48 protein-coding genes and 2 pseudogenes (2 of these 50 cut by a window edge) are annotated in these 57,671 nt (G+C 57.4%); 39 read left to right on the top strand and 11 right to left on the bottom strand.

Features of this window, described 5'->3' with window-relative positions; genetic code table 11:
- Positions 1-13, bottom strand: partial view of an N-acetylglutaminylglutamine amidotransferase gene (locus PMI20_RS24775; RefSeq protein ID WP_037036148.1) — the beginning only. 1,760 nt of this gene lie to the left of the window's left edge; only the first 13 of its 1,773 coding nucleotides appear in the window; it begins with the start codon at positions 11-13; its stop codon lies beyond the left edge, outside the window.
- 250 nt (positions 14-263) lie between these two features.
- The gene (gene mnmC / locus PMI20_RS24770) at positions 264-2,246 is read right to left on the bottom strand and encodes a bifunctional tRNA (5-methylaminomethyl-2-thiouridine)(34)-methyltransferase MnmC2/FAD-dependent 5-carboxymethylaminomethyl-2-thiouridine(34) oxidoreductase MnmC1 (RefSeq protein ID WP_037036166.1); all 1,983 of its coding nucleotides are present in this window, start codon (positions 2,244-2,246) and stop codon (positions 264-266) included.
- Between the two features lie 153 nt (positions 2,247-2,399).
- Here mnmC and pap point away from each other — a divergent pair, with 153 nt between their 5' ends.
- The 3 genes from pap (at position 2,400) to PMI20_RS24755 (ending at position 6,413) form a co-directional block, all read left to right on the top strand.
- The gene (gene pap, locus PMI20_RS24765; RefSeq protein WP_007932235.1) at positions 2,400-3,920 is read left to right on the top strand and encodes a polyphosphate:AMP phosphotransferase; all 1,521 of its coding nucleotides are present in this window, start codon (positions 2,400-2,402) and stop codon (positions 3,918-3,920) included.
- 143 nt (positions 3,921-4,063) lie between these two features.
- Complete coding sequence (locus PMI20_RS24760) at positions 4,064-5,248, top strand: thiolase family protein (RefSeq protein WP_007932234.1); 1,185 nt, start codon at positions 4,064-4,066, stop codon at positions 5,246-5,248.
- 199 nt (positions 5,249-5,447) lie between these two features.
- Complete coding sequence (locus tag PMI20_RS24755; protein WP_007932233.1) at positions 5,448-6,413, top strand: DMT family transporter; 966 nt, start codon at positions 5,448-5,450, stop codon at positions 6,411-6,413.
- Positions 6,414-6,500: 87 nt separating this feature from the next.
- Here PMI20_RS24755 and PMI20_RS24750 read toward each other — a convergent pair whose 3' ends face one another.
- Positions 6,501-7,895, bottom strand: coding sequence for a class II fumarate hydratase (locus PMI20_RS24750; RefSeq protein ID WP_007932231.1), 1,395 nt, complete (start codon positions 7,893-7,895; stop codon positions 6,501-6,503).
- 192 nt (positions 7,896-8,087) lie between these two features.
- On the opposite strand from PMI20_RS24750, the gene PMI20_RS24745 reads away from it, so the two are divergent.
- The 7 genes from PMI20_RS24745 (at position 8,088) to PMI20_RS24715 (ending at position 15,900) form a co-directional block, all read left to right on the top strand.
- Positions 8,088-8,603, top strand: coding sequence for a DUF2059 domain-containing protein (locus PMI20_RS24745; protein WP_007932229.1), 516 nt, complete (start codon positions 8,088-8,090; stop codon positions 8,601-8,603).
- A gap of 12 nt (positions 8,604-8,615) precedes the next feature.
- Entirely contained in the window at positions 8,616-8,915 is a 300-nt protein-coding gene (locus PMI20_RS24740) for a BolA family protein (RefSeq protein ID WP_007932228.1), read from the top strand.
- A 102-nt stretch (positions 8,916-9,017) separates the two neighbouring features.
- The gene (gene trhO / locus PMI20_RS24735; RefSeq protein WP_007932227.1) at positions 9,018-9,959 is read left to right on the top strand and encodes an oxygen-dependent tRNA uridine(34) hydroxylase TrhO; all 942 of its coding nucleotides are present in this window, start codon (positions 9,018-9,020) and stop codon (positions 9,957-9,959) included.
- Positions 9,960-9,995: 36 nt separating this feature from the next.
- On the top strand, positions 9,996-10,598 hold the full coding sequence (locus PMI20_RS24730) for a DsbA family protein (RefSeq protein ID WP_177323814.1): 603 nt from the start codon (positions 9,996-9,998) through the stop codon (positions 10,596-10,598).
- Positions 10,591-12,405 carry an ABC transporter ATP-binding protein gene (locus PMI20_RS24725; RefSeq protein WP_007932225.1) on the top strand — a complete coding sequence of 605 codons (1,815 nt, stop codon included), beginning with the start codon at positions 10,591-10,593 and terminating at the stop codon, positions 12,403-12,405. The genes PMI20_RS24730 and PMI20_RS24725 overlap by 8 nt, the downstream gene beginning before the upstream one ends.
- A 204-nt stretch (positions 12,406-12,609) precedes the next feature.
- On the top strand, positions 12,610-15,069 hold the full coding sequence (locus PMI20_RS24720) for an EAL domain-containing protein (protein WP_007932218.1): 2,460 nt from the start codon (positions 12,610-12,612) through the stop codon (positions 15,067-15,069).
- Between the two features lie 78 nt (positions 15,070-15,147).
- A complete protein-coding gene (locus tag PMI20_RS24715) occupies positions 15,148-15,900 on the top strand; it encodes an iron-containing redox enzyme family protein (RefSeq protein ID WP_219734992.1) in 753 nt (250 codons plus the stop codon).
- 37 nt (positions 15,901-15,937) lie between these two features.
- Here PMI20_RS24715 and PMI20_RS24710 read toward each other — a convergent pair whose 3' ends face one another.
- The 5 genes from PMI20_RS24710 to PMI20_RS24690 form a co-directional block, all read right to left on the bottom strand.
- Positions 15,938-16,864 carry a GGDEF domain-containing protein gene (locus tag PMI20_RS24710; RefSeq protein ID WP_007932216.1) on the bottom strand — a complete coding sequence of 309 codons (927 nt, stop codon included), beginning with the start codon at positions 16,862-16,864 and terminating at the stop codon, positions 15,938-15,940.
- Between the two features lie 366 nt (positions 16,865-17,230).
- On the bottom strand, positions 17,231-17,971 hold the full coding sequence (locus tag PMI20_RS24705; protein WP_007932214.1) for a YciK family oxidoreductase: 741 nt from the start codon (positions 17,969-17,971) through the stop codon (positions 17,231-17,233).
- A 38-nt stretch (positions 17,972-18,009) separates the two neighbouring features.
- Positions 18,010-18,681 carry an N-acetylmuramic acid 6-phosphate phosphatase MupP gene (gene mupP, locus PMI20_RS24700; protein ID WP_007932213.1) on the bottom strand — a complete coding sequence of 224 codons (672 nt, stop codon included), beginning with the start codon at positions 18,679-18,681 and terminating at the stop codon, positions 18,010-18,012.
- A gap of 4 nt (positions 18,682-18,685) precedes the next feature.
- Positions 18,686-19,384, bottom strand: a complete 699-nt coding sequence (ubiG, locus tag PMI20_RS24695) for a bifunctional 2-polyprenyl-6-hydroxyphenol methylase/3-demethylubiquinol 3-O-methyltransferase UbiG (protein WP_007932212.1) — start codon at positions 19,382-19,384, stop codon at positions 18,686-18,688.
- A 64-nt stretch (positions 19,385-19,448) separates the two neighbouring features.
- On the bottom strand, positions 19,449-20,780 hold the full coding sequence (locus PMI20_RS24690; RefSeq protein ID WP_007932211.1) for a TRZ/ATZ family hydrolase: 1,332 nt from the start codon (positions 20,778-20,780) through the stop codon (positions 19,449-19,451).
- A gap of 108 nt (positions 20,781-20,888) precedes the next feature.
- Between PMI20_RS24690 and mtnA the strand changes: the two genes are divergently transcribed.
- From mtnA to PMI20_RS24555, 26 genes and pseudogenes are all read left to right on the top strand, one after another.
- Positions 20,889-21,965 (top strand): S-methyl-5-thioribose-1-phosphate isomerase, encoded by a 1,077-nt coding sequence (mtnA, locus tag PMI20_RS24685; protein WP_007932210.1) that lies wholly within the window; start codon positions 20,889-20,891, stop codon positions 21,963-21,965.
- A gap of 355 nt (positions 21,966-22,320) precedes the next feature.
- Positions 22,321-24,990, top strand: a complete 2,670-nt coding sequence (gene gyrA, locus PMI20_RS24680) for a DNA gyrase subunit A (RefSeq protein WP_007932208.1) — start codon at positions 22,321-22,323, stop codon at positions 24,988-24,990.
- A gap of 64 nt (positions 24,991-25,054) precedes the next feature.
- Positions 25,055-26,140: a 3-phosphoserine/phosphohydroxythreonine transaminase gene (serC, locus tag PMI20_RS24675; protein ID WP_007932199.1), complete on the top strand. Its 1,086-nt coding sequence runs from the start codon at positions 25,055-25,057 to the stop codon at positions 26,138-26,140.
- On the top strand, positions 26,140-27,234 hold the full coding sequence (gene pheA, locus PMI20_RS24670) for a prephenate dehydratase (protein WP_009045010.1): 1,095 nt from the start codon (positions 26,140-26,142) through the stop codon (positions 27,232-27,234). The genes serC and pheA overlap by 1 nt, the downstream gene beginning before the upstream one ends.
- 10 nt (positions 27,235-27,244) lie before the next feature.
- Positions 27,245-28,357 carry a histidinol-phosphate transaminase gene (gene hisC, locus PMI20_RS24665; RefSeq protein WP_007931313.1) on the top strand — a complete coding sequence of 371 codons (1,113 nt, stop codon included), beginning with the start codon at positions 27,245-27,247 and terminating at the stop codon, positions 28,355-28,357.
- A 28-nt stretch (positions 28,358-28,385) separates the two neighbouring features.
- Positions 28,386-30,593: a bifunctional prephenate dehydrogenase/3-phosphoshikimate 1-carboxyvinyltransferase gene (locus PMI20_RS24660; protein WP_007931315.1), complete on the top strand. Its 2,208-nt coding sequence runs from the start codon at positions 28,386-28,388 to the stop codon at positions 30,591-30,593.
- Positions 30,590-31,279: a (d)CMP kinase gene (gene cmk / locus PMI20_RS24655; protein ID WP_007931317.1), complete on the top strand. Its 690-nt coding sequence runs from the start codon at positions 30,590-30,592 to the stop codon at positions 31,277-31,279. Before PMI20_RS24660 ends, cmk begins: the two co-directional genes overlap by 4 nt.
- A gap of 121 nt (positions 31,280-31,400) precedes the next feature.
- Positions 31,401-33,095 (top strand): 30S ribosomal protein S1, encoded by a 1,695-nt coding sequence (gene rpsA / locus PMI20_RS24650; protein WP_007931318.1) that lies wholly within the window; start codon positions 31,401-31,403, stop codon positions 33,093-33,095.
- A gap of 202 nt (positions 33,096-33,297) precedes the next feature.
- Positions 33,298-33,582, top strand: a complete 285-nt coding sequence (locus PMI20_RS24645) for a hypothetical protein (RefSeq protein WP_007931319.1) — start codon at positions 33,298-33,300, stop codon at positions 33,580-33,582.
- A 183-nt stretch (positions 33,583-33,765) separates the two neighbouring features.
- A complete protein-coding gene (ihfB, locus tag PMI20_RS24640; RefSeq protein ID WP_007931320.1) occupies positions 33,766-34,065 on the top strand; it encodes an integration host factor subunit beta in 300 nt (99 codons plus the stop codon).
- A gap of 24 nt (positions 34,066-34,089) precedes the next feature.
- Positions 34,090-34,329: a LapA family protein gene (locus PMI20_RS24635; RefSeq protein ID WP_037035913.1), complete on the top strand. Its 240-nt coding sequence runs from the start codon at positions 34,090-34,092 to the stop codon at positions 34,327-34,329.
- A 349-nt stretch (positions 34,330-34,678) separates the two neighbouring features.
- Entirely contained in the window at positions 34,679-35,602 is a 924-nt protein-coding gene (locus PMI20_RS24630; RefSeq protein ID WP_007931321.1) for a glycosyltransferase, read from the top strand.
- Entirely contained in the window at positions 35,599-36,561 is a 963-nt protein-coding gene (locus tag PMI20_RS24625; RefSeq protein ID WP_007931322.1) for a UDP-glucose 4-epimerase family protein, read from the top strand. Before PMI20_RS24630 ends, PMI20_RS24625 begins: the two co-directional genes overlap by 4 nt.
- On the top strand, positions 36,558-37,583 hold the full coding sequence (locus PMI20_RS24620; RefSeq protein ID WP_007931324.1) for an MraY family glycosyltransferase: 1,026 nt from the start codon (positions 36,558-36,560) through the stop codon (positions 37,581-37,583). Before PMI20_RS24625 ends, PMI20_RS24620 begins: the two co-directional genes overlap by 4 nt.
- 226 nt (positions 37,584-37,809) lie before the next feature.
- Complete coding sequence (locus tag PMI20_RS24615) at positions 37,810-38,784, top strand: glycosyltransferase family 2 protein (protein ID WP_007931325.1); 975 nt, start codon at positions 37,810-37,812, stop codon at positions 38,782-38,784.
- 4 nt (positions 38,785-38,788) lie between these two features.
- A complete protein-coding gene (rfbB, locus tag PMI20_RS24610) occupies positions 38,789-39,859 on the top strand; it encodes a dTDP-glucose 4,6-dehydratase (RefSeq protein WP_007931330.1) in 1,071 nt (356 codons plus the stop codon).
- Positions 39,856-40,752, top strand: a complete 897-nt coding sequence (gene rfbD / locus PMI20_RS24605; RefSeq protein WP_007931332.1) for a dTDP-4-dehydrorhamnose reductase — start codon at positions 39,856-39,858, stop codon at positions 40,750-40,752. Before rfbB ends, rfbD begins: the two co-directional genes overlap by 4 nt.
- A 2-nt stretch (positions 40,753-40,754) precedes the next feature.
- The gene (gene rfbA / locus PMI20_RS24600; RefSeq protein WP_007931334.1) at positions 40,755-41,639 is read left to right on the top strand and encodes a glucose-1-phosphate thymidylyltransferase RfbA; all 885 of its coding nucleotides are present in this window, start codon (positions 40,755-40,757) and stop codon (positions 41,637-41,639) included.
- Positions 41,640-41,944: 305 nt separating this feature from the next.
- Complete coding sequence (locus tag PMI20_RS24595; RefSeq protein WP_037035915.1) at positions 41,945-42,799, top strand: ABC transporter permease; 855 nt, start codon at positions 41,945-41,947, stop codon at positions 42,797-42,799.
- Positions 42,789-43,535: pseudogene (locus PMI20_RS24590) on the top strand (ABC transporter ATP-binding protein); the annotation flags it as partial. The gene PMI20_RS24595 and the pseudogene PMI20_RS24590, both read left to right, overlap by 11 nt.
- Positions 43,536-44,865: 1,330 nt before the next feature.
- A complete protein-coding gene (locus tag PMI20_RS24580; protein ID WP_007931342.1) occupies positions 44,866-48,369 on the top strand; it encodes a glycosyltransferase in 3,504 nt (1,167 codons plus the stop codon).
- 35 nt (positions 48,370-48,404) lie between these two features.
- Positions 48,405-48,583, top strand: a pseudogene (locus PMI20_RS24575) (leucine zipper domain-containing protein); the annotation flags it as partial.
- Between the two features lie 163 nt (positions 48,584-48,746).
- A complete protein-coding gene (gene tnpB / locus PMI20_RS24570) occupies positions 48,747-48,923 on the top strand; it encodes an IS66 family insertion sequence element accessory protein TnpB (RefSeq protein WP_238543462.1) in 177 nt (58 codons plus the stop codon).
- A gap of 744 nt (positions 48,924-49,667) precedes the next feature.
- A complete protein-coding gene (locus PMI20_RS24565; protein WP_037035948.1) occupies positions 49,668-51,662 on the top strand; it encodes a polysaccharide biosynthesis protein in 1,995 nt (664 codons plus the stop codon).
- Positions 51,663-51,774: 112 nt separating this feature from the next.
- Positions 51,775-52,107, top strand: a complete 333-nt coding sequence (locus PMI20_RS24560; protein ID WP_007931345.1) for a ComEA family DNA-binding protein — start codon at positions 51,775-51,777, stop codon at positions 52,105-52,107.
- A 211-nt stretch (positions 52,108-52,318) separates the two neighbouring features.
- Positions 52,319-53,113 carry an SDR family NAD(P)-dependent oxidoreductase gene (locus PMI20_RS24555; protein ID WP_007931346.1) on the top strand — a complete coding sequence of 265 codons (795 nt, stop codon included), beginning with the start codon at positions 52,319-52,321 and terminating at the stop codon, positions 53,111-53,113.
- Positions 53,114-53,141: 28 nt separating this feature from the next.
- Here the strand turns inward: PMI20_RS24555 and PMI20_RS24550 are convergent, their stop codons facing one another.
- Positions 53,142-53,708, bottom strand: a complete 567-nt coding sequence (locus PMI20_RS24550; RefSeq protein WP_007931347.1) for a TetR/AcrR family transcriptional regulator — start codon at positions 53,706-53,708, stop codon at positions 53,142-53,144.
- A 197-nt stretch (positions 53,709-53,905) separates the two neighbouring features.
- Here PMI20_RS24550 and PMI20_RS24545 point away from each other — a divergent pair, with 197 nt between their 5' ends.
- Both PMI20_RS24545 and PMI20_RS24540 read left to right on the top strand, forming a co-directional pair.
- Complete coding sequence (locus PMI20_RS24545) at positions 53,906-54,559, top strand: GntR family transcriptional regulator (protein ID WP_007931348.1); 654 nt, start codon at positions 53,906-53,908, stop codon at positions 54,557-54,559.
- A gap of 15 nt (positions 54,560-54,574) precedes the next feature.
- Positions 54,575-55,426, top strand: coding sequence for an urea carboxylase-associated family protein (locus tag PMI20_RS24540; protein WP_007931349.1), 852 nt, complete (start codon positions 54,575-54,577; stop codon positions 55,424-55,426).
- A gap of 72 nt (positions 55,427-55,498) precedes the next feature.
- Here the strand turns inward: PMI20_RS24540 and PMI20_RS24535 are convergent, their stop codons facing one another.
- A complete protein-coding gene (locus PMI20_RS24535) occupies positions 55,499-55,666 on the bottom strand; it encodes a DUF2897 family protein (RefSeq protein WP_007931351.1) in 168 nt (55 codons plus the stop codon).
- Between the two features lie 167 nt (positions 55,667-55,833).
- On the bottom strand, positions 55,834-57,219 hold the full coding sequence (gene eat, locus PMI20_RS24530) for an ethanolamine permease (RefSeq protein ID WP_007931353.1): 1,386 nt from the start codon (positions 57,217-57,219) through the stop codon (positions 55,834-55,836).
- A 415-nt stretch (positions 57,220-57,634) separates the two neighbouring features.
- Between eat and kdpF the strand changes: the two genes are divergently transcribed.
- Positions 57,635-57,671, top strand: the beginning of a protein-coding gene (gene kdpF, locus PMI20_RS24525) for a K(+)-transporting ATPase subunit F (RefSeq protein WP_007899818.1). Its footprint extends 53 nt past the window's final position; 37 of the gene's 90 nt are visible here — the first part of the coding sequence; the start codon lies at positions 57,635-57,637; the stop codon falls past the right edge of the window.

Here is a 57,671-nt window from a genome sequence, read left to right as displayed (position 1 = left end):
CTAATCCGCACATAAGTCCTTACCGGTTTTTCCGTTGGGGAGGGGTGAATCGCGACCGGCCAGAAATGGCAGGTACCCGGAAACTGACCCAGGTGATCCCCTGGAGTTTTAGACCGATGGGTTATAAGCGGCGGGGCGCAAGTGCGTTGCGGGCTGGGGCAAAGGCCTTGATCTGCCTGGAGTTTTGCCGTGCGGGCAGGGCCCGTGGGCGTTTGCGGGAGATGGCCAAGCGATGCCAGGGCGGCTGGCATCGCTGCTTTATTTCATGGCTTGCCGCGAATCAACCGACGCAAGGCAAAGCGATTGGGGTGACAGGCTTCGGCCACGCTGCGCGGCAGGGGCAGCGGTTCGTTGTCCAGCCAGGCGGCCAGCAACTCGCCCGACAGCGGCGCGGTGATCAAGCCGCGCGAGCCGTGGCCGCTGTTGATATACAGGCCGTCCAGCCAGGGGCAGGGCAGGTCCGGAACCTGGCGCGCGTCCTTGCCCAGCACCGCGTAGACCTCGGCGAATGCCGCCTGGTCCGCCAGGGGACCGACGATCGGCAGATAGTCCGGGCTGGTGCAACGGAAGGCGGCCCGTCCTTCGAGGGTTTGCGCTTGCAGCCGATCGGCTTCCAGGCGTTCCACCAGGTCCTGGGAGATCTCTTCGAGCATCAGCAGGTTGCCCGCATGCTCGGCGGCGGTGGGTGTCAGGTCTTCGCTCTTGAAATCGAAACTGGCACCCAGGGTGTGTTCGCCCAGTCGCGCGGGGGCGACATAACCTTCGGCGCACACCACGGTGGCCAGGCTCTGGCTGCGCGCGGTCTGCAGCAGGCGGGTGATCTGCCCGCGGATGCGTTTGAGCGGCAGCTCGGCGCTGGCGGGAAAGCGCTTGATCTCGGCGGCGCCGGCGAGGATCACCACCTCGGCACTGGCCAGCAGCCGCTCGCCGTCCCAGGCCTGCCACTGGCCATCGCCCCGGCGCAGTTCCACTACATCGTGGTGGGGCAGCTGGCGAATCCGCGGGTGCGCGGCTTGCCACTGGCACAGGGCCGGCGGATGCACCCAGCCACCTTCTGGGTAGAACAGCCCACCGTGGGCCAGGCCGACGCCGGCCAGGGCCTGGGCCTGGGGCTGGTCCAGCTGATGCAACAGGTCCGCCGGGAAGGCTGCCGCCAACTGCGCCTGGCGCTCGGCTTCCTTGGCGTTGAAGGCCAGTTGCAGCACGCCGCAGCTGTCCCAGTCGACGCCCCGTTGCAACTGTTCGAGCAGGCGCCGGGTGTAGCCGAAACCGCTGAGGATCATCTGCGACAGGGCGGTGCCGTGGGCCGAGAGTTTCAGGTACAGCACGCCCTGGGGATTGCCCGAGGCCTCCTGGGCCAGTTGCCCGTGGCGCTCCAGCAGGCTGACCCGCCAGCCCCGCGCGGCGAGGCTGGCGGCGCTGGCGCAACCGGCCAGGCCGGCGCCGATCACCAGGGCGTGTTTGTCCTGGATTTGTTGCGTGGGGCGAGCGAACCAGGGCTTGCTGGCGGCAGGCAGCGGCGTGTCTTCGGGCCAGCCGAGAAACTCGCCGCGCAGCACTTCCCACTTGTGGCCAATGCCCGGGGTGCGCTTCATCTTGAAGCCCGCGGCATTCAGCAGGCGGCGCACCCAGCCGGTGCTGGTGAAGGTACTGATGCTCGAACCCGGCGCGGCCAGGCGCGCCAGTTCGGCGAACAGCTCGGCGGTCCACATCTCGGGGTTTTTCGCCGGGGCGAAGCCGTCGAGGAACCAGGCATCGACCTGCCCGTCGAGTTGCGGCAATTGCTCCAGGGCATCGCCGACCAGCAGGGTCAGGGTGACCCGGCCTTCGTCCAGTACCAGGCGCTGAAAGCCTTGGTGCACCGCGACATAGGCGCGCAACAGGCGCTCGGCCAGCGGCCCCAGTTCCGGCCACAGGGCCAGGGCGCGCTGCAGGTCGGCTGGCGTCAGCGGGTACTTTTCCACGCTGACGAAATGCAGGCGTGCGCTGGGGTCAGCCTGTTGTTCGAACAACTGCCAGGCGCAGAGAAAGTTCAGGCCGGTGCCGAAGCCGGTTTCGCCGATGACGAAGCGGCCACTGGGCGGCAACGCGGCAAAACGCTCGCGCAGGCGGTTCTGTTCGAGAAACACATGGCGGGTTTCGTCCAGGCCCGACTCGGTGGAGAAATACACATCGTCGAAGACCCGCGAACGCGGGCGGCCCTGGTCGTCCCAGTCGAGCTGGGCGTGGGGCTGAGGAGGGGACAATTCGGCGCTCATGTTCGGCTCGGTAGCGGCAAGGCGGCCATTCTAGCCGATCGACACACCGGGTAATGATCCATGGCAATAAGCAGCATGTTCGGGGCCGACAAAACCTAGGTCGATCCGCTAGTCTTGCTCCATCTTGCCAGGGAGTCGCTCATGTTCGAATCTGCCGAAATCGGTCACGCCATCGACAAAAAAACTTTTGACGCCGAAGTCCCGGCCCTGCGCGAAGCCCTGCTGGAGGCCCAGTTCGAGCTGAAGCAGAAAGCCCGTTTTCCGGTGATCGTGCTGATCAACGGCATCGAAGGCGCCGGCAAGGGCGAGACGGTGAAGCTGCTCAACGAGTGGATGGACCCACGCCTGATCGAGGTCCGTACCTTCGACCAGCAGACCGACGAAGAACTGGCGAGGCCACCGGCCTGGCGCTACTGGCGGATGCTCCCGGCCAAGGGCCGCATGGGGGTGTTTTTCGGCAACTGGTACAGCCAGATGTTGCAGGGACGGGTGCACGAACTGTTCAAGGACGGCCGTTTCGACCAGGCCATCGCCGGCGCCGAGCGCCTGGAAAAGATGCTCTGCGACGAAGGCGCGCTGATCTTCAAGTTCTGGTTCCACCTGTCCAAGAAACAGATGAAGGCCCGCCTCAAGTCCTTGCAGGACGACCCGCTGCACAGCTGGCGCATCAGCCCGCTGGACTGGCAGCAGTCGGAGACCTACGACAAGTTCGTCAAATACGGCGAGCGGGTGTTACGCCGCACCAGCCGCGACTACGCGCCCTGGCATGTGATCGAAGGCGTGGACCCGCATTACCGCAGCCTGGCGGTGGGCAAGATTCTCCTCGAGGGCCTGCAGAGCGCGCTCAACCGGCCGACGCTCGAAGTCGAGTCCCATGTGGCGCCGCTGGGCGAGGCCGTCGACAAGTTGACCCTGCTCGACAGCCTGGACATGAGCCAGCAACTGGACAAGGACGACTACGAGGAGCAACTGATTACCGAGCAGGCGCGCCTGGCCGGCCTGCTGCGCGACAAGCGCATGCGCAAGCACGCGTTGGTGGCGGTTTTCGAGGGCAATGACGCGGCCGGCAAGGGCGGGGCGATTCGCCGGGTAGCGGCGGCGCTGGACCCGCGCCAGTACAGCATCGTGCCGATTGCCGCGCCGACCGAGGACGAGCGGGCCCAGCCGTATCTGTGGCGCTTCTGGCGGCATATTCCGGCGCGGGGCAAGTTCACCGTGTTCGACCGTTCCTGGTACGGCCGGGTGCTGGTGGAGCGGGTCGAGGGCTTTTGCAGCCCGGCGGACTGGTTGCGCGCCTATGGCGAGATCAACGACTTCGAGGAGCAGCTCGAGGACGCCGGGGTGATCGTGGTCAAGTTCTGGCTGGCGATCGACAAGCAGACCCAGCTGGAGCGTTTCCAGGCCCGTGAAGAGATTCCGTTCAAGCGTTTCAAGATCACCGAGGACGACTGGCGCAACCGCGACAAATGGGATGCCTACCGCGCCGCCGTCGGCGACATGGTCGACCGCACCAGCACCGAGGTCGCGGCCTGGACCCTGGTGGAGGCCAACGACAAGCGCTGGGCCCGGGTCAAGGTATTGCGCACCCTCAACCGCGCACTGGAAGAGGCATTCGACAAGTCCGAGAAAAAGGACAGGAAAGGCAAGAAGGACAAGAAATAACCGCCGCGGGTTGTGAGCGGGTCACTGGATAAACCCAGCACCGCGATGGTTTTGCATACGCCGGATGAATGATCGTCGCGGCCGGGCAAGGGCTGGATCTATGCTCGAGCCACTCACAACCGACAACAACAATGAGGTATGCCATGCGTGAAGTGGTGATCGTCGATAGCGTGCGGACCGGCCTGGCCAAGTCCTTTCGCGGCAAGTTCAACCAGACCCGTCCGGATGACATGGCCGCCCATTGCGTCAATGCGCTGCTGAGCCGCAACGGTATCGACCCGGCCAGCGTCGAGGACTGCATCGTCGGCGCCGGTTCCAACGAAGGCGCCCAGGGCTACAACATCGGGCGCAACGTCGCGGTGCTGTCGCGCCTGGGCACCGGTACCGCGGGCATGACCCTCAACCGTTTCTGTTCGTCCGGCCTGCAGGCGATCGCCATCGCGGCCAACCAGATCGCGTCCGGTTGCAGTGACGTCATTGTCGCCGGCGGGGTCGAGTCCATCAGCCTGACGATGAAAAGCGTCAACACCGACAACCTGATAAACCCGCTGCTCAAGGAGCAGGTGCCGGGCATCTATTTCCCCATGGGCCAGACCGCCGAGGTGGTCGCCCGGCGTTATAACGTGAGCCGCGAGGAGCAGGACCTGTATGCCCTGCAAAGCCAGCAGCGCACTGCGGCGGCCCAGGCGGCCGGACTGTTCGACGACGAGATCGTGGCGATGGCGGTGAAGTACCGGGTCGAGGACAAGAACAGCGGCCAGGTGCAGATTCTCGACGGTGTGGTCGATCGCGACGACTGCAACCGCCCAGACACCACCCTGGAAAGCCTGGCCGGTTTGAAACCGGTGTTCGCCGAAGACGGCTCGGTGACCGCCGGCAACTCCTCGCAATTGTCCGATGGCGCCTCCATGACCCTGGTCATGAGCCTGGAGCGGGCCCTGGCGCTGGGGCTCAAGCCCAAGGCGTTCTTCCGCGGCTTCACCGTGGCCGGCTGCGAGCCGGACGAAATGGGCATCGGCCCGGTGTTCTCGGTACCCAGGCTGCTCAAGGCCAAGGGCCTGCAAGTGGACGACATCGACCTCTGGGAGTTGAACGAGGCCTTCGCCTCGCAATGCCTGTACAGCCGCAACCGGCTGCAGATCGACAACGCCAGGTACAACGTCAACGGCGGCTCGATTTCCATCGGCCACCCGTTCGGCATGACCGGTTCGCGCCAGGTCGGCCACCTGGTGCGGGAACTGCAACGGCGCAACCTGCGCTACGGCATCGTCACCATGTGCGTCGGCGGTGGCATGGGCGCGACCGGGTTGTTCGAAGCGGTGCGTTAAGCCGTCAGACGGGGTGGAACCTATCGCGGGCAAGCCTCGCTCCTACAGAATGGTGGTGCTTCTGTAGGAGCGAGGCTTGCCCGCGATGCTTTTTGCGACCTGCACCATCCTGTTTACGTTCCCCCTCCAACTGTCTCTGTGTAAGTCACGGCCCCGGGCCTAGAATGCGGGCTCTCTCCATCAGGCTTTTGGGGGTCGCATGCACATCTCGTCCGGTCGCTGGGTCTACGGCTTGTTCCTCGCACTGCTGACGGCGCTGCTGTGGGGCATCCTGCCGATCAAGCTCAAGCAAGTGTTGCTGGTGATGGACCCGGTGACCGTGACCTGGTTTCGCCTGTTGGTGTCCGGTGGTTTCCTGCTGGTCTACCTGGCGGCGGTCAAGCGTTTGCCCAGTTGGCGGGTACTCGGGCCGCGTGGCGGCTGGCTGGTGCTGGTGGCGGTTTGCGGGCTGGTGGGCAACTACGTGCTGTACCTGATGGGGCTGAACCTGCTGAGCCCCGGCACCGCGCAACTGGTGGTGCAGATGGGGCCGATCCTGCTGCTGATCGCCAGCCTGTTTGTGTTCAAGGAGCGTTTCAGCCTGGGGCAGGGGATTGGCCTGGCGGTGCTGCTGATCGGCTTCGGGCTGTTTTTCAATCAGCGCCTGACCGAGCTGCTGACGTCCTTGAGCACCTACACCGCCGGTGTGCTGACGGTGCTCGCCGCCTCGGCGGTCTGGACCTTCTACGCCCTGGGCCAGAAGCAGTTGCTGGCGGTGTGGAATTCCTTGCAGGTGATGATGGTGATCTACCTGTTCTGCGCGCTGTTGCTCACCCCGTGGGCCCATCCTCTCGAAGCGCTTGAGTTGAGCCCGCTGCAAGGCTGGCTGTTGCTGGCCTGCTGCCTGAATACCCTGATCGCCTACGGTGCCTTCGCCGAAGCGCTGGCCCATTGGGAAGCGTCGCGGGTCAGCGCCACGCTGGCGATCACGCCCTTGGTGACCTTCGCCGCAGTGGCGATGGCGGCCTGGTTGTGGCCCGAATATGTGCATGCCGAACAGATCAACGGCCTGGGGTATGGCGGGGCGGTGCTGGTGGTGCTGGGGTCGGCCTTGACGGCCCTGGGGCCGTCGCTGATGGCCGGGCTCAAGGCGCGGCGGGTGCGTATGGACGTGCCGCAGAGCTAGGGCGCGTTCTCGTCGATCGCAGGCAAGCCCCTATCCTGTAGGAGCGAGGCTTGCCCGCGATAGCGTCTGTTCAATCACCGCCTTCCATCAGCCCTGCTTGCCAGCCTCCAGCATGTTTTCCGGACGCACCCAGGCATCGAACTCTTCGTCCGTCAGGTAACCCAGCTCCAGGGCCGCTTCACGCAAGGTGCGGTTCTCGGCATAGGCTTTCTTGGCGATCTCGGCGGACTTGTCGTAGCCGATATGGGTGTTGAGGGCGGTGACCAGCATCAGCCCGCGTTCCAGGTGGTCGGCCATCTGCACCGGGTCGGGCTCCAGGCCGGCGATGCAGTGCTGCTGGAAGTTGCTGCAGCCGTCGGCGAGCAAGCGCACCGATTGCAGCAGGTTGTGGATGATCACTGGCTTGAACACGTTCAGTTGCAGATGGCCCTGGCTGGCGGCGAAGCCGATGGCCACGTCGTTGCCCATCACCTGGCAGGCCAGCATCGACAGGGCTTCGCACTGGGTCGGGTTGACCTTGCCCGGCATGATCGAGCTGCCCGGTTCGTTGGCCGGCAGCCTGACCTCGGCCAGCCCGGCCCGTGGCCCGGAGCCCAGCAGGCGCAGGTCGTTGGCGATTTTCATCAGGCACACCGCCAGGGTCTTCAGCGCGCCGGAGAGGGTGGTCAGGGGTTCGTGGCCGGCGAGGGCGGCGAACTTGTTCGGCGCGGTGACAAACGGCAGGCCGGACAAGGCCGCCAGCTCGGCGGCGATCGCCTCGCCGAAACCATGGGGCGAGTTCAGCCCGGTGCCGACAGCGGTACCGCCCTGGGCCAGCTCGCAGACCGCTGGCAGGGCCGCGCGAATGGCGCGCTCGGCGTAGTCCAGTTGCGCGATGAAGGCCGACAGCTCCTGGCCGAAAGTGATGGGGGTGGCATCCATCATGTGGGTGCGCCCGGTTTTCACCAGCTTCATGTGTCGTGCCGCGAGTTCGGCCAGGCCGCCGGACAGCTCGGCGATCGAGGGCAACAGATGCTGCTGCACCGCCTGGGCCGCGGCGATGTGCATTGCCGTGGGGAAGCAGTCGTTGGAGCTTTGCGAGCGATTCACATGGTCGTTGGGGTGCACCGGGGTCTTGCCGCCGCGCGGGTTGCCGGCCAGTTCGTTGGCGCGACCGGCGATCACCTCGTTGACGTTCATGTTGCTCTGGGTGCCGCTGCCGGTCTGCCAGACCACCAGTGGGAACTGGTCGTCATGCTGGCCGTCCAGCACCTCGTCGGCGGCTTGTTCGATCAGGCGGGCAATGTCGGCCGGCAGATCGCCGTTGCGGTCGTTGACCCGGGCCGCGGCCTTCTTGATCAACGCCAGGGCATGCAGGACCGACAGCGGCATGCGCTCGTTGCCGATGGCGAAGTTGATCAGCGAACGCTGGGTCTGGGCGCCCCAATAGGCGTCGTCCGGGACTTCAACCTGGCCAAGGCTGTCGGTTTCGATTCGACTCATCGTGCTCACTCCTGTAGGTCTGATTGCGCAGTTTAGGCCGTGATCCACAGCCTGGGTTCCATAAAGCGCCTTTTGTGTCATTTGGTCGAGCAAATGCAGGCACCACAAGGCTTGGGGTTGAGCGACAGAGTTTTTTAGGCGCAGAATGGTCGCCCTTGGGGTTATACCTCGCCTGCTAGAAAAGGAAACTCGATGACTCGTCTTCGTGCCATATGTACCGCGGTTGTTCTGGTTTGCGCCAGCGGCCAGGTGCTTGCCGATACCGCCAGCCACAACGCCAGTGCCGAAGCTTTCCTGACCCTGGCGCACGCTGACAAGCTGGGCACTCCGGTGTACATGCAAGTGCAGCAAATGTTCGCCCAGCGTTTTGAACAGACCAAAGCCCCAGAGTCGAAAAAAGCCGTGCTGGAAACCTACCAGGCCAAGGCCAACGCCGCCCTGGACCAGGCCATCGGCTGGAACAAGCTGAAGCCGGACATGGTCAAGCTCTACACCAGCAACTTCAGCGAATCCGAGCTCAAGGACCTGGTGGCGTTCTACCAGTCGCCGCTGGGCAAGAAAGTCCTGGAAAAAATGCCGCAGCTGACCCAGCAATCGGCCCAGATGACCCAGGCCAAGCTGGAAAGCGCGGTACCGGTAGTCAACAAGCTGCTGGCCGACATGACCGCCGAACTCGAGCCTAAGGCCGCACCGGCGAAGAAGAAGTAAGCGGAGCCAGGAATGACCATGCAACAACGTATCGAATCGGCACTGGGCGCATTGCAGCCTGAGCATTTGCAGGTGCTGGATGAAAGCCACATGCACAGTCGCGGCCTGGAGACCCATTTCAAGGCCGTGCTGGTCAGCGAGCAGTTTGCCGGGCTCAACAGCGTCAAGCGTCACCAGAAGGTCTACGCGACCCTGGGCGAGCTGATGGGCCAGTTTCATGCGTTGGCGCTGCATACCTATACGCCAGAGGAATGGGCGAAGATCGGCGTGGCCCCGGCCTCGCCGACCTGCGCTGGCGGCAGCAAGCATTAACCACAGGTTTTTTGCTAGAATCCGCAACGCGCCGCTCAGTCGGCGCGTTTTTTTTTGCATCCGGTTCACCCTTTGCGAGGGTAGCCACCTGGAGAATTACCCATGACACAACAGATTGTCGTGGCGGCACTGTATAAGTTCGTCACCCTCGAAGATTACGTTGCCCTGCGCGAACCGCTGCTCAAGGCGATGCTCGACAACGGCATCAAGGGCACCCTGCTGATCGCCGAAGAAGGTATCAATGGCACCGTTTCCGGTAGCCGCGAAGGCATCGACGGGCTGCTGGCCTGGCTCAAGAACGACCCGCGCATGGTCGACATCGATCACAAGGAATCGTACTGCGACGAGCAGCCGTTCTACCGCACCAAGGTCAAGCTCAAGAAAGAGATCGTGACCCTGGGCGTACCCGGCGTCGACCCGAACAAGAAGGTCGGCACCTATGTCGAACCGCAGGACTGGAACGCGCTGATCAGCGACCCGCAAGTGCTGCTGATCGACACCCGCAACGACTACGAGGTTTCGATCGGCACCTTCGAAGGTGCCATCGACCCGAAGACCACCAGTTTTCGCGAATTCCCCGACTACATCAAAGCCAACTTCGACCCGAGCAAGCACAAGAAAGTCGCGATGTTCTGCACCGGCGGCATTCGTTGCGAGAAAGCTTCGAGCTACATGCTCAGCGAAGGCTTCGGCGAGGTCTTCCACCTCAAGGGCGGTATCCTCAAGTACCTCGAAGAGGTGCCGCAGCAAGAGAGTAAATGGCAGGGCGACTGTTTCGTCTTCGATAATCGGGTGACCGTGCGTCACGACCTCAGCGAAGGCGACTACGATCAATGTCATGCCTGCCGCACGCCGGTAAGCGTCGAGGATCGCGCCAGCGAGCACTATGTGCCGGGTATCAGTTGTCCGCACTGCTGGGACACGCTGAGCGAGAAAACCCGCCGCAGCGCCATCGACCGGCAGAAGCAGATTGAACTGGCCAAGGCTCGCAACATGCCGCACCCGATCGGTTACAACTACAAGCAATCTTCTTCCGAGGCCTGAGCCATGTCTGCCCGCCTGCTCTATGTGATGGACCCGATGTGTTCGTGGTGCTGGGGCTTCGCTCCAGTGGCCGAGGCCCTGGTCGAGCAGGCGCGGGCCGCGGGCGTCGAGTTGCATCTGGTGGTGGGCGGCCTGCGGACCGGCAGTGGCTCGGCACTGGAGCCGACCACCCGCCGCTATATCCTCGAACACTGGCAGGCGGTCACCGAGGCCACCGGCCAGCCGTTCAAGTTCGAGGGTGCCTTGCCCGACGGTTTTGTCTATGACACCGAGCCTGCGTGCCGCGCCATCGTCACGGCGCGCAGCCTGGCGCCGGATTGCGCCTGGAAACTCTTGCGCCTGATCCAGCGGGCTTTTTACGTCGAAGGCCGGGATGTCACTCGCGCCAGCGTTCTGGTGGAACTGGCCGAGGAAGCGGGCGTGCCGCGCATCGAGTTCGCCGAGGCGTTCGATCGCGCCGAGCAGCATGCCGCGACCGCCGCCGATTTCACCTGGGTCCAGGACCTGGGGATCGCCGGCTTCCCGACGATGCTGGCCGAGCGCAATGGCCAGCTGGCCTTGTTGACCAATGGCTACCAGCCCTTGAGTGAGCTTGCTCCATTGCTCGGCCGCTGGCTGGAGCGTGCCGCCTGTGCGTGATCCACAAGCGCCGGAACCCGTCGATCGCCTGAGCTGGGCGCAAGTCCGCCGGCTGGCACTGCAGCATAAAAAATCCCTGTGGATCGCCAATGGCGTGGCCGTCCTGGCGACGCTGTGCAGCGTGCCTATCCCGTTGCTGTTGCCGCTGTTGGTGGACGAAGTACTGCTGGGGCATGGCGATGCTGCGCTGAAGGTGATGAACCACGCCTTGCCCGCGGGCTGGCAGAGTGCCGCCGGCTACATCGGCCTGATGTTGCTGATCACCCTGATGCTGCGTTGCTCGGCGCTGCTGTTCAACGTGCTGCAGGCGCGGTTGTTTGCCGGGTTGGCCAAGGACATTGTCTATCGCATCCGTCTGCGGCTGATCGAGCGCCTCAAACGCATTTCCCTGGGCGAGTACGAAAGCCTGGGCAGCGGTACGGTGACGACTCACCTGGTCACCGACCTCGACACCCTCGACAAGTTTGTCGGCGAAACCCTAAGCCGTTTTCTGGTGGCCATGCTCACGCTGGTGGGCACTGCTGGCATCCTGATGTGGATGCATTGGCAGCTGGCGCTGCTGATCCTGTTGTTCAATCCCCTGGTGATCTACGCCACGGTGCAGTTGGGCAAGCGGGTCAAGCACCTGAAAAAGCTCGAGAACGACAGCACCTCGCGTTTCACCCAGGCCCTGACCGAAACCCTGGATGCGATCCAGGAAGTCCGTGCGGGCAACCGCCAGGGCTTTTTCCTCGGCCGTCTCGGCCGGCGTGCCCAGGATGTGCGGGACTACGCGGTGGCTTCGCAATGGAAGAGCGACGCCTCCAATCGCGCCAGCGGGCTGCTGTTCCAGTTCGGGATCGATATCTTTCGTGCGGCGGCCATGCTCACCGTGCTGTTTTCCGATCTGTCCATCGGCCAGATGCTGGCCGTATTCAGCTACCTGTGGTTCATGATCGGCCCGGTGGAACAACTGCTGAACCTGCAGTACGCCTACTATGCCGCCGGTGGCGCGTTGTCGCGCATCAACGAGCTACTGTCGCGGGCCGACGAGCCGCAGTATGCCGGCGGTTTCGACCCGTTCCAGGGGCGCGAGACCGTGGGTATCGAAGTCAGCGGCCTGAGTTTCGGCTACGGCGACGAACTGGTGCTGGACCAAATGAACCTGTCGATCGAGCCGGGGGAGAAGGTGGCGATCGTCGGCGCCAGCGGCGGCGGCAAAAGTACCCTGGTTCAGCTGTTGCTGGGGCTCTACACACCGCAGGCGGGCGTGATTCGTTTTGGCGGCAAGACCCAGCAGGAAATCGGCCTGGAAACCCTGCGGGAAAATGTGGCGGTGGTGTTGCAGCATCCGGCGCTGTTCAACGACAGCATCCGCGCCAACCTGACCATGGGCCGCGAGCGCAGCGACGAGGCCTGTTGGCGGGCGTTGGAAATTGCCCAGTTGGACTCGACGGTCCGCGCCCTGGCCAACGGCCTGGACAGTGTGGTCGGCCGTTCTGGCGTGCGTCTGTCTGGCGGCCAGCGCCAGCGCCTGGCCATCGCGCGGATGGTCCTGGCCGAACCCAAGGTGGTGATCCTCGACGAAGCCACTTCCGCGCTGGACGCCGCCACCGAGTACAACCTGCACCAGGCGCTGACGCGTTTCCTCCATGGCCGGACCACGCTGATCATTGCCCACCGCCTGTCCGCGGTAAAACAGGCGGATCGGGTTCTGGTGTTCGATGGCGGGCAGATTGCCGAAGATGGCGACCATCAGCAGCTAATTGCCGACGGCGGCCTTTACGCCAAGCTTTACGGGCACTTGCAGCAAGTCCAGCGACCTTGAGTTTTATCTGGTTTTCTGTGCTTAGTGCTTGAATTCTCTGGTGGAAATGACCCTCCTGGGGCGCGGCCCTGTCGTGTCTTGACTGGCAGCGTGCTCGAACGTCACGGCCTGTGCGCTCGAAGCGGCGGAAATTAGCCTAGTCTGTGCTGTCAGGAGCGGTATTTCCTCGGGTGTTCATCTGGCAGTGCTTATGCAAGGGACCTCATGAAGCAAAAGCGGACTCTCGGAACGCCACGGTTATTGGGCATCGTCTGGCCATTTATTGCGGTGGTGTTGTTTCAAGCGCTGTTGGGTGGCCTCAGCTTATATGTCCTTTCGGCGGTACGTGGTTACGTTGCCGGGGAGAGCCTTTGGTCCAAGGGCCAGAAGGACGCCATCTACTACCTCAATCTCTACGCCGACAGCCGCGACGAATCGATCTTTCTGAAGTACCAGAATGCTATTGCCGTGCCTCAGGGCGGGCATGAGCTGCGGGTCGCGCTGGATCAGCAACCGCCCGACCTGAATGCCGCGCGGGCGGGGATTCTCAAGGGTGGCAACCACCCTGACGACAGCGACAGCGTGATCTGGCTGTACCTGAACTTCCGCCATTTCAGCTACCTGGAAAAAGCCATCGACCTGTGGACCGTGGGCGACAGTTATCTGGTGCAACTCGACAGCGTGGCCCATGAAATGCACCGCAGCATTACCAGCAACCAGGCCTCCGAAGCCGATATCCAGCGCTGGAAGAACCAGATTTTCGCCATCAACGATGGCGTGACGCCCGCTGCCAAGGCCTTTAGCGATGCTTTGGGCGAGGGCTCGCGGGTCATCCTGCGGCTGTTGCTGATCACCAACCTGGCCACCGCGCTGGGGCTGATTGTCCTGGCCTTGCTGCGCACCCATAAGCTGCTGGCCCAGCGTCATGAATTTGCCAGCGCCCTGCAGTTGGAAAAGGAACGGGCGCAGATCACCCTGCAATCCATTGGCGACGGCGTTATCACCACCGACGTGGATGGCGCCATCGCCTACATGAACCCGGCCGCCGAGGAAATGACCCACTGGAAGGCCGAGCAGGCCATGGGGCTGCCGCTGGCGGCCTTGTTCAATCTGCTGGATGAAAATGCCCAGACCGACGGCTTTACCCTGATCGAGCACATTCTCAGTGGCCAGCTCAGTGGTGGCAGCGAGCACTCGAAGCTGATCCAGCGCCTGGATGGCAGCACGGTGTCGGTGACCCTGGTCGGCGCGCCTATCCAGAACGCCGGCAAGGTCAGCGGTACGGTGCTGGTGCTGCACGACATGACCCAGGAGCGCCAGTACATCGCCAATCTGTCCTGGCAGGCGACCCACGACGCCTTGACTGGCCTGGCGAACCGTCGCGAGTTCGAATACCGCCTGGAGCAGGCATTGCACAGCTTGAGCCGGCAACCGGGGCGGCACGCCCTGATGTTCCTCGACCTGGACCAGTTCAAGCTGGTCAACGATACCTGCGGCCATGCGGCAGGGGATGAGTTGCTCCGGCATATCTGCGCCTTGCTCCAGTCGGGCCTGCGCGAGGGCGATACCCTGGCGCGCCTGGGGGGCGATGAGTTCGGCATCCTGCTGGAGAACTGCTCGCCGGAAGCGGCGGAAAAGATCGCCGAAGGCCTGCGCCAGACGGTGCAGAACCTGCATTTTGTCTGGAAGGGCCGGCCCTTCGTCACCACGGTCAGCATTGGCCTGGTGCATGTGGCGCAAACCCCGACCACCCTCGAAGCATCACTGCGGGCAGCGGACATGGCGTGCTACATGGCCAAGGAGAAAGGGCGCAACCGGGTCCAGGTCTATCACGCGGACGACTCGGAGCTGTCCCTGCGGTTCGGTGAAATGGCCTGGGTACAGCGTCTGCATATGGCCCTGGAGGAAAACCGCTTCTGTCTTTATGCCCAGGAAATAGCCGCTCTGGGTCATGTGGACCGGCTCGGCGGGCATATCGAGATTCTGCTGCGCCTGCACGACGAGGCCGGGCGGATGATCCTGCCCGACAGCTTCATTCCGGCCGCCGAGCGTTACGGCCTGATGACCTCCCTTGACCGTTGGGTGGTGGAAAATGTGTTCAAGATCATCGCCGAATGCATCCGCGAGGAGCGCGAAGGGCCTCTGGCGATGTGTGCGATCAATCTGTCGGGCGCGACCATCGGTGACGAGGCTTTCCTGGACTTCCTGCGCGAGCAGTTCATCGTCCACGGTGTGCCACCGGACCTGATTTGTTTTGAAATCACCGAGACCAGCGCTATCTCCAATCTCGGCAGTGCGATTCGATTTATCAACGAGCTCAAGGGCTTGGGCTGTCACTTTTCGTTGGATGACTTTTGTGCGGGAATGTCGTCATTCGCTTATCTCAAACATTTGCCTGTAGACTTCCTCAAGATCGATGGAAGTTTCGTAAAAGATATGCTGGACGACCCGATCAATCGCGCGATGGTCGAGGTGATCAACCATATCGGTCATGTGATGGGCAAACGCACGATTGCCGAGTTTGTCGAAACACCGCAGATTGAGCAGGCATTGTTGGAGATTGGCGTGGATTACGCTCAGGGCTACCTGATCGAGCGCCCGCAACTCTTCACCTGCGACAGTCTGCAGTGCCGGCCTTCGCGACCACAGCCTCTGTTGTTCAAGGCTCCTGGCACGTTCCGTTGAATCTCTCGCTGATCCGTACCATCACCATCAAAAGGAGCCCCGACAGTGATCGACGCATTCAACAGAACCGGTCCGCTCATGGACGCTGCAAGCTATCCGGCCTGGGCCCAGCAGCTGATCCAGGATTGCAGCGAGAGCAAGCGCCGCGTGGTCGACCACGAACTGTACCAGCGCATGCGCGACAACAAGCTCAGCAACAAAACCATGCGCCAGTACCTGATCGGCGGCTGGCCGGTTGTCGAGCAGTTCGCCCTGTACATGGCGCAGAACCTGACCAAGACCCGCTTCGCCCGTCACCCCGGTGAGGACATGGCGCGGCGCTGGCTGATGCGCAATATCCGGGTCGAGCTCAATCATGCCGATTACTGGGTGAACTGGAGCCGCGCCCATGGCGTGAGCCTGGAAGATCTGCAGGCGCAACAGGTCCCACCGGAGCTGCACGCTTTGAGTCATTGGTGCTGGCATACCAGCTCCGCCGACTCATTGATCGTGGCGATCGCTGCGACCAACTACGCAATCGAGGGCGCGACGGGTGAGTGGTCGGCGCTGGTCTGCTCCTCCGGCGTGTATGCGGCGGCCTTTCCCGAAGAAGAGCGCAAGCGGGCGATGAAGTGGCTGAAAATGCATGCCCAGTACGACGATGCGCATCCTTGGGAGGCGCTGGAAATCATCTGTACCCTGGCCGGCATGAAGCCGAGCAAAGCCTTGCAGGGCGAGCTGCGCCAGGCGATCTGCAAGAGTTATGACTACATGTACCTGTTCCTGGAGCGTTGCATGCAACAGGAAAAGACCCCGGCGGCCCGTGAGCGGATGGCGCTGGTCGAAGGTTGAATGGCGGCCTCCGATGGAGGCGGCCCCAGCCATTCTCTCAGCCGGCCATCGCCAGGCGGTTGCGGCCTTCGCGCTTGGCCACATACAGCGCGCTGTCCGCACGGCGCAGCAGGCTCTCGGCTGATTCCCCTGGCAGCAGGGTCGAGCAACCCAGGCTGACCGTCAGCTCGATCAACTTGCCATCCGCCCAGTAATCCTTGGCCTGGGCCGCCTGGCGCAGTCGTTCTCCCACCATGGCGGCGGCATCGCGTCCGGTGTTGGACAGCAGGATCAGGAACTCCTCGCCGCCAAAACGAAACACCATGTCGACGTTGCGCAACTGCGCCTTGATGGCCGCGGCAACAGCCTTGAGCACTTCATCGCCGGCGCTGTGGCCGTGGCTGTCGTTGATTCTCTTGAAGTGATCGATATCCAGCATCAGCAGCGACAGTGGGTGCAGGTGGCGGCGGGCCATTTCGATTTCCCGTTGCAGCGTCTGGTCCATGGCGATCCGGTTGCCGGTATCGGTCAAAGGGTCGCGCAGGGCGCTACGGGTCGCGGCCCGATAGAGCAGAGCGTTGCGCATCGGATAAAGCAGGGTGGACAGCAGGGATTCCAGATGGCCCTGGTCCTGGTCGCTGAAACGCTGATTGCGCCGAAATACCAGCTCGCCCATGGTCTCGCCTTCATGGCTCAGGCTGTAGCTGATGGAGTGGCGGCCGCGCTGGCCGAACTCCAGGCGCAGGTCGCTGGGCTTGTGCTGGTAAACCAGGGCATCCAGGGGCACAAGGCGTTGGGTTTCGCGGAAGAACAGGCCGAGAATGCGTTGCGGCTCCAGGCTGGTCTGTAATTGCAGGCTCAGTTGCTGGCGCAACTGGGCAAGGCTGACCGGGCGTTGCAGGAGTGGTGACTGCTGGCCAAAGCCCAGGCGTTGCAATTTGGCGCTATTGAAGTCAATTGCGTTGGTCTGGGTCGGTATTTTCATATGGCGTGAGCCCCTGGGCACGTAATGCAGTCTTACTGGCTGGGTGAGAGCGGCTCATGGCTGCACGTCATACTGTTCCATCAGTCCCGTAGGACAAGCGATCACAGTCTAATCCGCTTTACGGGCCGTTATAAGCCCCGACTCGATCGTCGCTGAGTTTCGCCAATACACTGCCTATTTGAGGGAGATGAGAGCGAAAGTCATGCCATTCGCTTCATTCGATTAAAATGCTTTTGAATTCAGCGGGTTGGCTGACAGTGCCAAGGCTTGGTGTGGCCCGGGGTGGCATTTGTCTGGCGATGGCGGGGTGGAAGACTGCCGGGAAAGGAGTGCCGCGACGGTATTCCGCCGCGGCCAAAGAAAGGATTACTGGGCGTCGAATGCCTGGCCGTTGATCCCGGTACTGTCCGGACCCATGAGGTACAGGTAGACCGGCATAATCTCCTCGGGGGCCGGGTTGTTGCTCGGGTTTTCCCCCGGGTAGGCCTGGGCGCGCATGCTGGTGCGGGTAGCGCCCGGATTGACGCTGTTGGCGCGAACCGGTGCGACGCCGTCGACTTCGTCGGCCAGGGTTTGCATCAGGCCTTCGGTGGCGAATTTCGAAACGCCATAGGCGCCCCAGTAGGCACGGCCCTTGCGGCCAACGCTGCTGGAGGTGAACACCACCGAGGCGTCCTGGGACAGCTTGAGCAGCGGCAGCAGGGTACTGGTCAGCATGAACATGGCGTTGACGTTGACTTGCATCACCCGCATGAAGTTCTCGCCCGACAGCTGTTCCAGCGGTGTGCGCGGACCAATGATCGAGGCATTGTGCAGCAGGCCATCGAGGTGGCCGAACTCGGCTTCGACCATAGCAGCCAGTTCGTCGTACTGGTGCGGCAGGGCGGTTTCCAGGTTGAACGGAATCACCACCGGCTGAGGATGGCCGGCGGCTTCGATCTCGTCGTAGACCTGGGTCAGGTTGGCTTCGGTCTTGCCCAGCAACAGCACGGTGGCGCCATGGGCGGCGAAGGTCTTGGCGGCAGCGGCACCGATGCCACGACCGGCGCCGGTGACCAGGATGACCCGATCTTTGAGCAGTTCGGGGCGGGCGGAATAATCAAACATAAAAACCTCGGGAAATCAGAAGCGAAAGCCAGGGCAGATCAGCAGCTGCACAGCGCCTGGTCCAGGACCTGGCGCAGTTCCAGCGGATGATCGACCACCACATCGGCGCCCCAGTGCTTGGGATTGTCGTCCGGATGGATGTAACCGTAGGTCACGGCGGCGGTCCTGGTGCCTGCGTCGCGGCCCGATTCGATGTCGCGCAGGTCGTCACCGACGAACAGTACGCTGGCCGGGTCGAGGTCGAGCATCTTGCACGCCAGGATCAATGGTTCCGGATCGGGTTTGCTGTTCTTCACGTGATCCGGGCAGATCAGCAGGGCGGAACGTTCCGCCAGGCCCAACTGCTGCATGATTGGCTCGGCAAAGCGCACTGGCTTGTTGGTGACCACGCCCCAGAGCAGATTGGCCTTCTCGATATCGGCCAGCAGCTCGGCCATGCCGTCGAACAGTTTGCTGTGCACCGCGCAATGCTTGAGGTAACGCTCCAGAAACTCCAGGCGCAGCTCCTCGAACCCCGGGGATTCCGGGTCCATCGAGAAGGTCACGGCGACCATCGCCCGGGCGCCACCGGAGATTTCGTCACGGATATGTTTGTCTGCGATCGGCGCCAGGCCGCGGTCGGCGCGCATGGCCTGGCAGATGGCGATGAAGTCCGGCGCGGTGTCGAGCAGGGTGCCGTCCATGTCGAAAAGAACTGCTCTGATACGCATGGGCTTATTCCTCCCGCAGGGTTTGGATCATGTAGTTGACGTCGACGTCGGCGGCCAGCTTGTAGTGCTTGGTCAGCGGGTTGTAGGTCAGGCCGATGATGTCCTTGACGGTCAGGCCGGCGTCACGGCTCCAGGCGCCCAGTTCGGAAGGTCGGATGAATTTCTTGAAGTCATGGGTGCCGCGCGGCAGCAGCTTCATGATGTATTCGGCGCCGATGATGGCGAACAGATAAGCCTTCGGATTGCGGTTGATGGTGGAGAAGAACACCTGGCCGCCGGGCTTGACCATGCGAAAGCACGCGCGGATCACCGAGGAGGGGTCCGGCACGTGCTCGAGCATTTCCAGGCAGGTGACGACGTCGAACTGCTCGGGCATTTCCTCGGCCAGGGCTTCGGCGGTTATCTGCCGATACTCGACGTTTACCCCGGACTCCAGTTGATGCAGTTGTGCCACCGCCAGCGGGGCCTCGCCCATGTCGATACCCGTTACCGTGGCGCCGCGCTGGGCCATGGCTTCGCTGAGGATGCCGCCGCCGCAACCGACGTCGAGGACTTTCTTGCCGGCCAGGTTGACGCGTTCGTCAATCCAGTTGACCCGCAGCGGGTTGATATCGTGCAGCGGTTTGAATTCGCTCTCGCGGTCCCACCAGCGATGGGCGAGGGCTTCGAATTTGGCGATTTCGGCGTGGTCGACGTTACTCATGGGTAATCCTCTGAATCTGGAAAATTCTGGCTGTCGGTCTCGAGCCGGGGCTCGAGGGTTCCTGCTATTCGGTATGGCCGCTGATGCGCCGGCCCCAGGCTGTCGCCGTGGCGTGCAGCTGTTGTTCGTCCAGGCGCGTCAGGCGCCGGTCGTCGAGCAATTGCTTGCCGGCGACCCAAAGGTGTTTCACGCAATCGCGGCCGGTGGCATATATAAGCTGCGAAACCGGGTCATAGATCGGTTGCTGCGCCAGGCCGGACAGGTCAAAGGCCACCAGGTCCGCGGCCTTGCCGAGTTCCAGCGAGCCGATCTCGCTCTCCAGGCCCAGGGCCCGCGCGCCGTTGAGGGTGGCCATGCGCAGCGCCTGGTGGGCATTCAGGGCGGTGGCCGAGCCTGCCACGGCCTTGGCCAGCAATGCGGCGGTGCGGATTTCACCGAGCAGGTCCAGGTCGTTGTTGCTGGCGGCCCCGTCGGTGCCTACTGCAACATTGACGCCAGCCTGCCACAGCCGTTCCACCGGGCAGAAGCCGCTGGCCAGTTTCAGGTTCGACTCCGGGCAATGAATGACATTGCTATTGGTTTCTACCAGCAAAGCCAGGTCGTCATCGCTGATTTGGGTCATGTGTACGGCCTGGAAGCGCGGCCCGAGCAGTCCCAGTCGCGCCAGGCGGGCCAGGGGCCGCTCGCCGTGCCGGGCGACGGCCTGTTCCACCTCGAAGGCGGTTTCATGGACGTGCATATGAATGGAGGCATCGAGTTCTTCGGCAATGATCCGGATCTTCTCCAGGTTTTCGTCGCTGACCGTGTAGGGCGCGTGGGGACCGAAGGTGATCTTGATGCGCGGATGATGCTTGAGGTCGCTGAACAGCTCGACGCCCTGGCGGATGGCCTCGTCGGCGCTGTGGGCGCCCGGAATCGGAAAGTCGAGGACCGGAATGGCGATCTGCGCCCGAATGCCGCTGTTGTGCACGCGCTCGCTGGCAACCTTCGGAAAGAAGTACATGTCGGAAAAGCAGCTGATGCCGCCTTTGAGTTGTTCGGCGATGGCCAGGTCGGTACCGTCGCGGACGAAGGCTTCATCGACCCATTTGGCTTCGGCGGGCCAGATGTGGTTCTCCAGCCAGGTCATCAATGGCAGATCGTCGGCCAGGCCGCGGAACAGGGTCATCGCCGCGTGGCCGTGGGCGTTGATCAGGCCAGGGCTGAGCAGCATGCCCGGCAACTCGCGGACCTCGGCAGCCTGCAGCTTCAAGGCCGCGGCGCGCGGGCCGATGAACACGATGCGGCCGTCGCGGATACCCAGGCCGTGCTCCTTGAGCACCACGCCGGCCGGTTCAACAGGCACCAGCCAGGTCGGCAACAGGAGTAGGTCGAGCGCAACGACAGGGTTCGGCATCGAAGATCGGTTCCAGGGCGTTTGTGGAGGATGGCGAAGTATACCCGAGCGTCTTCGCCGGGGGATCGCTATAATCGGCGGCTTTTGTTCATGAGTGCGGGGTGAGGGATGCGCGATCGACTGTTGGCAGCGGAGAAGGTGAAGGCCATCGATTGGCGGGATGACGCCCTGTATCTGCTCGATCAGCGTATTTTGCCCTTCGAGGAAAGCTGGATTGCCTACACCAGCGCGGCTGGCGTCGCGCAGGCCATTCGCGAAATGGTGGTGCGTGGCGCGCCGGCGATCGGTATCAGCGCAGCCTATGGTGTGGTCCTGGCAGCGCGCGCGCGTTTTGCCGCCGGTGGTGCCTGGCAGGCGGCGATGGAAGAAGACTTCGCACTGCTCGCCGATTCGCGTCCGACCGCGGTCAACCTGTTCTGGGCGCTGAACCGCATGCGTGAACGCCTGGAGCGCCTCAAGGGCCACGCCGACCCGCTGGCGGTGCTGGAGGCGGAAGCCCTGGCCATTCATGAAAGCGACCGCGAAGCCAACCTGACCATGGCCCAGTTGGGTGTCGACCTGATTCGCCGGCATCAGGGCAATGCCCAGGCCATCCTGACCCACTGCAACACCGGCGCCCTGGCGACCGGCGGCTTCGGAACGGCCCTGGGGGTGATTCGCGGGGCCTTTATCGAAGGTATGGTCGAGCGGGTGTATGCCAATGAAACCCGTCCCTGGCTGCAAGGCTCGCGGCTGACTGCCTGGGAGCTGGCCAACGAGGGCATCCCGGTGACCTTGAATGCCGACTCCGCTGCCGCGCACATCATGAAAACCAAGGGCGTGACTTGGGTGATCGTTGGCGCCGACCGCATTACCGCCAATGGCGATGTGGCGAACAAGATCGGCACCTATCAGCTGGCGGTCAATGCAATGCACCACGGCGTGCGTTTCATGGTGGTCGCGCCGAGTTCGACCATCGACATGGCCCTGGCCAGTGGCGAAGACATTCCGATCGAGGAGCGTGATGGCAAGGAGTTGCTCGAGGTCGGTGGCAAGCGGGTAGGGGCGGATGTGCAGGCCTACAACCCGGTATTCGACGTCACCCCGGCGGACCTGATCGACGCCATCGTTACCGAGAAAGGCATAGTCGAGCGTCCCGATACTGCGAAAATGGCCCAATTGATGTGCCGCAAGCGCTTGCACTGAGATCGTTTTGCAAAAGGTTTCGCTGACGGCTGCCGTGGGGTGGTCGTCAGTCCGGGAAAAAATCCGCATTTACGCACGAAATCAGCCTCTGAGCTTCTCTCGTCTCTTATCAGCCTGTCATCGGTCAACTAACTATGCTCCATGCGCATCAGGGGGATAGGTGCGTGGCGGCGATTGTGATAACATCCGGCGGTTTCCAAGGTGGTCCGAAGTGACCGCCTTCACTGCGCAAATCCATGGCATAACTTGTTGATTTGTCGTAAGTCGGTGCATGGCACTAGGCCTGCAGCGGCGAGCTTCGTTCGTCCCATATGGATGTGACGAAGTTTCACCAGAAAAAGGAATCAGGCTTCTCATGGGCGAACTGGCCAAAGAAATCCTCCCGGTCAATATCGAAGACGAGCTGAAACAGTCCTATCTCGACTACGCGATGAGCGTAATCGTCGGGCGGGCACTGCCTGATGCGCGCGATGGCTTGAAGCCCGTGCACCGGCGTGTGCTGTACGCGATGAGCGAGCTCGGTAACGACTGGAACAAGCCGTACAAGAAATCTGCCCGTGTTGTCGGTGACGTGATCGGTAAGTATCACCCGCACGGTGATACCGCGGTGTACGACACCATCGTTCGTATGGCCCAGCCATTCTCCCTGCGCTACCTGCTGGTAGACGGCCAGGGTAACTTCGGTTCGGTCGACGGCGACAACGCGGCGGCCATGCGATACACCGAAGTGCGCATGACCAAGCTGGCGCACGAGCTGCTGGCCGACCTGCACAAGGAAACCGTGGACTGGGTGCCGAACTACGACGGCACCGAGCTGATCCCCGCGGTCATGCCGACCAAGATCCCCAACCTGCTGGTCAACGGTTCCAGCGGTATTGCCGTGGGCATGGCGACCAACATTCCGCCGCACAACCTCGGCGAAGTCATCGACGGTTGCCTGGCCCTGATCGACAACCCGGAGCTGACCGTCGATGAGCTGATGCAGCACATCCCGGGCCCGGACTTCCCGACCGCGGCGATCATCAATGGTCGCGAAGGCATCATCGAAGCCTACCGTACCGGTCGCGGGCGCATTTACATGCGTGCCCGCTCGATCATCGAGGACATCGACAAGGTCGGTGGCCGCCAGCAGATCGTCATCACCGAGCTGCCTTACCAACTGAACAAGGCGCGTCTGATCGAGAAGATCGCCGAGCTGGTCAAGGAGAAGAAGCTCGAAGGCATCACCGAGCTGCGCGACGAGTCCGACAAGGACGGTATGCGCGTAGTGATCGAGCTGCGTCGTGGCGAAGTGCCGGAGGTGATCCTTAACAATCTCTACGCCCAGACCCAGCTGCAGAGCGTGTTCGGTATCAACATCGTTGCGCTGATCGACGGTCGTCCGCGGATCCTCAATCTGAAGGACCTGCTGGAAGCCTTCGTGCGTCACCGTCGTGAAGTGGTGACCCGCCGCACCGTGTTCGAACTGCGCAAGGCTCGTGAGCGTGGTCACATTCTCGAAGGCCAGGCCGTTGCCCTGTCGAACATCGACCCGGTCATCGCCCTGATCAAGGCCTCACCGACCCCGTCGGAAGCCAAGGAAGCGCTGATCAGCACGCCTTGGGAATCCAGCGCGGTGATGACCATGGTCGAGCGTGCCGGCGCGGATTCCTGCCGTCCGGAGAACCTCGATCCGCAATACGGTCTGCGCGACGGCAAGTACTTCCTGTCGCCAGAGCAGGCGCAAGCCATTCTGGAATTGCGTCTGCACCGCCTGACCGGCCTCGAGCATGAAAAACTGCTGGCCGAGTACCAGGAGATCCTCAACCAGATCGGCGAACTGATCCGCATCCTCAACAGCGCCACGCGCCTGATGGAAGTGATCCGCGAAGAGCTGGAAGTGATTCGCGCCGAATACGGCGATGTGCGTCGCACCGAGATCCTCGATGCCCGTCTCGACCTGACCCTGGGCGACATGATCCCGGAAGAAGAGCGCGTCGTGACCATTTCCCACGGCGGCTATGCCAAGACCCAGCCGCTGGCCGCGTACCAGGCCCAGCGTCGTGGCGGCAAAGGCAAGTCGGCAACCGGCGTCAAAGATGAGGACTACATCGCTCACCTGCTGGTGGCCAACAGTCACACCACGCTGTTGCTGTTCTCCAGCAAGGGCAAGGTCTACTGGCTGAAAACCTACGAAATCCCCGAGGCTTCCCGTGCCGCCCGTGGTCGTCCGCTGGTCAACCTGCTGCCGCTGGATGACGGTGAATACATCACCACCATGCTGCCGGTCGAGGAGTACACCGAGGGTCACTACATCTTCATGGCGACCGCCAACGGCACCGTGAAGAAGACCCCGCTGGAATCCTTCAGCCGTCAGCGCAGCGTCGGTCTGATCGCGCTGGAGCTGGACGAGGGCGACGTGCTGATTTCCGCCGCGATCACCGATGGCGAGCGCGAAGTCATGCTGTTCTCCGATGGTGGCAAGGTGACTCGCTTCAAGGAGTCCGACGTTCGTGCCATGGGCCGTACCGCCCGTGGTGTGCGTGGCATGCGTCTGCCGGAAGGGCAGAAGCTGATCTCCATGCTGATTCCGGAAGAAGGCAGCCAGATCCTCACCGCTTCGGCGCGGGGTTATGGCAAGCGCACGGCGATCACCGAGTTCCCTGAGTACAAGCGTGGCGGTCAAGGCGTTATCGCCATGGTCAGCAATGAGCGTAACGGCCGTCTGGTCGGCGCGGTCCAGGTGCTCGACGGCGAGGAAATCATGCTGATTTCCGACCAGGGCACCCTGGTGCGCACCCGGGTCGACGAAGTGTCCAGCCTGGGCCGTAACACCCAGGGTGTGACCTTGATCAAGCTGGCCAGCGACGAAACGCTGGTAGGCCTGGAGCGGGTTCAGGAGCCGTCGGAAGTCGAAGGCGACGAATTGGAAGACGAGGATGGCGAGGTGCTCGAGGGCGCCGTGCTGGATGCGGCGACCGACGCGGATGATGCCGTCGAAGGCCAGCAGGCTGACGCCGCGGGCGAAGAAGAGTCGCAAGACTAAATAAATCGTAGCAGGGCAGAGTGTTTGCTCTGTCCGCTACCGTGAATGCATAGCGAGAGTGGATGTGAGCAAACGAGCCTATAACTTCTGCGCAGGTCCCGCTGCGCTACCTGAAGCTGTCCTGTTGCGTGCCCAGGCCGAATTGCTGGATTGGCATGGCAAGGGCCTGTCGGTCATGGAGATGAGCCATCGCAGCGATGAGTTCGTCTCCATCGCCACCAAGGCCGAGCAGGATCTGCGTGATCTGCTGAATATCCCCTCGAACTATAAAGTGCTGTTTCTGCAAGGCGGCGCCAGCCAGCAATTTGCTCAGATCCCTCTGAACCTGTTGCCGGAAAATGGCACGGCCGACTATATCGACACCGGTATCTGGTCGCAGAAAGCCATTGAAGAAGCCTCGCGCTACGGCCATGTCAATGTGGCTGCCACCGCCAAGCCTTACGATTACTTCGCCATCCCTGGCCAGAACGAATGGCAGATGTCGAAAGACGCGGCCTACGTGCACTACGCGCCGAACGAAACCATCGGCGGCCTGGAATTCCAGTGGATCCCGGAAACCGGCGACGTTCCGCTGGTGGCCGACATGTCTTCCGACATCCTCTCGCGCCCTGTGGATATCTCCCGTTTCGGCATGATCTATGCCGGCGCGCAGAAAAACATCGGCCCGAGCGGCATCCTGGTCAATATCGTTCGCGAGGACCTGCTGGGTCGCGCGCGCGCGCTGTGCCCGACCATGCTCGACTACAAGGTCGCGGCGGACAACGGCTCGATGTACAACACTCCGCCGACCCTGGCCTGGTACCTGTCCGGCCTGGTGTTCGAGTGGCTCAAGGAGCAGGGTGGGGTGGAAGCCATCGCCAAGCTCAATGACGTCAAACAGCGCACCCTGTACGACTTCATCGACGCCAGCGGCCTGTACAGCAACCCGATCAACAAGTCGGACCGCTCGTGGATGAACGTGCCGTTCCGCCTGGCCGATGACCGTCTGGACAAGCCGTTCCTGGCCGGCGCCGACGCGCGCGGCCTGCTGAACCTCAAGGGGCACCGTTCGGTAGGCGGCATGCGCGCCTCCATTTACAACGCTGTCGACATCAATGCGGTCAACGCGCTGGTGGCCTACATGGCAGAGTTCGAGAAGGAACACGGCTAATGTCTGAGCAAGAACTCAAGGCACTTCGCCTGCGCATCGACGCTCTGGACGAGAAAGTCCTGGAGCTGATCAGTGAGCGCGCGCGCTGCGCCCAGGAAGTCGCGCGAGTAAAGATGGCCTCGCTGGCCGAAGGCGAAGTGCCGGTGTTCTATCGTCCTGAGCGTGAAGCTCAGGTGCTCAAGCGGGTGATGGAGCGCAATCAGGGGCCGTTGGGCAACGAAGAGATGGCACGGCTGTTCCGTGAAATCATGTCGTCCTGCCTGGCGCTCGAGCAGCCGCTGAAAGTGGCTTACCTCGGTCCGGAAGGTACCTTCACCCAGGCCGCGGCCATGAAGCACTTCGGTCACGCGGTGATCAGCAAGCCAATGGCGGCGATCGACGAAGTGTTCCGTGAGGTGGCGGCGGGAGCGGTGAACTTTGGCGTGGTGCCTGTGGAAAACTCCACCGAGGGTGCGGTCAACCACACCCTCGACAGTTTCCTGGAGCACGACATGGTGATCTGCGGCGAGGTCGAGCTGCGTATCCACCATCATCTGCTGGTCGGTGAAAACACCAAGACTGACAGCATCAGCCGCATCTACTCCCATGCTCAGTCCCTGGCGCAGTGCCGCAAGTGGCTGGATGCCCATTATCCGAATGTCGAGCGGGTGGCGGTTTCTAGCAACGCCGAAGCGGCCAAGCGGGTCAAGGGCGAGTGGAACTCGGCAGCCATCGCCGGCGATATGGCGGCGAGCCTGTATGGCTTGACCCGTCTGGCCGAGAAAATCGAGGATCGCCCGGACAACTCCACGCGCTTCCTGATGATCGGCAACCAGGAAGTGCCGCCGACTGGCGACGACAAGACCTCGATCATCGTTTCCATGAGCAACAAGCCCGGCGCTCTGCATGAGCTGCTGGTGCCTTTCCATGACAACGGTATCGATCTGACGCGTATCGAAACCCGGCCTTCGCGCAGCGGCAAGTGGACCTATGTGTTCTTCATCGACTTCGTCGGCCACCACCGCGATCCATTGATCAAGGGTGTGCTGGAAAAGATCAGTCAGGAAGCAGTGGCACTCAAGGTGCTGGGTTCCTACCCGAAAGCGGTTCTCTGAGGCTTTAACAATGAGTGGCGACTTCCTCGCTCTGGCACAGCCGGGCGTGCAACAACTTTCGCCTTACGTTCCGGGCAAGCCCGTGGACGAACTGGCACGCGAGCTGGATATCGATCCGGCGAAAATCGTCAAGCTGGCGAGTAACGAAAACCCGCTGGGCGCCAGTCCCAAGGCGTTGGCGGCGATTCGTGAAGAACTGGCCGAGCTGACCCGCTATCCGGATGGCAATGGTTTTGCGCTCAAAACCCTGCTGGCCGAACGCTGTGGCGTCGAGCTGGCGCAGGTCACCCTGGGCAATGGTTCCAACGACATTCTGGAGCTGGTCGCCCGTGCCTATCTGGCGCCTGGCCTGAATGCGGTGTTCAGCGAACACGCCTTTGCGGTCTATCCGATCGTTACCCAGGCCGTGGGGGCCGAAGCCCGTGTGGTTCCGGCTAAAGACTGGGGGCATGACCTGCCGGCCATGTTGCAGGCCATTGATGCCGATACCCGGGTGGTCTTTATCGCCAACCCGAACAATCCAACCGGCACCTGGTTCAGCGCCGAGGTGCTGGACGATTTCCTCCAGGACGTACCAGCGCATGTACTGGTGGTGCTGGACGAGGCTTACATCGAATACGCCGAAGGCAGCGATCTGCCGGATGGCCTGGATTTCCTGGCGGCCTATCCGAACCTGCTGGTTTCGCGAACCTTCTCCAAGGCCTACGGCCTGGCTGCGTTGCGCGTGGGTTATGGCTTGTCGGCTCCGACCGTTGCCGATGTGCTCAATCGCGTTCGCCAGCCCTTCAATGTCAACAGCCTGGCCCTGGCGGCGGCGTGTGCGGCGCTGGAGGATACCGATTACCTGGCCGAGAGCCGTCGCTTGAACGAGGCGGGAATGCAGCAGTTGGAAGCCGGCTTCCGGGGGCTGGGCCTGAGCTGGATCGCTTCCAGGGGTAACTTCATTGCGGTGGATGTCGGGCGGATTGCCGCACCGGTGTTCCAGGGTTTGTTGCGTGAAGGGGTGATCGTGCGTCCGGTGGCCAACTACGGCATGCCGAATCACCTGCGCGTGACCATTGGCCTGCCGGCTGAAAACGCCCGTTTCCTCGAGGCTTTGGCCAAGGTTCTGGCTCGTGGTTGATGTCATTCCAGTGCAACCTGCGGTGCCTATGATCGGTCGCCTGGTGGTGGTCGGTCTGGGACTGATCGGCGGTTCCTTTGCCAAGGGCCTGCGTGAAAGTGGCGTATGTCGTGAAGTGGTCGGTGTCGATCTCGATCCGCAATCGCGCAAGCTGGCCGTTGAGTTGGGTGTGGTGGATCGCTGTGAAGAAGACCTGGCGCTGGCGTGCCGGGGCGCTGATGTGATCCAGCTGGCGGTGCCGATTCTGGCCATGGAAAAGTTGCTGGCGATTCTGGCAGGCATGGATCTGGGGCAGGCGATCCTGACCGATGTCGGCAGCGCCAAGGGCAATGTGGTGCGAGCGGCGACCGAGGCTTTTGGCGGCATGCCGCCGCGCTTCGTCCCGGGGCATCCGATCGCCGGTTCCGAACAGAGTGGGGTGGAAGCCGCCAATGGCCAGTTGTTCCGTCGCCACAAAGTGATCCTGACGCCGCTGGAGCAGACCGATCCGGCAGCGCTGGCGGTGGTCGACAAACTCTGGCGGGAGCTGGGGGCGGATGTCGAGCATATGCAGGTCGAGCGCCACGATGAAGTGCTGGCGGCGACCAGTCATCTGCCGCACTTGCTGGCGTTCGGTCTGGTCGATTCGTTGGCCAAGCGCAGTGAAAATCTGGACATCTTCCGCTACGCTGCGGGCGGTTTCCGTGATTTCACGAGAATCGCCGGTAGTGACCCGGTCATGTGGCACGACATCTTCCTCGCCAATCGCGAAGCTGTCCTGCGCACACTCGATACATTTCGCAACGACCTCGACGCCTTGCGCGACGCGGTCGATGCAGGGGATGGGCACCAGTTGTTGGGCGTATTCACTCGCGCCCGGGTTGCTCGCGAGCATTTCAGTAAAATCCTGGCCCGTCGGGCCTATGTGGACGCTATGAACTCCAATAACCTGATTTTCCTGGCAAATCCTGGTGGCCGCCTGACTGGGCGGATTCGTGTACCAGGCGACAAGTCGATTTCTCACCGTTCGATCATGCTCGGCTCCCTGGCTGACGGTACTACTGAAGTCGAAGGCTTCCTCGAGGGCGAAGACGCTCTGGCGACGCTGCAGGCTTTCCGTGACATGGGCGTGGTGATCGAAGGTCCGCACCATGGTCGCGTGACCATTCATGGCGTCGGCCTGCATGGCTTGAAGCCGGCTCCGGGGCCGATCTACCTGGGCAACTCCGGCACCTCGATGCGCCTGCTGTCCGGCCTGTTGGCCGCGCAGAGTTTCGATAGCGTGCTGACGGGCGATGCATCGCTGTCCAAGCGTCCGATGAATCGCGTAGCCAATCCGCTGCGCGAGATGGGGGCGGTCATTGAAACCGCAGCGGAAGGGAGTCCACCGATGACCATCCGTGGTGGCCACAAGCTCAAGGGCCTGACTTACACCATGCCAATGGCCAGTGCCCAGGTTAAGTCCTGCCTGCTGTTGGCTGGCCTGTACGCCGAAGGCAAGACCACTGTGACCGAGCCTGCGCCAACCCGCGATCACACCGAGCGCATGCTGCGCGGCTTCGGTTACCCGGTAGCGGTCGACGGCGCCACGGCCTCGGTCGAGTCCGGCGGCAAGCTGCAGGCGACCCATATCGAAGTGCCTGCGGATATCTCCTCGGCGGCCTTCTTCCTGGTGGCTGCGTCCATCGCCGAAGGTTCCGAGCTGGTGCTCGAGCATGTTGGTATCAACCCTACTCGTATCGGGGTAATCGATATCCTGCGCCTGATGGGGGCTGATATCAGCCTGGAAAACCAGCGTGAGGTCGGCGGCGAGCCTGTGGCGGACCTGCGGGTTCGCGCGGCGAAGCTCAAGGGGATCGAGATTCCGGAAGAGCTGGTCCCGCTGGCGATCGACGAATTCCCGGTGCTGTTCGTTGCCGCAGCCTGCGCTGAAGGGCGTACCGTGCTGCGTGGCGCCGAAGAGTTGCGGGTCAAGGAGTCCGACCGCATCCAGGTAATGGCCGATGGTTTGCTGGCCCTGGGCGTCAAGTGCGAGCCGACGCCGGACGGTATCATCATCGATGGCAGCCAGATTGGCGGCGGCGAAGTGCACGGGCATGGCGATCACCGTATCGCCATGGCTTTCAGCGTGGCTTCATTGCGTGCCAATGCGCCAATTCGCATCCATGATTGCGCCAACGTTGCCACGTCCTTCCCGAACTTCCTTGCGCTATGTGCACAAGTCGGCATTCGTGTTGCGCAAGAGGCCCAGTCGTGAACATCAAGGCGCCAGTCATCACCATTGATGGGCCAAGTGGCTCGGGCAAGGGCACCATTGCCGGGATTCTGGCCAAGCGCTTGGGCTGGTGCCTGCTGGATTCCGGTGCCCTGTACCGCTTGCTGGCTTTTGCCGCGCGCAATCATGGTGTCGACCTGACCAATGAGGAGTCGCTGAAACTGCTGGCGGCTCATCTGGATGTGCAATTCGTCGGAGCGACCGAAGGTCATCCGCAACGCATCATTCTGGAAGGTGATGACGTCACCGACGACTTGCGCAACGAGCAGGTCGGCGCCTGGGCCTCCCAGGTTGCGGCGCTGCCGGCCGTGCGCGACGCGCTGTTGCAGCGTCAGCGAGCTTTTCAGGAACCGCCGGGGCTGGTGGCCGATGGGCGCGACATGGGGACAGTGGTATTTCCCGATGCGCCCCTGAAGATATTCCTCACCGCAAGTGCCGAGGAGCGCGCGCGCCGTCGTTACTTGCAGTTGAAGGGAAAAGTCGATGGTGTTAGTCTGTCGAGTCTGCTAGATGAGATTCGTGCGCGCGATGAGCGCGACACCCAGCGAGCAGTCGCCCCGCTCAAACCGGCGGTTGACGCTATACAGCTGGATTCCACGGAGTTGTCCATCGAGCAGGTGCTGGAACGCATCCTGAGCGAAATCGCCATTCGCGATATCGCCGGGTGACCAAGGAGGAGCGCAGGGGACCAGTCATAGTCCTGCGGTCCTTCTTTTATATGAACGTAACCCACATTGTCTGGGATGTGGCAGATGGGCGTATTCTTCGCCCTTATCAACAGGAATTAAAATGAGCGAAAGCTTTGCGGAACTCTTTGAAGAAAGCCTAAAAACCCTGAACCTTCAGGCAGGCTCCATCATCACCGGTGTTATCGTCGACATCGACTACCAGGCGCGTTGGGTAACCGTTCACGCTGGTCTGAAGTCTGAAGCGCTGATCCCGCTTGAGCAGTTCTACAACGATGCTGGCGAACTGTCCATCAATGTTGGTGATGAAGTTCACGTTGCTCTGGATTCGGTTGAAGACGGCTTTGGCGAAACCAAGCTGTCCCGTGAAAAAGCCAAGCGCGCTGAATGCTGGATCGTTCTGGAAGCAGCCTTCGCAGCCGAAGAAGTGGTCAAGGGCGTTATCAACGGTAAGGTTAAAGGCGGCTTCACTGTCGACGTTAACGGCATCCGTGCGTTCCTGCCAGGTTCTCTGGTTGACGTCCGTCCAGTGCGCGACACTACGCACCTGGAAGGCAAAGAGCTCGAGTTTAAAGTCATCAAGCTCGACCAGAAGCGCAACAACGTTGTCGTTTCCCGCCGTAGCGTCCTCGAAGCCGAGAACTCCGCTGAGCGTGAAGCTCTGCTGGAATCCCTGCAGGAAGGTCAGCAAGTCAAAGGTATCGTCAAAAACCTCACCGATTACGGCGCATTCGTCGATTTGGGTGGCGTCGATGGCCTGCTGCACATTACCGACATGGCTTGGAAGCGCATCAAGCATCCTTCCGAAATCGTCAACGTTGGCGACGAGATCGATGTCAAGGTTCTGAAGTACGATCGCGAGCGCAATCGTGTTTCCCTGGGCCTGAAGCAGCTGGGCGAAGATCCATGGGTTGCTATCAAAGCCCGTTACCCAGAAAGCACTCGCGTTACCGCTCGTGTAACCAACCTGACCGACTACGGCTGCTTCGCTGAGCTGGAAGAAGGTGTTGAAGGTCTGGTGCACGTTTCGGAAATGGACTGGACCAACAAGAACATCCATCCTTCGAAAGTCGTACAAGTCGGCGACGAAGTGGAAGTTATGGTTCTGGACATCGACGAAGAGCGTCGTCGTATCTCCCTGGGCATCAAGCAGTGCAAATCTAACCCATGGGAAGATTTCTCTGGCCAGTTCAACAAGGGCGATAAAATCTCCGGCACCATCAAGTCGATCACCGATTTCGGTATCTTCATTGGTCTGGACGGTGGCATCGACGGTCTGGTTCACCTGTCCGACATCTCCTGGAACGAAGTGGGCGAAGAAGCCGTACGCCGCTTCAAGAAGGGCGACGAGCTGGACACCGTTATCCTGTCGGTTGACCCAGAGCGTGAGCGCATCTCCCTGGGTATCAAGCAACTGGAAAGCGATCCGTTCTCCGAGTACGTTCAAGAGAACGACAAGGGTGCAATCGTTAAGGGTGTTGTAAAAGAAGTTGACGCCAAAGGCGCCATCATCACCCTGGCCAACGATATCGAAGCGACTCTGAAAGCCTCCGAAATCAGCCGTGATCGCATCGAAGATGCTCGTAACGTCCTGAAAGAAGGCGAAGAAGTTGAAGCCAAGATCATCAGCGTTGACCGTAAGAGCCGTGTAATCCAGCTCTCGATCAAGTCGAAAGATGTTGAAGACGAGAAAGAAGCTATCCAGAGCCTGCGCGACAAGCCAGCTGCTTCGGATATCGCTGCTGGTCCTACCACTCTGGGCGACCTGTTGCGTGCACAGATGGAAAAGCAGAACTAAGTTCTGTCAGACCATAGAAAAAGGGCGACTTCGGTCGCCCTTTTTTGTGTCTGCGATTTGGGTTCTGGCTTGCATCTGTCGAGGGGGGAAGCCAATAGAGTCATTCGGGTGTCTATTTTCTTAAGCGGATCAATAACCTATTTAGGGCTAGGCTTGCTTGAGCTGAATGATGGTGGGGCGATTGCCCGGTATAAGGAGGTAGATGAAGAGTCTCATTGTGGTTTTCGCAGTTCTTCTAGTCTTGGTGGGCTGTACGACCAATGCCAAGGTCCATGCAGTCCGTGGTGTCAGCGGTATCGAGATCGATTGCTCCGGTCTTGGGGCTGGATGGGACAAGTGCTACAAGCGTGCTGAGCGTGAATGCAAGGGGGATGGCTATAAGGTCATTACCAGGTCTAGTGATGCCAAGGACGAGGAGGGTGACTATCCCTTTGGCTGGAATCCTGCGGGTTACCTCACTCGGACCATGCTTGTCATATGCCGCTAGTAGGATGGCGTGGTGGGAGGTCAAATTGCTGCGGAGTTTTCGTTTTAGGCGCTGTTGAATGCCCTCGTTTGTGGCGTTTTAGCAAGGGGGGAGATAAGTCAATGCTTGGGCTGTTCAAAATCCCCCGGTCGTGCTAAAACCTTTGAAGCGCTTATCTAGCTGCTTGAAAAAGAAGGGAAAAATATGACGAAGTCGGAGTTGATCGAACGAATTGTCACCCATCAAGGGCTACTCTCATCCAAGGATGTGGAGCTGGCCATCAAGACCATGCTTGAGCAAATGTCCCAGTGCCTGGCGACCGGAGATCGTATCGAGATTCGGGGCTTTGGTAGCTTTTCACTGCACTACCGTGCGCCGCGTGTCGGGCGTAACCCGAAGACTGGCCAGTCCGTCAGCCTAGACGGGAAGTTCGTTCCTCATTTCAAGCCGGGCAAAGAGCTTCGGGATCGGGTGAATGAAGAAGATGAGGAGGAAGGGCTTTGACCATGTCAGTTCAAGGGGGGGGGCATGCGTAATCTCAAGCGTGTACTTCTTGCCGTGCTTATTCTTTTGCTTGTTCTGGCGATCCTTGCTTTTGTGCTTGAGAACCAGCAACCCGTCTCTTTGTTATTCCTTGGCTGGGCTGGACCACAGCTTCCGGCGTCGTTGGTCGCAATCGCTGCCTTATTGTTTGGCATGTTAATCGGTCCACTGTTGGGTTGGCTAGTTGGCTTTACGATTAGAGGGCGGCGCAGGCGCTTGGTCTAACTGGGTTGGCGGCACGGCTCGCTCCTTTCGTGGCATGGGATTAACCATATCCTTGTAAGACCTTCTTCTAAATGTGAAATGTAGCGTTTGCGCAGATGGTGAGTGATTACAATACCATCCAAATGGACTATTTTTATAGGTGATTGCTTCGGCGGTAGGTCCTGCATTCATGGATTAGACGGTGCCATTAAGGTGATTCTGTCGGCAACTCAAGGGTATGGTGTCGCGTGAAAACTCTAATAATCAGTGCAGCCGAATTTATCGGCTCTGTAGTCATTTGTAACTTGCGCTGAGTTGAGCGTTTCATCTTTTCGAATAGTAACGTTCAGTTGGTACAAGCAGGAATGATATGCCAGTGAAATATCCTAAGATCGCAGTTTTGCTGGCGGCCTATAATGGCATGCAGTGGATCGAAGAGCAGTTGGTCTCGATCCTTGGTCAGTCAGCAGTCGACATAACCATCTACATAAGTATTGACCCTTCTACTGATGGAACAGAAGCTTGGTGCGTGCTCTACGCCGCGGAACATCCTCGCGTTGTCGTGCTACCAGGCGCTGGCAGCTTTGGTGGCGCCTCGCGTAATTTCTTCAGGCTGATCCGCGATGTCGATTTTAGAGGGTACGATTTCATCGCCTTTGCCGATCAAGATGACGTTTGGCATTCGGACAAACTGCAGCGTGCAACCCAGGTGCTTCAAACTCATCGCGTGGATGCCTACTCCAGTAACGTCACTGCCTTTTGGCCAGACGGCAGAACTCTTCTGCTGGACAAAGCGCAGCCTCAGGTTACCTGGGACTTTCTGTTTGAAGCGGCCGGTCCCGGCTGTACTTACGTGCTGAGTCAAAACCTTGTAGGGCTGTTGAAGGCTTCGATGCTCGTGAACTGGCAGCTATTGCAAGATGTCAGCTTGCATGACTGGTACTGCTATGCCTTTGCTCGTAGCCATGGTTATCGCTGGTTCATCGATTTCGTACCATCAATGGACTATCGCCAGCACGAGCGTAATCAGGTTGGTGCCAATACTGGATTGAGCCCATTGATAGCCCGCTATAAAACCATTCATGACGGTTGGTGGTTCAATCAAGTGCAACTGATAGCTCGTCTGGTGGGGCAGAGCGCCGACCCGTTCGTGAAAACTTGGTTGCAGTTGCGACGCCGGCAACTGATCAAGCTATCTTTCAGTGCTTGGAAATGCCGGCGTCGGGTCCGCGACAAGGTATTTTTCTTTTTTATCTGCTGGGCTACTGCGTTGATAGGGAATAAAACGCAATGACAGCCTTAAAGGTATTGGTGACAGGGGCAAGTGGGTTTGTCGGTGAAGCCGTAGTCTTTCGTCTATTGCTGGACAAGAGGTTTACCCCAATCGCGGCGGCTCGAGGGGTAACGCGATTGTGTGGTTTATGCTCGGTAGCCTCCTTTGATCTGACCGGCCCCAAGGCTTTGCCCTTGTTAAATAATGTACATGTGATCATTCATGCAGCTGCTCGTGTTCATGTGATGAATGAAACGGCTGTGGACGCTTTGGCCGAATTTCGCAAGGTCAACGTGGAAGGGACCCTCAGGCTGGCACAGCACGCTGCCGCATCAGGGGTAAAGCGCTTCATCTTCATCAGTTCTATCAAGGTCAACGGTGAAAGCACTATCCCGGGAAAATCGTTTAAAGCCGATGATTCTCCGGCCCCAGTTGATCCTTATAGTGTGTCCAAGCATGAAGCGGAGGAGGCCTTGAGAAAGCTTGGTCAAGAGACTGGCGTGGAGGTGGTAATCATCCGCCCGCCATTGGTCTATGGGCCGGGAGTCAAAGCTAATTTCCTGAGTATGCTAAGTTGGCTCAATAGAGGTATACCGTTGCCATTGGGCGCGATTCGTAACCAGCGGAGTCTGGTGGCAATCGGAAACTTGGTAGACTTGGTAGTTACTTGCATCGATCATCCTGCTGCTGCGAATCACACTTTCTTGGTCTGCGACGGTGAATGCTTATCTACAACCCAATTGTTGCGACGTCTGGCCAAGGCGTTGGGCAAAAATGCCCGATTGCTGTGGCTGCCTGAGTCTCTATTGAAACTGGCAGCCTCAATACTGGGAAAGCAAGCCGTTGTCCAGCGACTATGTGGGTCGTTACAGGTCGATATCAGCAAGAATCGCGAGTTGTTGGGGTGGACTCCTCCCATCAATATGGACAAAGCTATGCGGCAGACTGCTAGCTATTATCTGGATAAACAAGTGAAATGATTTTTTGGTGGCTGCTACTTGCGGTATTTGCAATTTCTTGTGTACTGACACTCGTCCTGCGACGTTACGCTCTAGCTAAGAGCTTGATGGATATACCCAACGAGCGCAGTTCTCACTCAATTCCTACACCTCGTGGTGGAGGCGTGGCCATCGTTATCGCCTTTGTGCTGGCGCTTCCCATTCTTACTAGCCTCAACCTGCTGAGCTTTGCTGCATTGTATGGCCTTCTGGGCTCCGGCCTGCTTGTCGCAGTTATTGGTTTCGCCGACGACCATGGGCATATCGTTGCCAAATGGCGACTGCTGGGGCACTTCATTGCGGCGGCGTGGGCGTTGTTCTGGCTAAACGGCCTCCCACCAATGTCGATCTTTGGGGGCATACTTGATCTGGGGTGGTTTGGTAATGTTTTGGCCCTGGTCTATCTGGTCTGGATGCTTAACCTTTATAACTTCATGGATGGCATTGATGGTTTAGCCGGTGTTGAAGCGATTAGCGCCTGCCTGGGAATCTGTCTGGTTTATTGGCTTGGCGGGGTCGCCGAGCTGATCTGGATGCCATTGATTCTGGCAGCCTCGGTGGCAGGCTTTCTTTGCTGGAATTTCCCCCCTGCGCGGATCTTTATGGGCGATGCGGGGAGTGGCTTTCTTGGTTTTCTTCTAGGCGGATTGGCGCTTCAGGCGGCTTGGGTAGTTCCTGAGTTATTCTGGAGTTGGATGATTTTGCTAGGGGTATTTATCGTCGATGCCACTTGGACATTGATCAGGCGATTTGCTCGGGGAGATAAAGTATTTCAAGCTCATCGAAGCCATGCTTATCAATATGCATCGCGCCGTTTTGCTAGCCATAAAGTCGTTACATTTGGTGTTGCGGCTATTAATCTCGTGTGGTTGGCTCCATTGGCCGTTCTTGTGGCTAAAGGAGGGCTGTACGGAGTTGAAGGTGTGTTGTTGGCCTACCTTCCGTTATTTGCTCTGAGCTATCTATTTGATGCTGGTGCGCTTGAGTGTGATAAGCAGCGCTGACAAGTATGTATTGCTGCATGCTCAAATGTTGACTTTTGCTGCTAATTCAGGGGGGGGGCATGATGGGCTGAGAGGGGTGTGTTTGTGTTGGGTAAGGGCGGGGGGGGCGACGATAGGTCAATAATCGGATTGTATCTATAGTGATTTGCTGTGATAATTCTGAAATTTTTAAATTTCTTATCCGAATTGCCTGTAGGGATATCCAGTTCGTTCATGAAGGAATGTTGTGTCTATTTTTATGCTGAATACTCCTTCTAGTCTGTGGTCAAACGATCTTTGCACGGCAAAAGTCGCGATTTTGATGTGTTCGTATAACGGTGAGTCCTTTCTGAGTGAGCAGCTTGAGTCAATTGAGCGGCAGAGTTACCGCAATTGGACCTTGATGGTCTCTGATGACGGCTCTCAAGATAGGACGCTAACGATCTTACAGGCGTACGGTGATCGTTGGGGCAGCGGGCGTTTGAGTGTTGCAATGGGGCCCAAACGAGGCTTCGTGGCCAATTTCCTCTCGCTGACCTGTCGTACAGATATCGAAGCCGATTTTTTTGCGTGGTCAGATCAGGACGATATCTGGGGCGAAGACAAGCTTCAGGTGGCGTTGGATTGGTTGCAGACAATTCCTGCGCAAGTCCCTGCGCTTTATTGTGGTCGTACCCAATTGGTCAGTGACTCTGGCGCAACAGTAGGTTACTCACCATGTTTTTCTCTTCCCCCACGCTTTGCCAATGCACTCGTTCAGAGTATTGCTGGTGGTAATACCATGGTTTTTAACCAGGCTGCCCGTGTCCTTATTCGTGAGGCGGGAGCAGGCGTGAAGATCCCTTCTCACGACTGGTGGGCGTATCTGTTGGTAACCGGTGCGGGAGGCGTTGTTTACTACGACCCCGAACCGAAAATGCAGTACCGCCAGCACGATGAAAATCTGATTGGCAGTAATTCCGGTTGGGCGGCTAGCCTGGTTCGGTTACGAATGGTTTTTCAAGGACGCTTTTATGAGTGGAGTGAGCAGAATATTCATGCGCTCGAGGCCATGCAACATCGTCTTTGCGAAGAGCATCAAGTGACCCTTGCTCGCTTCAAGGGCGCGCGGGGTCAAACGTTATTTCGACGAGTTCTGGGGATCCGGTTGGCCGGCCTGTATCGGCAAACTTTTTTAGGAAATCTGGGGCTCATCCTCGCAACTCTACTGAAAAAGATCTGAATTAATGACTATCTTAGTAACTGGCGGTGCTGGCTTTATCGGTGCGAATTTTGTATTGGATTGGTTGGCTAGGGCGGATGAGCCGGTAATCAACCTGGACAAGTTGACCTATGCCGGCAATCTCGAGAACCTAAGTCAGCTTAAAGGCAATAAACGACACATTTTTGTGCAAGGCGATATTGCAGATGCCCAGCTCGTCGAGCGCTTGCTTGCTGAGCATCAGCCCCGCGCCATTCTGAACTTTGCCGCCGAGTCGCACGTCGATCGCTCCATTCATGGCCCGGAAGACTTTATCGAGACCAACGTCATGGGGACCTTCCGCTTGCTGGAGGCGGTGCGAGTCTATTGGAAGAACATGGCATCTGATGCACAGCAAGCCTTCCGTTTCTTACATATTTCCACCGACGAAGTCTATGGTTCGCTGGCTAAAGATGATCCGGCATTCAATGAAAGGCATCGGTACGAACCCAACAGCCCTTATTCGGCGAGCAAGGCTGCGAGCGATCACCTAGTTCGTGCTTATTATCACACCTATGGTTTGCCGGTGCTGACAACCAATTGCTCGAATAACTACGGGCCTTACCATTTTCCGGAAAAACTGATCCCTTTGATGATCGTCAATGCGCTAGCAGGCAAGGCGTTGCCGGTCTATGGTGACGGTCAGCAGATTCGTGACTGGCTATATGTGAAGGACCACTGCAGTGCCATCTGTCGTGTGCTTGAGGCCGGTAGCGTCGGTGAGGTCTATAACGTAGGCGGCTGGAACGAGAAACCTAATCTTGATATCGTCAATACCGTTTGCGCCTTGCTCGACGAGCTGCGTCCGCGTGCTGATGGCAAGCTCTACAGCGAACAGATTTCCTATGTGGCGGACCGTCCTGGACATGATCGCCGTTATGCTATTGATGCGCGCAAGCTTGAGCGTGAGCTGGGCTGGAAGCCGGTAGAAACTTTTGAAACAGGAATCCGCAAAACAGTCCAGTGGTACCTAGATAATCAGGATTGGGTCCGTAATATCCAATCTGGTTCTTATCGTGAATGGGTTGAAAAGAATTACACTGAGCGCACAGTATGAAAATTCTTCTGCTTGGTAAAAATGGCCAAGTAGGATGGGAGTTGCAACGAAGCTTGGCTCCCTTGGGCCAGGTGCTCGCATTGGACTCGAAAAGCCAGGGCTACTGTGGTGACCTGATTGACTTGCAGGGGCTGGCTGCTACGGTACAGCGGTTTGCACCTGATGTTATTGTCAATGCTGCTGCCTACACTGCTGTAGATGAGGCCGAAAGCAAGCCAGAACAGGCACGCAGGGTCAATGCAGAGGCTCCGGCGGTGCTGGCCGAGGAGGCACGAAAGCTCAATGCCTTGCTGGTGCATTACTCCACCGACTATGTGTTCGCCGGCAGTGGTGATACGCCATGGCAGGAAGGCGATCCAGTAGCGCCGCTGAATGTCTATGGCGCCACCAAGCTTGAAGGTGAGTTGGCTATTCAAGCCTCCGGCTGCTTACACCTGATTTTTCGCACCAGTTGGGTGTATGCCGCACGAGGCAACAATTTCGCCAAGACCATGCTTCGCTTAGCTCAGCAACGCGATAGTCTGAATGTTATTGACGATCAGTTTGGCACTCCCACAGGAGCTGATTTGCTGGCCGATGTGACCGCACATGCTATTCGTGCGTTGCACCAGCACTCGGAGCTGGTTGGGATCTATCATCTCGCGGCAGCAGGTGAAACTACATGGTGTCGCTATGCTCGCTTTGTACTTGGGCAGGCCCAAGCTGCAGGCGTGGAGCTTAATGTTGTTCCAGAAATGGTGGGTGCTATTACCACTGAGGCGTACCCTACGTCAGCCAAGCGCCCGAAGAACTCCCGACTCAATACTCAAAAACTACAGAATGCGTTCTCATTGCGCTTGCCTGACTGGCAAGCTGGTGTGGCACGGATGCTTATAGAAACATTAGAGAAATGAACATGCTCAAACGTAAAGGAATCATTCTGGCTGGCGGTTCAGGTACTCGCCTGCACCCAGCAACGCTAGCTATTTCCAAGCAGTTGCTGCCTGTCTATGACAAGCCGATGATTTACTATCCTTTGACCACACTTATGTTGGCAGGTATCCGCGATATTCTGATCATCTCAACGCCTCAGGACACCCCTCGTTTCGAACAACTATTGGGGAATGGTGGCAATTGGGGATTGAATATTTCCTATGCGGTGCAGGCGTCTCCTGATGGCCTTGCCCAAGCTTTTATCATTGCTGAAGACTTCATCGGTAACGATCTATCAGCATTAGTTCTTGGGGATAATATTTATCACGGACACCATTTTAATGAATTGCTACGAAGCGCTATGGTGCGAGAGGAGGGGGCTAGTGTCTTTGCCTATCATGTGAATGATCCAGAGCGATACGGGGTTGTCGAATTTAATGGTCATGGCAAGGCAATCAGTCTGGAAGAGAAGCCGCTTCAACCGAAGTCCAACTACGCGGTAACCGGTCTTTATTTCTATGACCAGCAGGTCGTCCAAATTGCCAAAGGCATCAAGCCGTCACCTCGTGGTGAGCTGGAGATTACTGATCTCAACCGTATCTACATGGAGCAGGGCAAGCTGTCGGTAGAGATTATGGGGCGAGGTTACGCCTGGTTAGACACTGGGACCCATGACTCATTGCTTGAGGCCAGCCACTTTATTGCCACTCTCGAGCATCGGCAGGGCCTCAAGGTTGCATGTCCGGAAGAGATTGCCTTTCGGCAAAGATGGATTAGTGCCGAACAATTGGAATCTCTGGCGGTCCCCTTGTTGAAAAATGGTTACGGCCAATACCTAAAGCGTATTTTGACAGAGACTGTTTACTGATGATTGCTATGTTCTTGGCTATTCGCGCTCGCTCAATGGCGCATTGTGATATGGGGGTGGATTGGCCTGTGCAGAAGCTTGAGTCCTTTTGGTCGATGGTGTGTGCTGACAATAAACAGCAGTTGTGGAGGTTGAGGGTGTAATTCGTCACTTTTCAGCAACTCTGCACGAAATAGTCATCAGATTATGATGCGGCAGAGCTTGATCGGCATCTCGAGCAGGTAAAGTATTAATCATTTCTGTAGCTTGGGAGTCGGTTGTTGAGGAGTTTTGTCTCTCTTGAATCCGCCGAACAGGAATTTTTTATGAAGGGCGTAGTTGCAGTCGTCAATCCTCATGCCAAACGGTCGATAGCTTTACGAGGGCTGATCAGTAGCGTGTGGAGAAATAAACAGCTAATTTGGCAGATGACGAAAAGAGAGGTTGTTGGGCGATATAAAGGTTCGGCGATGGGGCTCGCGTGGTCTTTTTTCAATCCTGTCGTTATGTTGGCAGTATATACTTATGTTTTCTCTGAGATATTTAAAACTAGATGGGTTGGAGTCGGGGCAGAAGATAGTAAGACGCAATTTGCTGTAATACTTTTCGTCGGCATGATTGTTCAAGGGTTGTTTGCTGAAGTGTTTAATAAATCAGCAGGGCTGATTGTTTCGAATGTGAATTACGTTAAGAAGGTGGTTTTTCCTTTGGAGATTCTCTCGATCATTGCACTAGGAGCATCACTGTTTCATGCTTTTATAAGTTTTATTGTACTGGTGGTGGCGTTTTTTGCCTTTAATGGATTTGTGCATTGGACAGCCATTCTTATGCCCGTCGTTATCTTTCCTTTGATGATCTTGATACTTGGCTTTTCGTGGTTTTTAGCTTCTCTCGGAGTCTTTGCGCGGGACATAGGGCAATTTACTGCTATCGTAACAACAATTCTGACGTTTTTATCTCCAGTATTCTATCCCGTATCAGCAGTTCCGGAAGGGTTCAGGCCATTTATGATGGCAAACCCTTTAACATTTATCATAGAACAGTCTAGGGAAGTACTTATCTGGGGGCATCTGCCAGACTGGTCTGGTTTGGCCCTGTATGTTCTAGCTGCTACCGCCTTTGCTTGGGCAGGTTTTGCCTGGTTTCAGAAAACGAGAAAAGGTTTCGCCGATGTCCTCTGATCAGATTGCAATACGGGTTTCAAATGTAAATAAGCGTTATGAGGTTTATAGCGCTCCATTGGATCGACTAAAGCAATTCGTCTTGCCCCGTGTCCAATCTCGTGATCAAGAAGGAGAGCGTCGTAAATATTTTAATGAATTTTGGGCTCTACGTGACGTTTCTTTTGAGGTTAAGCGTGGAGAGACAATTGGGGTAATAGGTCGGAATGGTAGCGGAAAATCTACGTTGCTCCAGATGATCTGTGGAACACTCACTCCCACGAGTGGTGAGATTGAGACTCGTGGCAGAATCGCCGCTTTGCTTGAGCTAGGATCCGGGTTTAATCCTGAGTTTACTGGTCGTGATAATGTCTATATGAATGCTGCGATCTTGGGTTTAACAAAGGAGGAAATAGACTGTAAATTTTCAGATATTGAGTCGTTTGCAGATATCGGACATTTTTTAGATCAGCCAGTAAAAACATATTCTAGTGGTATGGTAGCAAGGCTTGCTTTTTCGGTTGCAGTCCAAGTTGATCCCGATATTCTCGTTGTGGACGAGGCTCTCAGTGTTGGAGACATGGCTTTCCAAGAGAAGTCTTTTACGCGGATGAAGAAAATTCGTGATGCTGGAACTTCTATTTTATTCGTGTCGCATTCCACCTCGGCGGTTCGGAATTTCTGCGACAGAGCAATCTGGCTGGACAAAGGGAGGGTCCGAGCAGTAGGTGAGCGCCAAGGTGTATGTGACCGATATCAGGCTGAGATGGAGCAGGAAATCCGTAAGGATAGTGCTGTAGCACCTGTCATAACTGAAAAGACGATAGTGTCAGTTTCTGAGTCGAAGAAAAAGACCATAGCAATTTTATCTGTTGTAGCGAACAAACAAAGCTATAGAATGGGAGAAGAAATACGAGTCGAAATAAGCTTGCAGTTCTCTGAGGTTGTTCCAGTATATGGAGTTGGGCTGATAATTTTTGATGCGAATGAAAAGGTTGTTACAATTCTTAGCACCTTAAGGGATGATATATATTTTTCCGAAGCAAAGCCAAAATTATCTCTCGTTATTAATAATAATAATTTTGTTCCAGGAGCTTACAGGGCAACCCTCTCTGTATCAGATGAACACGGGATGTTTTCATACGACAAGCTTGAATCGTGCTTTCAATTTAATATCGAAATGGAAAGAAGCGAGCGGGGGCTCGCAAAAGCTGATGGTATGCTGAGATCCGATCATAAGTGGATTGATAATGCTAACTGGGGGCTGAATGATAGTGAGAATGTGTGGGTTCGCTCTGGTTTACCTTCGAAGTCTGACCACAAAGTTCCTCTGCTTGTCTTGCTAAGAGTGAGGAATGAAGAGCTTATCCTTCAAGATACGCTCGATCATCTTTCGACATTTTCTGATTATATTTGTGTGTATGAAGATGCAAGTACGGATGGAACTCGCGAAATACTAAGGTCTTGTGAGAAGGTTGTACTGATTATAGAAAATAATCAGTGGCAGTCCGGTATCGATAATCGGCTTTTATCTGAAACAAGGCACCGAGGTTTGTTGTTGGAAGTAGCGCGTCGCCATTTTGAATTTGATTGGGGCATGTGTTGTGATGCTGATGAACGTTATGTTGGGCCGATCCGAGAATACGTAACTTCAGCATTGGATCATAAGCCAGAGGCAGTGAGGATTTCACTGTTTGATGCTTACATGACCCCAGGAGATGATGCTCCATATGTGACAGGGAAATCGCTCTTGGGCTTCAGGCGTTTTTTTGGAGTTGAACGGCGGGATATATTGATGCTATGGCAGAATCACGACAGCGTGAAGTTTGTTGGGTTAGATGCTAGAGAACCGACAGTAATTGGTCGTACAGACGTCAATTTTTTCTGTCAGCATTATGGTAAAAGTCTATCGTATGAACATTGGGATGCTACGTGCGAATATTATAGTTCTCACTTCCCTTGGGTACCATATGGAGAGAAGTGGTCTAAGCGTAAAGGGCGTGCACTTCATGAGCGCTCTGATTTTGGTCGCGAGCTGCATGAGTGGAGTGGCACGCTATTTGAAAAATCGATAAAGATTAATTGATATGAGCCAGACTGATTTTAACGGCAGAAAAGCATTAGTCGCGTGTTCTAGGCTAGTTGATTTTGCAGGTGCAGAGATTGCTACCCTCGAGGTCGCCTCAACTTTGTCGGATCTTGGCTTTAAAGTTGTAATTGCTGCGATTGAAATTGGTGGATTAATTGAGTCCGAATTGATTGTGGCTGGTATTTCTTTTGTTGATCTATCAAAAACTAGTTTAGCCAATGAGAACTTTGATTTTGTATGGGTTAGCCATTATGTCGTAGCTTATCATTTGTTTGCGCATGATCGGATCTCAACGAATGGTGGCTTCTATTCTTCGCTGTCTCATTTCGAGCCACTCGAAAGTCCACCGTTGCCTAGTATCCTATTTTCCCAATATCTCGTTCATTCTCAGGAGAACTTTGAGTATTTTTCTGAGAGGTATCCTCATCTCATAAATAGGCTCAGTATTTTTCCTAATGCAGCTCCAGTGGGATACTTTGAAATTCCTGAGAAGCCTATCGATAGTAAGCTTAGCTCCATATGTATCGTCTCAAATCACGCTCCTGAAGAAGTTTTTCAATTGATTGAGCTGTTTGAAAGTAGCGGGGTTAAAGTTGAGCTGATAGGTCTGCAAGGTATACCTAAGCGGGTGACGCCTCAGATTATTAGTCAATACAGTGCTGTGATCAGTATCGGGAAAACTGTTCAATATTGCCTAGCTGCTGGTGTTCCAGTCTATTGTTATGATCGCTTTGGTGGTCCTGGTTGGATAGTAGATAGTGTACTTGAGAGTGCTTTCGAAAAAAACTTTTCGGGTAGATGTACACCAAGAAAAATTTCAGCTGCTCAAATAGTTGAAGAAATTATTTTGGGGTACAAGTCAGCGTTAGAACAGTCTGATGCTTTGAGATGCTTTGCTCTTGATAGGTTTTCGCTTAAGAAGAATGTGCAGTTACTTCTTGAGAAGTACGGCAATATGCCTTTGTTTGTAAATCTATCTAAGACTGAAATTGAGGTTTTGTCTAGAGAGTCAGCGGTATTCCTAGCACAGCGTCAAGTTGTAAATAATTACCAAGAAGTGGTAAAGGACCGTGATTTGCAGTTGGCGGCTGCTATGTCTAAACTTGAGCAAGAAAAAATAATGGCAATGGATATTGGTAAAGCCTTGGCGGAGCGGGAAGCTCGGGCTGAGATTTTAAGTTTGGCGCTCTCGAAATGTGAAGATAGGATTACTAGGTTGAATAATGATCTAGAAAATCGCGATAGTCAGATTGAAACATTCAATATGACCCGTGCTGAATGGGAAGTTAAGCTGGCTAGTATCAATAGTAATTTGTCGATGCAGGAAGATAAAGTTGCTAATCTTGATAAATATATTAGTGAGCGAGAGTCGCATGTATCAGTTTTTAGTCGCAAGCTTTCTGAGCGAGAGGCCGAAATAGCGAAGCTGAGTCAAGAAATTTCTATGACCAGTCAGCAGTTGCAGAATACTTCTTTTTTGAAAAACCAAATTGCGGAAGAACTGAGTCGTCGTATCGTTGAGCTTGAACAGTTGTTGAGTTATTCTTCTAAAGAAATAGAAGAGCTTCGCAATTCTAGTAGTTGGAAGATAACCTCCCCAATTCGAAGTTTTGTTTTTAAGCGTAGGTTGCAGTTGGCATATATAAAAGCGCTTTTGAATAACTCGATCTTTGTTTTGCGGCAAGAAGGAGTTTTCCCGTTTGTTCGTAGGGCTATTAGCTTTTTTGTTCGCCGAAGGCAGCGAAAGGCGGCGTCGTTGGCGCTTGAAAGGTTTAATCAAATCGAAGTTTACTCTGCTGGTAAAACTCCTCCTTTAGTGTCTTTTGTTATACCTATATACGATCGAGTCGATGTGTTGCGTGTGACCATTAATTCTGCACTCGCTCAGACACAACAGGTTTTTGAGGTGATTTTAGTCACTGATGGTTCTCCTGCTCAAACTTTAGCAGTCGTTGAGGAGTTTCGTGAGAATCCGCTCGTTAGGATTTTCAAGTTTCCGACTAGTTCCGGTAATGCGGTTCGGGGTCGAAACAAAGGAATCCTTGAGGCGAGAGGTAAGTATATAGCTTTCTTAGATAGTGATGATATCGCCGCCCCCGACCGCTTGGAAGTGTGTCTTCCTATATTGGAGTCTGGAGCTGATGTTGTTTATGGTGGGTGGCGCGCTCTGTTAGATGGCACTCGAGAAATTGATGGATTGGTTAATGGTCAGGAGGTGTTCAGTCCTGATTGTGATTTGGATATGCTGGAAAAAATCTGCGTTCCTTGCCAAAGCACGGTAATGGTGAGGCGGGATACGCTTTTACGTACCGGCTTTTTGAAGCATCGAATGGAATATAGAGAGGACCATGAGTTATGGTTGAGACTTGCCTACAATGGAGCGAAATTCAAATCCATTCCTCATGTTCTCACTGATTTACGGTTGCACGCTGGCAATAATGAGCTGAACTTTAAAGGCAATGATAGTCACTGGGAGGCCTTGCTTAGAGAGGAGTATCGTAAGAAAGGGCCAACACCTAAAAAAATTGCATTTCTTCTTGCTGGGCTCGGGATCTCTGGAGGGGCTGCGGTAGTTTTGAAACACGTAAGTCTGCTTATTGAAGAAGGCCACGATGCTTTCGTGATTGATCTTGGTGGGTATGGAGATGTTGACTGGTTTGGAAATCCTGCAATTCGTGTATACAGGATGAGTGAGATATCCGAATGCGGTGTCGATAATATTGACATGCTTTTTGCAACATTTTGGACTACTGTTGAATGGCTTGATAAAATTCCTGCGAAGAGGAAGCTTTATTTAGTTCAGTCTGATGAGCGCCTCTTTTATGAAGAGCAATCGTTGAAAGATCGTGTTGCAGAAACATACAGCAAAGATGTCGAGTATGTTGGGATCGCAAAATGGATCGTTAGTTTTTTGCAAGACGAATTTGGTCGCTCGGCAGTTTATCTCCCCAACGGCATTGATACTGCTCTGTTTTATCCAGATATTCCGTTGGAGGAGAAAAATCCAAATCGTCTGCGCATTTTAATTGAGGGGCCTATTTCTGTTCCATTTAAGGGGGTGACAGAGGCTTATACTGCGGTGAGTGAACTCGACTGTGAATTGTGGATAGTAAGTAGTGATGGGGTTCCGGAATCTAACTGGCGTTATGATCGGTTTTTTCAAAAGGTTAAGCAGGAGGATATGAGGCGAATCTATTCATCTTGCGATATCCTCCTGAAGATGAGTAGGGTAGAAAGTTTTGCATATCCCCCATTGGAGGCGATGGCGTGTGGCTGCACAGTCGTTATTATGGATGTAAATGGCGGTATTGAGTATGCAGTAGATGGCGAAAATGTACTAAAAGTCAATAAGGGGGATGTTTTTGGTGCAAGATTAGCTGTCAAAAAACTGATGAATGACAGTTTGCTACGTAGCAGACTCCAACAGTCTGGTTTTAATACTGTAAAAAGCTGGAGTTGGGAGCCGGCAAAGAAAGTTTTATCTGGGTTGACCTTATTTTGAGTAGATCAATACACTGGAAGGGATGACTCGTTAATATAGTTAGTAAAACAGTTCAAGCGCACGAGATACTCATTGCCGACTATTTGTCGGGATGCGCAACTTTCGCGAGCTGTGTGTAGCACATGGTATCAGTCTAAAAGCGGGTTACAAATGGGTAGCCCGTTACAATGTAAAGGGATTGCAGGGGCTGGATGAGCGGAGTAGAAACCGGCATTGTTAGGTGCATGTTATGAACGTCAATGCGTAAGTGCTCTATGAACCCCGCATTCAAAGCCACCACCTGATCTCGGATACTGTGCTCTCGATTCTTTCTGGAACTTTCACTTCATAATACGTCCCGACGCTCAGGTCGAGAAAGTGTATCTGTACCCAAACCGGTGGATTTTCGAAAATCCATCGATGGACTTGGCGCTTTGGTCGAACGGAACATCAAGGCCGCGGTGTTTGATCCGGTGCTTTTCGTGTTTCTCAACAAGCCTCGAAACCGAGTGAAGATTTTGTATTGGGAACGCAATGGCTTTTGCCGTTGGCTAAAGCGCCTGGGATTCGAGTGATTCAAAAACATCGCCGGACTGCTCGGATGAAGCCATCGTGCTGACGGTTCAAGAACTCAACTGGTTAACTGGACGGTTTTAATTTGTGACGCAACGTCCGCATCAAGTTTTGACGGCTCGATTCGTCACCTGATTCGGTATAATCCAAGGCATGATTTCCATGCCCAAAGCCCGTAAGCGCTCCATGAACCCCGCCCAGACAAGGAGGCGCGGAGTGATTAGCTACGCGATTGGAACTGCTCATCCGCATCGTCTTGCTTACCGGCAATCCGAGCAACTCTATCAAGTGATTTCTGAGGCTTGTGCTGTGAGCGTAGTCTGCTCCTCGGATTTGTATACTTCGCAAGAGCATCCAGCTGTAGTGGCTAAATCGGGTTTATAGAGGTACAGTTTTCTGACGCGCAGTGATATCTAATGTTTCATAATGGCGCCATGCAATTGAGTCTGTTTGTGCGCTGAGAGCTGTGCCCATTCGTTGTGCTTAGTATTTTCAATCAAAAAACGCTAGGTGCCTCTTAGCTTGTACAAGCTATTGCCATTCGCTTGTTGCGTGACTCACTTTGGTATTGATGTCATTACAGTGGAGATTGCCTGTGTCTCGTTGTGAGTGGTGGCATTATGCTGTCGAGTCGGACCTCCAAGACGGAGGGACTAAGCAGTCGGCATCAAAAGCTAGGTTCGATTTTGCCTTACAGTACAATGGCAGGAGATTCGAGAGGGATCAAACCAACCCGGTTGAGGCATATGGATAAAATACGTGTTTTTTTGCTAGGCCTACCTCGCAGGCAAAAAAGGCTGATTCAGGTCCTTACAGACATTGTTCTGGTTTGGGTTGCGCTCTGGCTGGCATTTATAGTGCGGCTAGGCATTGATGAGATGGTCAATCCCTTAAAAATCCATCTCTGGCTGTTCGTCTGCGCTCCTCTCGTTGCAATTCCACTTTTCATCCGTTTTGGCATGTATCGGGCCGTCATGCGCTATTTCGGCAACGATGCCTTGATTGCCATTATCAAGGCGGTCAGCTTGTCCTCACTGATCCTGGCGGTTGTAGTCTATTGGTACAGCAACCACTCGGCCGTGGTCCCGCGCTCTATCATCTTCAACTACTGGTGGCTGAGCCTTGTGATCATTGGTGGCCTGCGCCTCTGCATGCGCCAATATTTCATGGGAGACTGGTTCACCGCAGCCCAGCACGTGCCGTTTACCAATCGCGACGACGGTCTGACCAAGGTCGCCATTTATGGTGCTGGCGTTGCGGGTAACCAGTTGGTGGCGGCGCTGCGAATGGGGCGAGTTATGCGTCCCGTGGCTTTTGTCGATGATGATCCGAGCATTGCGGACCGCTCCATTTCCGGTCTGCAGGTTTACAAGCCCAAACACATCCAACAGATGATTGAGGTAACCGGCGCTCAGGAAGTTCTTTTGGCATTGCCGTCGTCGACTCGTGCGCGACGCCGAGAAATTCTCAATCTGCTTGAGGGCTTTCCGCTCCATGTGCGCAGTGTTCCTAACTTCACCGACCTGGCCAGCGGACGTGTGAAGGTCGACGATATTCAGGAAGTCGATATCGCCGACTTGCTGGGGCGCGACGCTGTCCCTGCTCAGCCCGACCTGCTGGCTCGTTGTATCAAGGGCAAGACGGTCCTGGTGACTGGCGCAGGCGGTTCGATCGGGGCCGAGCTCTGCCGGCAGATTTTTTCGTTGGGGCCGACCACGCTTTTGTTGTTCGATCACAGTGAGTTCAATCTCTATAACATCCTGTCGGAGCTCGAGCAGCGTCTCTCCCGTGAGTCATCACCTGTTCGGTTGCTGCCCATTCTTGGCTCGATCCGCAATCCGCATAAGCTGTTGGATGTGATGAAGACTTGGAATGTCGATACGGTCTATCACGCGGCGGCTTACAAGCATGTGCCGATGGTCGAGCACAATATTTCTGAAGGTGTCCTGAATAATGTGATGGGTACGCTCAACACTGCTCAGGCTGCATTACAGGCCGGTGTGGCCAATTTTGTGCTGATTTCCACCGACAAGGCGGTGCGCCCAACCAATGTGATGGGGAGCACCAAACGTCTCGCTGAATTGACCCTGCAGGCTCTGAGTCGTGAAATCGCACCGGTTCTGTTCGGCGACAAGGTCAACGTATCCCGTGTCAACAAAACCCGTTTCACAATGGTGCGTTTTGGCAATGTGCTGGGTTCTTCAGGCTCGGTGATTCCGTTGTTCCACAGCCAGATCAAGTCGGGCGGCCCACTGACCGTTACCCATCCGAAGATCACCCGTTACTTCATGACCATTCCCGAGGCAGCGCAATTGGTGATTCAGGCCGGCTCCATGGGGCAGGGCGGCGATGTGTTCGTGTTGGACATGGGAGAGCCGGTAAGGATCGTCGAGCTGGCCGAGAAGATGATTCATCTGTCTGGGTTGAGTATTCGTTCGGAGAGGAACCCCCAAGGCGACATCGCCATCGAGTTCACTGGCTTGCGCCCGGGTGAAAAGCTTTACGAAGAGTTGCTGATTGGCGACAACGTTTCTGCCACTCAGCACCCGATGATCATGAGTGCCAATGAGGATCATCTATCTTGGGACTTGCTGAAAGCCAAGCTGGCGGAATTGCTGGCCGCCGTTGAGCAGGATGACTATTCCAGGGTTCGGCAACTGCTGCGTGACACCGTCAGCGGCTACACCCCCGATGGCGATATTGTCGACTGGATTTACCAGCAGCGTCGCCTCGAACCCTGAGCTTACACACGTTGTAACCCAGTCACTTTTGACTTGCCCGTGGCACCGCCTAGGTTTGGAGAGCAGCTTTGGAAAAGTTGCTCTCCCTAATCGATGTCATGGAGTGTCACTTATGCGTATCGCTTATTTCCCCTCTCTGGTCTTCGCTCTGATGGCCAGCCTTTCCTCCATTACCTACGCAGCACCTGCGGTCAATGCCGAGACCAAGACTTCGGCAGTGGCGCAGGTGGTCTCTTCGGAGCAGGCAGGTAAGATCGATCTGAACACTGCCGATGCGGCGGCCTTGCAGCGCGAGCTGTCCGGCATTGGTGCGGTCAAGGCGCAGGCGATCGTTAAGTATCGTGAAAGCAATGGACCTTTTGCCTCGGTGGACGAACTGCTCGAGGTCAAGGGAATCGGCAAGGCGATTCTGGAAAGCAACCGGGACAAATTGAAGGTCAACTGACGCTTCAATTCATGCGCAAGGCCGATCACTGATCGGCCTTGCGTTTTTCGGGCCCACCATAAGCAAGGTTGTGCCATTCAATGTTATCTATCGTATTGATAGAATTATGATCGTAATATTTTATTAAATTATGACTATAATCAAACCGCTTCCCAAACAGCGTATCAATTCCTTGTCTTTCCCTTCTCAAGCACTTTTCTGGAGAGCCGTCATGAATTCGATTTCCCCCAAGGGGCTGGCACTTGTCACCGGTGCTTCATCTGGCATCGGTGCGGTTTATGCCGAGCGGCTGGCCGCTCGTGGTTACGATCTGTTGCTGGTTGCACGCGATGAGCAGCGCCTGCAAACCGCCGCGACCCGGTTACGGGCCGAGCACAAGGTGCAGGTCGAAGTGTTGAAGGCCGATCTGACGCTCCAGGTCGATGTGCTGAAGGTCGAGCAGCGCTTGCGCTCCGACTCGAGCATCAGTCTGTTGCTGAACAATGCCGGTATCGCGGCTGACGGAGGCCTGGCCGTTGCCGACACCGATCAGTTGGAGGCAATGATCCAGTTGAATGTGGTCGCGGTCACTCGTCTGGCTGCTGCGGCCGCCGCCAGCTTTTCGGCGGCGGGAAGAGGAGCGATCATCAACATCGCTTCGGTGGTGGCGCTGATTCCCGAGCGTTTTAATGCGACCTACAGCGCGACCAAGGCCTATGTCCTGAGCCTGACTCAGTCGCTTGCTGCGGAATTGGACGGTAAGGGGGTGCAGGTCCAGGCGGTATTGCCTGGGGTGACCCGCACTGAGATCTGGGAGCGCTCGGGCATCGACGCCCAAGGGATTCCAGCCGAGATGATCATGGAAGCCACCGAGATGGTGGATGCGGCTCTGGCCGGTTTTGACCAGGGTGAGTTGATCACCATTCCCTCGCTACCTGACTCGGCTGACTGGGAGGCCTTTGTAGCTGCGCGTTTTGCCCTGGGGCCGAACCTGTCGAAAAGCAGTGCGGCTGCTCGCTACAAATAACGGTGTCGAGGCGGGAGGTTGGTGGAGATCACTCCGCCTGACCATCCTGCTTTTTCAGATGCTCGCGTGTTACCTCCAGTATCCGTTTGGCCAGGTCGGGGTTCTCGACACTGCGCGACAGCACCAGGGCCCCGACCAGGGTCGACATGATCACCAGGCTCTGGTCGGCGGCATTTTCTCCTTCGAGACAGGCCTCTACCTGTGCAAGTCGTGCATTGAGCACTGCATCAGTGGTGGCGCTGGCTTGCCCGCGCAGGCCCAGCTCCGATGACATGGTGGGCAGCGGGCAGCCTTCACCGGGGGAGGTCTGGTGCCACTCGGACAGGTAGCTGTCGATAAAGGCCGGCAGGGGTTGTTCCTGGGCAAATAGCGTGGCGCAGTGCGCATCGAGTTCTTCCGCCGCGGCCTGCAGGGCTTTTTCGACCAGTTCGTCCTTGGATTTGAAATGCGAGTAAAAACCGCCATGGGTCAGGCCCAGGGCTTTCATCAATGGTTGCAGGCCTGTCGCCCCGATACCGTCGCGCCGAAAGCGCTCGGCGGCCTCCTTGATGATGCGTTGATGGGTTTGGGCTTTATGGTCGTGCGAGTAACGCATCGGGGAAGTCTCCACAGCTAGGGAGTCATCTTACCCAAGGTTGATGGAAGGGGGATTGCACTATTAACCCCGGAAACCTCATTTTTTCCTACTGAATGGCTAGAAAGACATGGTTCGTCAGTGAGCCAAGTATCAGTTGGCATGAATAGTGACTATTGGATATCCATAGATTGTTCAACAATCGCAAGGCGATATTCATGAGCAACGTACTGTCCCTGGCCGATCAGATAACCCTCGAATTACGTGCCGATATCATCGGCGGTCGCTTGCTGCCGGGCATGGCCCTGGTGGAAAACGATCTGGTCTGCGCCTATAACGCCTCGCGCAACACCATTCGCGAGGCCTTGCATCGCCTGGGGCAGGAAGGCCTGACCCGCTACACACGCAATAAAGGCGTCACGGTGCGCAGGCTGGGCATCGATGAAGTGCGGGATCTGTTCCAGGTGCGCCGTACCCTGGAGTTGCAGGCCATTGCCTCCAGCAAACCGCTGCGCGACTACCAGTCCGACCGGATGCTCGAGGCTATCGAGGCTAGCGAACTCGCCCGCGAGCGCGAGGACTGGCGCTCGGTGGGCACCCACAGCCTGGCCTTTCATCAACACATCGTTGGTCTGATGCGCAGCCCCTTGTTCGATGAGTTCTTCACCAACGTCGTGGCGCAGATGCGCCTGGTGTTCTGTGCCGCCCCTGACGAGCAGCATTTTCAATCGCCCTGGCTGGCCCGCGACCGGCAGATCCATGACTTGCTCGCCGCTGGCGACAAGCAGGCCGCCAGCGAAACCCTGGCGGTTTACCTGGACGATTCCGAACGGCTGCTGCTCGACATCCTCAGCCACTCTTCCCGCCACTGATCGAGAGTTTCAACCATGTACAAAGACTATCCCGCGGCTTATCAGGTCAGCAAAGGTTCGGCCCTGCAGGTGGACACGGCCTTTTATCAGCGTGTCCGTGACAGCAAGGACCTGCGCACCTTGATCGAGCAATTCGAAGTGCCGATCCGTACCGGGCGTGCCTGGCATGTGCCGGCCGGGCATGTGTTCCGGGTGACCACGCCGGCCGGCCCGCAGGTCGGGGACTTCAACGTCTGGAATGCCAACGATCCGCGGGAGCGTCTGTGGGCGGCGCGTACCCGGCAGTTGCAGGGCGCGCATGTCAGTACCCATGACCGGTTGTGGTCGAACCTGCCGTTTTTGCGGCCACTGGTGACCATCACCGATGACAGCCTGGCCGGTTACGGGATCGACGAGCATGGCGGGCGCTTGCACGACCTGCTCGGCACGCGCTGCGATCCTTACGTGAACCGCATGCTCACCGGGGAGGACTTCCATCACCATTGCCATTCCAACCTGACGCGCGCGGTCCTGCCCCACGGCCTGACCGAGTTCGATGTGCATGACGTGCTGAACATCTTCCAGTGCACCGGGCTCAATCATGACGACATGTACTTCATGAAGGCCTGCCCCGCGCAGAAGGGCGATTACCTGGAGTTCTTTGCCGAAATCGATCTGTTGTGCGCGTTGTCGACCTGCCCGGGTGGCGATCTGTCGCTGCCCATGTGGGGCCCGGAGGCTCAGGACCCACTCAGCGTCTGTCGGCCGTTGGGTGTGGAGATCTATCGGCTCGACGAGGCATTGCTCGAAGGCTGGAGCCAGCCTGAGCGGGCGGCCTACAAAGGTTTGCATGGCCTGCACATCGCCAAGGCTGCCTGGGAGAAATAGCGCTGCCGGCCGCAGGGATAAAAAAGCCCCGCCATTTCGAGAAGGGCGGGGCTGTTCGATCGGGTTATCCAGTCAGCGGTCCTGCGCGTCCTTGGCGTCCGCTTCCGCGTTGCGTTCAGCAACGCGCTTGCGTTGCTCATCGGTCAGTTCCACCTTGTTGGCGGTGTCGCGCAACATCATCAGACCGCCAACGATCGAGCCGATTGCAACGACCAGAATCAACCAGGCATACCAGGGCATAGGGCTCTCCTTGAGGGCATACCGGCGGGCGAGGAGTTTCGCCCGTCGAGTTGCCATACCACTTCGAGTTACAGCGTTTTGCAGTGGTTCCATTGTAGGCCTGATCTGCCCCGGCAACCTCTCTTGCATCAATCTTCTCGAAGGTCGCATTCGGCCATGCAAGCCAACTACAGAGAGATGCCATCCCCTCGGAGCCCGGTCAGCATTGCATCCGCCGGCGCATCGGCGCGCAGTTGCGCGGTCAGTTGGAAATAGATGAAACCGGCCACCATGAAACCGAGGAAAATCAGGCCGATCAGGCTGTTGAACCAGGCCATTGCCACCAGGCAGACCACGGCCAGTGTCAGGGCAATGGCGGGGACCAGCGGGTAGCCCGGTGCGCGGAAGGTGCGTTCCAGGTGCGGCTCGGCCTTACGCAACTTGAACAGGCTGAGCATGCTCATGATGTACATCACGATGGCGCCGAATACGGCCATGGTGATCATCGCCGCAGTCAGGGTCATGCCTCCCAGGTTGATCAGGCCATCGCTGTAGATGGCGGCGATGCCGATCAGGCCGCCGGCGATGATGGCGCGGTGCGGCGTCTGGAAGCGTGACAGCTTGGCCAGCGACGACGGCAGATAGCCGGCGCGGGCGAGGGCGAAGAACTGCCGCGAGTAGCCAAGAATGATGCCGTGGAAGCTCGCCACCAGGCCGAACAGGCCGATCCACACCAGCATGTGTAGCCAGCCGGAGTTGTCCCCGACCACGGCTTTCATCGCCTGGGGCAGCGGGTCGTTGATGTTCGACAGGGTGCGCCAGTCGCCCACGCCACCGGCGAAGAACATCACGCCCATGGCCAGCAGCACCAGGGTCAGAATGCCGCTGATGTAGGCCTTGGGGATGGTGCGTTTCGGGTCCTTGGCTTCTTCGGCAGCCATGGCCGCGCCTTCGATGGCGAGGAAGAACCAGATGGCGAACGGAATCGCCGCGAACATTCCGGCAATCGCCGGCGCGCCGAAGGTGTCCGAGCCCGCCCAGCCGTTGAGGGCGAAGTGGCTGAAGCTGAAGGCCGGCGCGACCACACCCATGAACACCAGCAGTTCCGCCACCGCCAGTACGCAGACCACCAACTCGAAGGTGGCGGCGAGTTTGACCCCGAGGATGTTCAGCCCCATGAACACGATATAGGCGCCGACCGCCGCATGCTTCGGGTCCAGGGCCGGGAACTGCACATTCAGGTAGGCACCGATCGCCAGGGCGATGGCCGGTGGCGCGAAGACGAATTCGATCAGGGTCGCCAGCCCGGCGATCAGCCCGCCTTTTTCACCGAAGGCCCGGCGGCTGTAGGCAAAAGGGCCGCCTGCATGGGGAATGGCGGTGGTCAGTTCGGTGAAGCTGAAGATGAAACAGGTGTACATGGCCGCGACCATCAGTGAGGTCAGCAGAAAGCCCAGGGTGCCGGCGACGCCCCAGCCATAACTCCAGCCGAAGTATTCCCCGGAGATCACCAGCCCGACCGCGATCCCCCATAAATGCAGCGTGCCCAGCGTTGGTTTGAGTTGTGTGTTCATGCGTGGCTCCCGGAACGGAATGAAATGCTCGGGACTGCTCACTGCACCGCTCATGCCAGAGCGAAAACGGCCGTCGTAAAGCGTAAAAAGCTGTCGTATCGAGGATGTTTCCAGTTGTTTCGGGGGCGAAGGCACCTGGGTTGGTGCACAGCCGTGCAACAGAGGAGGGCGGCAGAGCCTGGAGGCGCGCGATCGCGAGCAGGCTCGTTTCTACGTGCATCGTGCTTTTCCGGTGCAGCAGCAAACCGGCTGGCGATCCCTCCCCCTGGCCACGCCGATGGCTGGTGTAAATCCCGCGTAAAGCCTTTCTTTACGCTTTCTTTATGCGTCGCCCACGCCCTCGATCTCGTTCCTTTACAGCCTCCCTGCGGACAATGCCCCACACGCGGCGATTGCCGTACGACGGAGAGATTCCATGAGCGTTCTGGACGGGGTGTCCCTGCTGCTGGCAG

The organism is Pseudomonas sp. GM17 (assembly GCF_000282175.2).
Classification (GTDB): Bacteria; Pseudomonadota; Gammaproteobacteria; order Pseudomonadales; family Pseudomonadaceae; genus Aquipseudomonas; species Aquipseudomonas chlororaphis.
This window is presented reverse-complemented; position numbering and strand designations above follow the sequence as displayed.

Excerpts from the sequence above, each read along its gene's own strand:
- rpsA (WP_007931318.1), top strand. The coding sequence starts at position 31,401 with ATGAGCGAAAGCTTTGCGGAACTCTTTGAAGAAAGCCTAAAAACCCTG.
- PMI20_RS24630 (WP_007931321.1), top strand. The coding sequence starts at position 34,679 with ATGCCAGTGAAATATCCTAAGATCGCAGTTTTGCTGGCGGCCTATAAT.
- PMI20_RS24720 (WP_007932218.1), top strand. The coding sequence starts at position 12,610 with ATGAAGCAAAAGCGGACTCTCGGAACGCCACGGTTATTGGGCATCGTC.
- PMI20_RS24580 (WP_007931342.1), top strand. The coding sequence starts at position 44,866 with ATGAGCCAGACTGATTTTAACGGCAGAAAAGCATTAGTCGCGTGTTCT.
- PMI20_RS24705 (WP_007932214.1), bottom strand. The coding sequence starts at position 17,971 with ATGTTTGATTATTCCGCCCGCCCCGAACTGCTCAAAGATCGGGTCATC.
- ubiG (WP_007932212.1), bottom strand. The coding sequence starts at position 19,384 with ATGAGTAACGTCGACCACGCCGAAATCGCCAAATTCGAAGCCCTCGCC.
- rfbA (WP_007931334.1), top strand. The coding sequence starts at position 40,755 with ATGCTCAAACGTAAAGGAATCATTCTGGCTGGCGGTTCAGGTACTCGC.
- PMI20_RS24745 (WP_007932229.1), top strand. The coding sequence starts at position 8,088 with ATGACTCGTCTTCGTGCCATATGTACCGCGGTTGTTCTGGTTTGCGCC.
- rfbB (WP_007931330.1), top strand. The coding sequence starts at position 38,789 with ATGACTATCTTAGTAACTGGCGGTGCTGGCTTTATCGGTGCGAATTTT.
- pap (WP_007932235.1), top strand. The coding sequence starts at position 2,400 with ATGTTCGAATCTGCCGAAATCGGTCACGCCATCGACAAAAAAACTTTT.
- PMI20_RS24730 (WP_177323814.1), top strand. The coding sequence starts at position 9,996 with ATGTGTTCGTGGTGCTGGGGCTTCGCTCCAGTGGCCGAGGCCCTGGTC.
- PMI20_RS24550 (WP_007931347.1), bottom strand. The coding sequence starts at position 53,708 with ATGCGTTACTCGCACGACCATAAAGCCCAAACCCATCAACGCATCATC.
- PMI20_RS24625 (WP_007931322.1), top strand. The coding sequence starts at position 35,599 with ATGACAGCCTTAAAGGTATTGGTGACAGGGGCAAGTGGGTTTGTCGGT.
- PMI20_RS24660 (WP_007931315.1), top strand. The coding sequence starts at position 28,386 with ATGATCGGTCGCCTGGTGGTGGTCGGTCTGGGACTGATCGGCGGTTCC.
- PMI20_RS24535 (WP_007931351.1), bottom strand. The coding sequence starts at position 55,666 with ATGCCCTGGTATGCCTGGTTGATTCTGGTCGTTGCAATCGGCTCGATC.
- mupP (WP_007932213.1), bottom strand. The coding sequence starts at position 18,681 with ATGCGTATCAGAGCAGTTCTTTTCGACATGGACGGCACCCTGCTCGAC.
- hisC (WP_007931313.1), top strand. The coding sequence starts at position 27,245 with ATGAGTGGCGACTTCCTCGCTCTGGCACAGCCGGGCGTGCAACAACTT.
- PMI20_RS24560 (WP_007931345.1), top strand. The coding sequence starts at position 51,775 with ATGCGTATCGCTTATTTCCCCTCTCTGGTCTTCGCTCTGATGGCCAGC.
- PMI20_RS24555 (WP_007931346.1), top strand. The coding sequence starts at position 52,319 with ATGAATTCGATTTCCCCCAAGGGGCTGGCACTTGTCACCGGTGCTTCA.
- mtnA (WP_007932210.1), top strand. The coding sequence starts at position 20,889 with ATGCGCGATCGACTGTTGGCAGCGGAGAAGGTGAAGGCCATCGATTGG.
- PMI20_RS24755 (WP_007932233.1), top strand. The coding sequence starts at position 5,448 with ATGCACATCTCGTCCGGTCGCTGGGTCTACGGCTTGTTCCTCGCACTG.
- PMI20_RS24635 (WP_037035913.1), top strand. The coding sequence starts at position 34,090 with ATGCGTAATCTCAAGCGTGTACTTCTTGCCGTGCTTATTCTTTTGCTT.
- PMI20_RS24565 (WP_037035948.1), top strand. The coding sequence starts at position 49,668 with ATGGATAAAATACGTGTTTTTTTGCTAGGCCTACCTCGCAGGCAAAAA.
- PMI20_RS24545 (WP_007931348.1), top strand. The coding sequence starts at position 53,906 with ATGAGCAACGTACTGTCCCTGGCCGATCAGATAACCCTCGAATTACGT.
- ihfB (WP_007931320.1), top strand. The coding sequence starts at position 33,766 with ATGACGAAGTCGGAGTTGATCGAACGAATTGTCACCCATCAAGGGCTA.
- PMI20_RS24740 (WP_007932228.1), top strand. The coding sequence starts at position 8,616 with ATGACCATGCAACAACGTATCGAATCGGCACTGGGCGCATTGCAGCCT.
- PMI20_RS24750 (WP_007932231.1), bottom strand. The coding sequence starts at position 7,895 with ATGAGTCGAATCGAAACCGACAGCCTTGGCCAGGTTGAAGTCCCGGAC.
- PMI20_RS24645 (WP_007931319.1), top strand. The coding sequence starts at position 33,298 with ATGAAGAGTCTCATTGTGGTTTTCGCAGTTCTTCTAGTCTTGGTGGGC.
- PMI20_RS24540 (WP_007931349.1), top strand. The coding sequence starts at position 54,575 with ATGTACAAAGACTATCCCGCGGCTTATCAGGTCAGCAAAGGTTCGGCC.
- PMI20_RS24710 (WP_007932216.1), bottom strand. The coding sequence starts at position 16,864 with ATGAAAATACCGACCCAGACCAACGCAATTGACTTCAATAGCGCCAAA.
- PMI20_RS24620 (WP_007931324.1), top strand. The coding sequence starts at position 36,558 with ATGATTTTTTGGTGGCTGCTACTTGCGGTATTTGCAATTTCTTGTGTA.
- PMI20_RS24715 (WP_219734992.1), top strand. The coding sequence starts at position 15,148 with ATGGACGCTGCAAGCTATCCGGCCTGGGCCCAGCAGCTGATCCAGGAT.
- PMI20_RS24760 (WP_007932234.1), top strand. The coding sequence starts at position 4,064 with ATGCGTGAAGTGGTGATCGTCGATAGCGTGCGGACCGGCCTGGCCAAG.
- gyrA (WP_007932208.1), top strand. The coding sequence starts at position 22,321 with ATGGGCGAACTGGCCAAAGAAATCCTCCCGGTCAATATCGAAGACGAG.
- rfbD (WP_007931332.1), top strand. The coding sequence starts at position 39,856 with ATGAAAATTCTTCTGCTTGGTAAAAATGGCCAAGTAGGATGGGAGTTG.
- PMI20_RS24595 (WP_037035915.1), top strand. The coding sequence starts at position 41,945 with ATGAAGGGCGTAGTTGCAGTCGTCAATCCTCATGCCAAACGGTCGATA.
- pheA (WP_009045010.1), top strand. The coding sequence starts at position 26,140 with ATGTCTGAGCAAGAACTCAAGGCACTTCGCCTGCGCATCGACGCTCTG.
- trhO (WP_007932227.1), top strand. The coding sequence starts at position 9,018 with ATGACACAACAGATTGTCGTGGCGGCACTGTATAAGTTCGTCACCCTC.
- eat (WP_007931353.1), bottom strand. The coding sequence starts at position 57,219 with ATGAACACACAACTCAAACCAACGCTGGGCACGCTGCATTTATGGGGG.
- PMI20_RS24690 (WP_007932211.1), bottom strand. The coding sequence starts at position 20,780 with ATGCCGAACCCTGTCGTTGCGCTCGACCTACTCCTGTTGCCGACCTGG.